The organism is Chryseobacterium sp. GM_Chr_2 (assembly GCF_026540445.1).
In the GTDB taxonomy this organism is placed as follows: domain Bacteria; phylum Bacteroidota; class Bacteroidia; order Flavobacteriales; family Weeksellaceae; genus Chryseobacterium.
Window position 1 is genome coordinate 1 of sequence record NZ_JALNUD010000006.1, and the last position, 57,671, is coordinate 57,671.

Below are 57,671 nucleotides of genomic sequence, written 5' to 3' on the forward strand. Positions count from 1 at the left end.
CTAACGCAGCTACTTTTCTGTCAGTTTCGCTCCGTATTTGCGTGTGCAAAAGTAATAACTTATTTCTAATTGACCAAATGTTTTTGAAAGAATTTTTAAAGTTTTTTGATGACCTTAATTTCCTTATTCCACTTAATCAATCTCACTCCTGCTCCCCGTTTTACCGGACTGCAAAGATACAAACTTTTTCTAATCTCGCAAGCTTTTTATCTAATTTAATTTTGCAATTGTTTTAAATAAAACTTTGTTTGATTGGATGGGTTCTTATCTAAAAGTGTGTGTTGTTATCTGCCTTCTTAAGGCCTATCTGCGCTTCCTACTTCCTCTCGTTTTCAGTGGGGCAAAGATAGAATCTTTACATTATACAATCCTAATTTATTTAACATAATGTTCATTTTTAATTAATATTTAAACTTAATTAGCTGATTACGCGGGAGATTAATTTTAAACGAATGTTTAGGGATTAGGTAAGAGATAGCGGGTAGCAGGTTTTGAGTGGTTTAAGTTTGAGGGTATAAGAGTTAGAGAATCTGAGCGTTATAGGGATTTTTGAGGGATAAAGTGAAACCTCTTAGGTTTTGGAAAGTTATGAGGTTTGAGTGGAGATGAATGGATGTAGTACGTGAATGATGGGGATTATCATATAGATGGGATATTGTTGAATCGTCTTCAAATAAACCACCTCGTCAAAAATTCTACGAATTTTTGACACTCCTCCTCTGGAGGAGAATTTTTATGAAGGTGGCACTCTTTTAAATAATATCGTGTTAATAGTGCGGAAGGACAACTTCCCTAGCCCCGATAGAAATGACATCCTTTTTTGTGGCGGGCGGAGCGAAGCGCAGACCGCAACAAAAAAGATATAATGGAGAGCGGGATAAAGCTACTGAAAAAAAGTCAGAGAGTGGGAGTGTTAGAGTGCTTGAGAGTTGGAGAATGTAAGGGTTGAAGGGTTTTGAGATTGCTTCGTTGCTACGCTCCTCGCAAGGACATATAAAAAAAGCAGAGATTAATTACTCTGCTTATCTTTTGTATATATCGTGCTTAAAAATTCTGCGTAGGATTTTTCGAGTCCGATGATGTCGCCACTTTTGAGGTTTAATCCTCCTACTCCGCTTTCGTCGGACTTTATTTTGGTGGAAGAAATCTGAAAATATTGATTTTGTTCTCCCGACTTAGGTTGTAACTTGATCGTAGAACCTAATAATTTCTTGGTCGAAATGGTATAAATTTCTCCGGGAACTGTTTTTAGCTTCAAATAAGTTCGTGGAGCTAAAGTATAATCTTTTTTATTGATGCTTATTTTCTGATCTTTATCTGCAGAAGCAAATAAATACAGATTTCCTGTTTGATCTTCCAATTTTTCCTTTGGCAAATAATATAAATTCAGTACATAATTTGCCGGATTGAATGTTACAGGTGAATCGTCTACGTTTTCAAAAGGTTTAAATGCAAAAGTATTTGCTCCGATTTCCTTTGCTTTCTTATAAATTAATGAAAAAATTTCCGCATCGTATTTAGAGAAACCTTGCACTTCGACTTCTCCCAAATATTCGGCATCTTTAATCTCTTCATTTATTTTGTATAAAAACTTATCTGTGTTGTCATGGGTTTTGGCAACTTTCGTCATGTACACATTTTGAGCATGAAAAAGCTGAGCAAAAACCGCAAAAACGATGATAATTAAATTTTTCATTCTTTATTTATTGTTTTGAAAGGATCTCAACACATTCTTCCAAGCTATTTTCCCAATGTTTTGGTTCTATTTTGTAGATTTCCTCGATTTTATCTAAAGACATCGTACTTCTTTTCGGTCTTTTTGCCGGAGTTGGATACTGCTCTGTTGTTAAAGCATTCAATTTAACTGAAGATTTTGAGAATTCAGCGATTTTTTTAGCAAAATCAAACCAAGTGGTTTCAGGATAGTTTGAAAAATGGAAAACACCAAACATTTTATTTTCAGATTTAATAATCTCCATGATCGCTTCAGCTAAATCGTTGGCATTTGTAGGCTGACCAAACTGATCGGCAACAATTCCTAACTCGTTTTTTTGCGAAAACAGATTCAGCATCGTCTTCACAAAGTTTTTGTTGAATTCAGAATACAGCCAAGACGTTCTTAAAATAATAGTTTTAGGATTGATTTCTAACGCCAGCTCTTCACCTTTTAGTTTTGATTCACCATAAACTCCTATTGGACTTGTGAAATCATCCTCAGAATAATCCAAATTAGTTTCACCATCGAAAACATAATCTGTTGAAACATGAATAAACGTTGTTTTATATTCCACACAGGCAGTTGCCAAATTAGCAACTCCATCTGCATTTACGGCAAAAGCTTTTTCTTTTTCGGTTTCGGCTAAATCTACTGCTGTGTACGCTGAAGCATTGATGCAAAAATCGGGTTTGTTGTCATAGAAAAATCCGTTAACCTGATCTTCGTTGGTAATATCTAAAGTTTGTGAATCTGTAAAAATGAACTCATAGTCTAATTCAAAATCGGGAGCAATTTTTCTGATGCAGTTTCCCAATTGACCATTACTTCCAATGACTAAAATTTTCTTCATTATGAATTTTTTGCGTTTTGAATTCTTAAAAATTTAACTCTTGACTGGAAATCTTTCTGTTCCAAATCTACATAAAACTTACCGAATGTTTCGATGATATCTTGCGGATGAACTTCCGATCTTCTGGTTTTAATATTAAAATAAATAACGGTAACCCATAAAACCGCATGAATTGTTTTTTCATCTAAACTTTTCATTAAGATTTCCACTTTCGCAGTTCTATCTCCCACTTCGATGGTTTTGCTGCTGATGACAACCTGGGTATTATATCTTACTTCTTTTAGATAAGCTATTTCGTTTTGAATCGCAATCCAAGTGCAACCCGTTTTTTTTGTATATTCTTCGTAGGTAAAGCCATAAAACGTTTCTACATGATCTTCTCTGGCATTGAACATATAATCCAGATATTTCACATTATTTAAATGACCTATCGGATCACAATCGCTGAAACGAACTTTTACCGTAGTTGAGACTTCTTTTTCCATAGTGCAAAAATAAAAAAACCACCTCGAAGGGAGATGGTTATTTTATAAATGTTTGTTAATTTCTAAAAATTATTGAACACCTAGTTCTTTTTTCACAGCTGCAGTAGCATCAGGACCTCCTTTGAATACGAAAGCAGAAGAGTTTGCATCCATGATATAGTCATATCCGTTAGCTTTAGCCACTTTAGAAACTGCATCGTTCAATTTCTTTTCGATTGGTTCGTAAGCTGCATCTTGCTTAGCAACGAAATCCTTCTGAGCTTTATCGTTCATTTGTTGGATTTCTTCCTGCATTTTAGCTAATTCACCTTCTCTAGCTTTGTTCTCATCAGCAGTTTTCTTAGGAGCTTCCTCAGAGTATTGCTTTAGTTTAGCTTGCCCAGCATCTGCTTTTTTCTTGATTTCAGCTTGTTTAGTATCTAAGAAAGTTTTTAAATCAGCATCTGCTTTCTTTTTCTCAGGCATAACATTTAGTACCCCTGCAACGTCTAAAGTAGCTACTTTTTGTGCTTTCGCCATACCTACAGATACAACCATCATTGCAGCTCCAAATAATACACTTAATTTTTTCATAATTGGTAAATAAATAATTTAATTTGTTTTTAGATTTTAAAATTAGGTAAAAGTTAATTACTTTTTCCCTTTTGTATTAGTTTTTTCCTTTTTCTCGTTTCCTTTTAGCAAAATATCTAATACTTTATCTGTATAATCGTATCTTTTCTGTAGGAAAATTACATTAGTGGTTGTTTTATCAATAACCATGCCCAATCCGTTTTTTTCAGACATCGTTTTGATAGCCTCCCAAATTTGATCCTGAAAAGGCTGAACTAAATTTGTTCTTAGCTTTTTGATCTCACCAGTGGCTCCGAAACGTAAGCTGGTAGTGGTTTTGATGTTTTTATCCAAATCCATCACCTCTTTTTCTCTTAGCTTAAGTTGCTCGCCAACCAATAAAACTCTTTCGTTTTCGAAAGCTGATCTTTTTTTATCATACTCCGCCTGCAGACTTTGCAATTCTGACTGCCAAGTATCGATTTGCGAATTTAATCTTGCTTCCGCCTCTTTGTACTGCGGAAGTTTATCCAAGATATATTCCGTATCTACAACGCCTACTTTCTGTGCGTTTCCGAAACCGAAAAGCAAAAGTAGTACAAATGTGAAAACTATTTTAAAATTCTTCATATAATGGATTATAATGATTGGTTCATTAAGAAGTGCGTCTTGTTTCCTGAAACCTGACCACTGATTGTTTTATCAAATCCGTAAGCAAAGTCAAATCCGATCAAACCAAACGCTCCCATATAAACCCTCACACCAACACCGATTGATCTTTTCAACTGGAATGGATTATAATTACCCCACGAGTTCCAAACGTTACCACCTTCAGCAAATGTTAATGCGTAGATTTTAGCTGTTTGGTTCAAAGAAATCGGGTATCTTAATTCTAATGTAAATCTGTTATAGATTGTACCCCCTCCTTTTTGAGTAATATCGTCTGCTTCACCACCATACGTAGAAGCATTTTCGTAACCTCTTAAAGGAATAAGTTCTCTACCATCGAATCTACCTCCGAATAAACCAGTACCCCCTACATAGAATCTTTCAAATGGCGGAGCTCCCAATTCTTTGTTGTATCCGTCCATAAAGCCCATTTCAGCAGAAGACCTTAGTACTAATTTACCAATGATCTCGTTATAAACGTCTGCTTTGAACTTCACTTTATAGAATTCCATCCACTTATACTTATCCGTAGCACTCATTGTAGAGTAATCTTTGTTACTAAACAATGAATATGGAGGCGTAAATTTAGCAGAAAGTTCAATATTTGAACCTGTTGTCGGGAAGATTGGATCTATACCCGCCGAGTTTCTGCTTAATCCTACATTCAAACTGAAGTTGTTTGCCGTACCGTAATATTCAGTCGTATTTCCGAATTCAAAAGGATAATTCTGGAAATCATACTTTTGATATTGAATACCTGTATATAATGAGAAATAATCATCCGGCCATTTCAATAATCTGTTTAGACCAACTGATGCCGAGAAGATATTTAATTTCTGAGAATTTCCGTAAACATCAGAATATTTTACTCTTGAGTTGTTCAAACTTACAGAAAGTGCCGTAGGTCTTGTTCCGAATAACCAAGGTTCTGTGAAAGACACCCCATAGTTTTGGAAATACTGACCAGCTTGCGCCTGAATCGATAATGTTTGACCATCACCTTGAGGAACTGGCTTGAAATCTTTAAACTTCAAGAAATTTCTTAACGAGAAGTTGTTGAACGTTAATCCCAAAGTACCGATGAAACTGTTACCACCGTAACCTGCCTGCAACTGAACCTGAGAAGAACCTTTCTCTACCAATTTCCAGTTGATATCTACCGTATTATCCTGCTGATTTGGCTGAATGTCCTGACCTACCTGTTGTGGATCGAAGAACTGCATACCTGCTAAATCAAAGTATGTTCTTTTAATATCACTTTTAGCAAAAAGACTTCCTGGCTTTGTTCTCAAAGCTCTAAGGATAACGTGGTCATGCGTAGTTACGTTACCTTGCCAAGTTACTTTGTTCCAAGTTGCTTTTTCACCTTCAGTAATACGGATCTCAAGATTAATTTTATCTCCGTCTACAGATTTTTCAACCGGCGTTACGTTTGAGAAAAGGTAACCGTTGTTCATGTAGATAGATTTGATATCAGAATCATCTTCTTTACCACCATCTTCACCAACTTTTTTGTTGAATCCTACTGCATCGTAAATATCACCTTTCTTATATCCTAAAAGTCTTTGTAAATATTCTGTAGAGAAAACAGTGTTACCTGTAAATGTTACATCACCAATGTAATATTGTTTTCCTTCTTTTAGTTTAACATTGATTTCATAATTGTTTCTCTTGTTTCTCCAAACAGAATCTGAAACAACAATCGCATCTCTGTAACCCAAAGAGTTATAGTAATTGATTAAGTTTTGCTTGTCTTCCTGATATTTATCTTCAATGAATTTTGAAGACTTCAGGATACCGCCAATACCGAATCTTTTTTGTTTAGTTTCTTTGAAAGCTTTGTTTCTAAGCTTTCTGTCTGTAACATTATCGTTACCTTCAAACTCGATATGATCGATTTTTACTCTTTTTCCTTTTTCTACGTTAATCGTCCAGTCTACCAAGTTAGGATCTCCTGCATTCACTTTATCCTGAATGGTGATCTTAGCATCTGCAAAACCTTTCTTTACGTAATCTTTAGGAATATTTGTTTTAAGGCTTGAAACTAAGTTTTGAGTAATTTTAGTTCCAGGCTTTAAATTATTATCTTTTGCAAGTTTTTCGTTTTTAGATTTACCGATACCTTTTCCGGTAAACTTCACTTCTCCAAGTTCTTTCAAATCCTGAAGATAGAATCTCAGCACGATCGTTTCGCCTTCAATACTTTGCACATACACCTCTACTTCCGAAAAAGACTGAGTATCCCAAAGTTTTTTTACAGCATTGCTGATTTTTTGCCCGGGAATATCTACACTTTCTCCTTTAGATAAACCTGTAAATCTTAAGATTTGCGCCGGTGTGTATTTTTTCACCCCATCTACAACAATGTCCTTAAGAACATAAGTTCCTGTTTGGCTATCTGCGTGTACAGCAGCATTATTTACTTTTGTGCTGTCTTGTGGCGTTGCCTGTCCATAGAAATGTGCAGAAGCAGCAAACATAACGATGGGTAATAGTCTAAACTTCATTTTATCGTAGTCTTTCTTTTCTTAAAATTATTGGATTTTTACTTGTTCACCGGTAAGGCCGTATCTTCTTTCTTTGTTTTGATAGTTTACAATACATTGGAAGAAAATATCCTTACTGAAATCCGGCCATAGAACATCTAAAAACTGCAGTTCAGCGTAAGCGATTTGCCAAAGTAGGAAATTGCTGATTCTAACTTCACCACTTGTTCTGATAAGTAGATCAACAGGAGGAAAATCTTTTGTATAAAGATAGCTTTCAAATAATTTTTCATCTATATTTTCTACATCCACCTTGCCTTCTTTCACATCAGAACTTATATTTTTTACGGCATTCAGTATCTCATTTTGTGAGCCATAGCTAATTGCTAACACCAAATTGCCTTTTGTGTTTTCTTTTGTAAGTTCTACCACGCGTAATAATTGTTCTCTTACCAGCGTAGGTAATTTTTCTAAGTTACCAATCACATGCATTCTTAGCCCTTTGCTGAAGATCTCCTCTGCTTCCAACAATAGTGTTTCCACCAGCAAACTCATTAGTGTGTTTACTTCTTCAGCAGGTCGACTCCAGTTTTCCGAAGAAAAGGTATAAAGAGTCAGATACGGAATATCAATTTCATTACAAGCATTAATGGCATTTCTTACTGCATTAATGGCATTCTTGTGACCGAAAGTTCTTTCTTCGCCACGAGACTTTGCCCATCTTCCGTTGCCATCCATAATGATGGCTACATGTTTTGGTAAATTCTCAGAATTTATTTTATCTTTAATCAACGACATATTTAATTAATCACAATAACACGGAGGTCTTCCGAAAGAATAAGTTAACCCTAAGCTAAGAGTATTTATCCAATCTTTGGAATTACTGTCTCCAACGTTTCTTCCATTTGTAAATTCAGCTTCTCTTTCTTTAGAAACAACGTAATAAGCACCCGACTGTAATAAAGATCCGTTGGTAGCAGGGTTTATAATATCTGCATTATAGTGAGACTTTACATCTTTAGAAAGTATCGTGCTATAATCTAACTGATCTGTAAGTGTATATCTAAATGTTGCTTCCGCAAAAATTCCCCAATTATGGTTAAACTTATATTTTAAACCTACTCCAAAAGGAATATGTACGGTTGTTTTTGTTCCTGTAGAATATTGTGCCGTAGTCACAAAATCTAATTCATTAATCGGAGCCTGTGCCACCCCGTCTGCATCTCTTCTAAAATCATGATTCAGCGTAGCTTTTGGGGCATCATATACCAAAGCACCAATACCTCCAAAAATATATGGGCTTACCATGCTCACCTGCTCATTATTTATCGGCAAGAAGTTGTATTCAAATACCAAACTTCCTTCGTACACATCATTCTTTCCATAAGAGTTTCTGTGTCTTCTATAATCTTCCTTAGCAACTTTATCGCTAAACTGAATCTGGTTATACCCAAGATCTAATCTTACAGTTTGATAGGGATTAAAATTAAATCGATATAATATACCTCCATAAAACGGCACCCCCCAATCTGATGCTCTCCCTAAATCCAATGGCTTTTGTAAAAGATAATTCGTTTTTCCTATATCCCCAACTAGGTTACTCATACCTAGACGAACCCCTAGTTCGTTTCTTTGAGCTTTAACACTTACCACAGTTCCTAATGCGGCAAGGAAGCTAAACAATAATTTTCTATTCATAAAAGAATATGGATTTATGGTTATTTTAAAATTTAATTTTTGCAAATATAAAACATTTTTATATTAATGATAATCTTAATGTTTAGTTAAAAATAAACAAAAAAACATAATTTGTTATAAAGTAAACGACAAAGTAGCAAAAATATTCTTTTTTTAATAGAAATCATATACTCTGTATAAAACAAACCCCCATTAAATGAGGGCTTGTGCTTTTTATTTTCTGCCTAAGAGCGTTTGTACTCTATTTCTGATTCTTATCAGGAATGGTTCTTTATAATTCTTATCTTCATCAAAATAGCCATAACCATAGCCATAACCGTAGCCATAACCATATCCGTAGCCATATCCCTGCTTCGTATTATAATCGTTGTAAACAAGCCCAAGATGCTCGATTTCGTTGTTATGATACTTTTCTGTAATCATTTTCAACATGTATTTTTCTGTGTATTCGTGACGAACAACGTAAATATTGGCATCCGAATATTTCATTAATTCATAAGAATCGGCAACCAAACCTACCGGCGGCGAGTCGATAATAATAAAATCATAGATCTCTTTAAGCTCTTCGATGAACTTAATATTTCTCTGGCTCATCAATAATTCTGATGGATTTGGAGGAATTGGCCCTGAAGTCGCCACATCCAAATTCGGAATATTGGTTTTGTTGATAATCTGGTCGATGCTTACTTCACCCGTCAGGTAATTCGAAATACCGTATTTATTATCAATTTTAAAATCTCCGAAAATCTTAGGTTTTCTAAGGTCCATCCCTAACAAAATGGTTCTTTTATCGCTCAAACCAAGTACTGAAGCCAAGTTGATAGAAACATAAGTCTTTCCTTCCCCACCAATGGAAGATGTCACCAAAATCACTTTACTCTTACCATTTTCATTTGAAAGGAACCTCACATTGGCTCGAACTCCCCTGAATGCTTCCGAAACTGAAGACTTCGGCTGCTCCAAAACAGTAAGCATATTTTCATTATTATTGTTACCAATAACTCCCAACAAAGGAATTCTCGTTGCGCTAAGCAATTCTTTAATGTTTCTGATTTTATTGTCTAGCAATTCTCCGACTAGGATAAATAGCAGCGGTAAACATAATAAACCTCCGTAGATCCCCATCTTAGTAGCCTTTACATTCGGTCCGATTGGGCCTTGTCCTACATTTTTAGCAGGGTCAATTACCGAAATATCAGACTGATTGGTAGCCATTCTCATCTGAGTTTCGTTTTGTCTGCTCAATAAACTATTGTAGGTAGCTTCAATCATATTATATCCTCTCTCAGCATCAAGATATTTTCTCTGCTTTTCAGGGTATGCAACTAAATCTGAATTAGCTTCTGAAACCTCTGTATTGATTTTATTAATCTCTTCGTAGAATTTCGCGTAATAATTTCTCAAAGAGCCGTTAGAAGCATATTTAGCATCATTTATCAATCTATCGATTTCCTTCATCGGCTCAGAGTTTGGCTTATAAATAGAAGCCATTTCCCTTCTTTTAAGGTACAAAGCTTTAAGCTCGGTAACAGACGCACTGAACAATCCGTCTTCGAAACCGGCAGCATTTGTACTGATCATATTATCAAAATTCTGCGTTTCAAGATTTCTTTTAATTTGATTTAAAGAAGCCAATTTGCTTTCAAGATCTGCTTTTTTAGCCTCAAGATCTTTAATTTTAGTTAAAGATTTTTCATCTCTATCTTTAATATCATATAATTTTTCGGATGTTTTCAAATAATTCAGCTCTGCAGCACTAGAATCAAGCTTTTTTCTGACATTATTTAGATTCCCCTGAAGATAATCTTCAGTATTCTTATCAACTGTATTTTTGTCAAGAAGTCTTTTCTTTTGAAGTTCATTTACCGATTTGTTCAGGAAATTCACCGTACCATTAAGATTAAAGCCTTTTTTGCTGATAATCATGATCGTTCCGATTTCCTTGTCAAATTCAATATTAATTGTAGAAACGATATCGTTTACCGTTTGGTTTACAGTACCTAACGTTACAATAATATTGTCTAGTTTCAGTTTTGGCGTCACCATATTCTGAACTAGTTTGAACCTTAAATTCGGAGAATTATACCATTCTCCTATTTTAATGATTTTATTAGCCGGTCTTGAAAAAGGATTTATGCTTTGATATCCCTCTGCTTCATAACTATATAAATTGGTTGACTGACCTTCTTCCGGCAAAACTACTTCGTATGTATTTTCGCTCTTAGGAATAAGCGTGATCGGATAATTTACCTGCTGAAGATGCTTCTTATCGATTTGTAAAAAAACCGGAGAATCATCTTTGTCCAGATAAGTAGATTTTATCACTCCTTTTGTAGAATAGTTTACAAAAAGATCAAGTTCTTTTACCAAAAATTCGTTGTGAGATCTTGATACCAACATTTTTTTCAGGAAAATACCATCCTGATTTCCATTTTGTCCCCAAATGAAGTTGATGGACTGGCTTGGCGTAAAATAACTCGCCGTATTGCTGGAAACACTTAAAGAAAGGTTGGATGAATATACATTCTGTGCATAGTATTTGCCATATACCCAAGATACAGCATAACCTATCAGCAACATGAATGCAAACCAATACCAGTTTTTAAGAATTCTTCTTATAAAATGTTCAATATCAAATAAAGCAAAAGAACCGTATTTTTCTTTGGCTTCCGTTTTTTCTACAGTAGCGTCTTTTCCTGGAATCATGATTAAAGCGTTTTAAATAGTAGATAAACAGTTGCCACCGCTGAAACTAAAGAAACTACTGTTGTTAAAGTTTGTGAAGGATCTTTTCCGAATCCGTTCAAGTTTTTAGCTCTGGTATTTAATAAAATTTCGTCTCCGTTTTGTACATAAAAATAAGGAGAGTTCATTACATCTTCACGGGTAAGATCAATTTGCGCAATTTTCACCCCTTCCGGCAATTTTCTGTGGATAACGATATTTTTTCTATCAACAGTTCTGTTCAAACCACCGTTAATGGCTAAAGCTTCAGTGATAGTAAGCGTATTTTTGTGGGCAACCTTTTCACCTGTAAGACCTGTTGTTTCAACGTCTCCTAAAATATAATAAGTAATACCGTCTGTATTTAATCTTACCTCAGATTTACCTTCCTGGAAGTTTTCATTAACTTTCTGCTGAATTTCCTGAGTAACATCTTCTATTGTTCTCCCTTCAGCTTTGATATATCCAATTCCAAAAACATTGATATCCCCTTTAGAATCAACTTTTAGCCCATTAAAGTAAAAATTAATATTTCCACCTCTAGAGCCTCCATTACCGCCACCAATTCCTCCACCAATTCCTCCGCCTCCTGCAGAACCTCCTGCGGCAGCATTATTATTACCCGGTGCTACACTACTTCCAGAAGTATTCAAAGAAGAATAAAACTGTGCAGCATCTCCTTTGGGAGTGGTAACAATATTAAGATTTAAAATATCATTTTTTGTAATTCTGTAAATAGGAACATTATAAGGAACAAGCCCTTCTTCATTAATAACGAGGGATTCATTAGGTTGCATATACCTCACATCTTTTGTTGTAACACAAGATGTTAATAGAAAAGGTGCTGCTAAAAATAAATACTTTAGGTTTTTCATCATATTTTTCAACGTTGTTTGCAAAAGTAAAAATTTAATTGGTTGTCTTCTTATTATTTTTGAAAAGATAAATAATATCAGGCAAATAAGCTCCCGCGAAGCCCAATAAAAGTATAATAAATAATAATAGATTTACATTTAAATGTCTGAAATAATACGCACTAGCGACTATAAAAAGATAATAACAAATAATATAAAAGCTAGATCGTCTATGCGTTAAATTCAGTTTTAATAATTTATGGTGAATGTGATTCTTATCTGCATCAAAAGGCGATTTTTTATTATACAATCTTATACAGATCACATTCAACGTATCTACAATAGGCAAAATTAAAATAGCAACCGCTACCGCCGGAGCAGATTGCAAGTGATATCTTGGGATATTTGGAAGTGCTTTATCTATAAAAATATCAATAAAACAAATAGATGTAAATGCCAATAAAAAACCTAATAACATAGATCCCGTATCGCCCATAAAGATCTTATTGGTTCTGTAATTTGACAAATTATAATATAAAAAGGCGAGCACAGCCCCAATAATAATCACGGAAAGAACTACCAACGGATAGTTATATTCCCCTAATCGATAATAGCTTATCCCAAAAAGAGCACTGCAAATAACAGAATAGCCACCGGCCAGCCCATCAATTCCATCAATCAAATTAAAAGCATTAATTAGGATAATAAACGTTACAATACTAAAGATAGCGCTGATCCAATACGCCATTTGATATATACCGAAAATCCCGAAAAGGTTTCTTATTCTGATATCCGAACCAATGACGATAATTGCAGAAACAACAATTTGTGCCACCAGCTTTTTGTAAGCCCTCATCACCACAATATCATCCATCACACCAATGTATAGAAGAATTACCAACGAGGCAAAAAGAAATTTATACAGATCAAAAAGTTCGTAAGCAAAAATAGAAGTACAGATTCCTATGGAATAAAATATGGCAATTCCGCCTAAATTAGGGATTTTTCTGATGTGAGAACTTCTGACACCAGGTTCATCCATCAGATTTTTTCTTCGGGAGATCTTTATAATTGTGGGAACCGAGAAAAAGGTAATTAGAAAAGATAATAAAAAGCCAAGCCCTATTTTCACATAGAAAATAGAAATACCTATCTCGCGCAAGAACAATTCAAAATTTTTCATTTTTTTTCTTATCAAGTACGTGTTTAAAATACCATAGATAATAAAATCTTCGTTGTTAAGATTCTAAAGAAACCGAAACAATAGTACTTACATTTGTGTTAAATTATTTTTTTTATCAATTTTTTCTGCCCTGCAAAAAACAATAGATAAAATATCTTTTTTTTCAGAGGCAAATATAATAGATAATTTTTATCAAAACGACTATACTTTAATATATCTTTAATTTTAATATCTCTTTGCTTTAGAAAATCATCCAATTTATCAGACATTTTGTAAAATAACTCCTCATCTTTCACAAAGGCCAGATAGGCTAAAAAGGAATAAACTCCTTCAAAAATCTGAAAATTTTTCAGCTCCGATTTTTTATTTGAATATTGAGAATCTTTAAAAGCAATTTCCACATCTTCAATGGCTTTTAAAATATCTAAACCTCTTTCTGTGTGAGTTTTTGTGATAGAATCGGTGCGCTCCAGATATTGATAATGAAAATTCTGCGTCTGCGCAATTACATCACATTCAAGCAAAAGCTGTGGAATTAACTGAATATCTTCAAAATGAGCTCCTTTTTTAAATCTTTTTTCTCTAAAAAGTTCTTTTTTGAATAATTTATTACACGCAAAATAACTTAGATCCGAGAAAACAGAAAAGTTTTTATTCAAATCAATTTTCTCCGGCATGTTCGGTATTTGCATCAGCTTTTGAGTTATATTTCCATTTTGATCAACCTTTTGGATGTTGCAGATCACCATTTTAGAATGATGTTTTTCAGCAAGATTCACCATTTCTTCAAACATCGTTGGTGTTACATAATCGTCGCTATCTACAAAACCAAGATAATCTCCGGTAGCTCTGTCAATTCCGAAATTTCGGGCATCGCTCAATCCACCATTTTCTTTATTGAATGGTTTGATTTTTTCAGGATACTTTTGAGCGTATTCTTGAATAATTTGCTCAGAATTATCTTTACTTCCGTCATTTACCACCAAAATCTCTATATTTTGATGTGTCTGATTTAGTAATGAATCAAGACATTTTGCCAAATAATTTTCGACATTATAAACGGGAACAATGATGGAAACTTTTGAGGGAACGTTTGTCATACATTAAATTTTCGTCAGTCGTGCGTTGAGCCAACCTTTTTTGGCTTCATCAAAATCTTTCCTCGAACAAGGAATGCAATTTTCTATATTTTCATCATCACCAAAATACCAAAGATTGCTGAACGTATCGCGTTTGAAGGCATACTGCCTTTCATCCACCAAAACATAAAAAATCTCGTAATGTCTTTCTTTCGGATGAGATTGCTGAATATTGATGCCTTCTATCAAATACCAGATCATTTGTGCTAAAAGCTGATGATTTAATTGATTTTCAGAATAAATATTATAATTAAAAATACCTACAGATTTTAAATTTTCGCTTAAGCCAATTTCTTTCATATAAGCGCAAACTTCTCTTCGGTTCAAGCCATTTACTTGTGGATTCATAGAAAAAGGCTCGCTGAAACTTTCAATGGCGTCACAATTTACCGTTACCAGATCTGCTTTTCGGAAGAAAGGCTCTGTTTTTTCGGTAGAATTCATCATTTCTGCCAAACGGATGATATCAAACTGGACTTCTTTAATCAATCTTACAGAATCAATTTCATTTAAATGCTTTTGATACCCTAAATGATGATAATTTTTGATGGCAAAACTTTTCGACCCAAACATTTTACTTAAAAAAGTGTGTTCGTTGATTGCTTCGCCTTGCTGAAGCGAAATAATATTGCTGATCTGAGTATAATTAATACTTTTCGTATGAAAATTTAACGCTGAAAAAAGCGAAAAAGCAAAATCATTAGAACCGCCAATCACCACCGGAATTGCTCTTTTGTAATGACAAGCCGACAACACTTCCTGCAAAATATAGTGAGAATCCTGAACAGATTTTCCCGAAACCAAATCTCCTAAATCCACAATAGGAATTTCAAAATCCAGCTGTGAAAGTTTGTAAAATTCTTTTCTGATGCCTGTAAAATCCTGCACTTCTGCATCGCCATTTGCCCCTCTGTAATCCGAAACAAAGAGAAGCACAATACTGTCTTCCTTTATATGTTTCGAAATTCTGCTACCAATCTGCCAGCTTTCAGTTTTGAAATTTCTTGGTGAAATGATAAAATCTTCAAAATCCATTCTCTTACTTTACAATTTTTATAGAAACATCGTTAGGTATTTGCTTAGAAAACTCGGTTAATTGAGCTCTAAGCTTGTCCGCATCCTGTTTTTTTATCGCATAAAAAGTAACAGTAGGACCTCCGCAAATATAGTTATTCTGAATAGAAAGCGTTCCTACTTTGGTAAAATCTTCCGGCATGTGCGCCCAATCTTCATAAACAATCGCCAACTCGAAATGATCGTTAATTGCCGTTTTTTTGATGTAATTTTCTAATGGCTGATTTTTAACAAATTTAGCATGATCGTTTTTGCGAAGTTTGGCCACTTCTATACTTCCCAAACCAAATGTATCTAACAAATGAATATTGTTGAAATAAGCAATGGCACCAATATCATTTGCCACCACTTTTGAATTTCTGTAATATTGATGAAGAAAATCTGCCAGCTGAATCTGCTGATCATAAATATTTTTAGAGGCAACTGTCTGATAATTCAACATTTTCACAAAACGAATGTAAAATGAGGTCGCAAACAGCAAAATGATCCCTGCGAAAACAATTTTCATCTGTTTTTTATTTTCGAAAACGGTTTCTAAAAACGCAGCAATCGCCAATAAAACCAAAACGACCAAATAAGCTTCATAACGAATCAGCCAACCAAAATTCGCAAATAATACATGAATGGAAAATCCGCCTAAAACAACCAATGCCATAGCATTTTTTTTAATTTTATCAAGGAAAGAATTTTCTTTTTTGGAAGTGATAAAAATTTGAACCAATAAAATTAAAACTAAAATTACCACAGATAATCCGCGATAGACATTTCCGGCAATTCTTAATAAAAATCCACCAAGTCCGCTGAAAGTGTTTCCTTTTAAAATCAATGAATTTGGTAAAAAGAATGAGCCCTGTTGCAGGGAAATCAAACCATAAATTATCACAGGCAATAAAGAGAAAAGCCCTAAGAGAATGCTTTTGACAAAATCTTTTTTAATAAAGAAAAGATAAGCGCATATAAAAATGATAAAAAATAAACTTTCGTATCTGAAACCTGTCGCCAAGATGGAAAATAAAATCAATGCCACGAAGCTTCTCATATTTCCTTTTTCCAGATATTCTCTGAAAAAAAGTAAGATGAACACCATCGTCAAAGTATGGAAAACGTGCTCCATTCCTGAGATAATCATCAAATGCAAAGGCATCAGAAAAACTACTCCTAGTAATACAACAGCATACGTTACTAAAGAATATCTTTTTAAATATTGATGCAAAACCAATAATAATGCAGTCCCGGCAACCATATTCGCCACCAACGGAATATATTCCCAGTCTCCGAATAATTTAATTAAAACTGATAATAAAAAAGTAAAAAAAGGAGACGAAGTGGTGGAAGAAAACTCGTGTTTTGTGATTCCCCAAACTCCCGATTCTGCAAAACTTTTTGCCATCGAAAGGTGGATGTAGCTGTCATCCAACGGATAAATAAATCTTCCTGCAAATCCTGTCACCGATTGTATGCTGTAAACAATCAAAATTCCCAGTACGAGAAATACTGCGAAAAGTAATACCTTTTTTTTCATCTTTTTCATTTATTGAAAAAAAAGAATGTTTTTATTTTCTGTGTTGAAAATTTTCGGTGAATTGATACAATCGCCAAACTCCATTCTTTCGTTTCCTCTTATGGGAATCAAAAATATTAAAATTAAATTACTTATCAAGCATAAAAGAGCGATTGTTAATGGCTTCGTTGTATTAACCTTGATTAACTTTGTCAAAGATTAAAACTTTGACAAAGTTGTGCTGTATCTAAGATTTCAAAATCTCAAAAACAAAAGTTGTAGAAGTATCATATTTTCCGCCCTGTGTGGCTCCGAATAAAAATCTTGGTGTTTCACCGTCTTTATCAAGCAAAATCATTGGTCGTTCTAATCTTCCGAATCGGTTTAAATTTTTCGGCGGAGTTGATTCATTAATATAACTTTTCATATTCAAATAAGCGATTTCTGGTTTCGACCACTGAAGTCCGTTTTTTGAAGTTAAGTGTAAACCATATTCATGATTAAAAAATCCCATATCGCGGGCAATCATGTGATATTTTCCTTTTTGTTTCCATACAAATGCATCTTCCAACTGTGCATTATTGGGTAATGATGAAAAATCAATCACAGGATTTTCTGAAACTTTTTCGTAAGGTCCAAACGGAGAAATGGATTTTGCCAAACCATATTTTCTATTTCCCCGAATTGGCCCTTTTTGAGTTTCATATTCATGCGTGTTCCATGATTTATAAAACAGCCAATATTTTCCGTCATTTCCTTTTACAAAAGCGGGATTCGTGGTACAATGATCGTCCCAAGCACCTTCTTTTCCAGGAAGAAGCAATGGCCCATCCGGTCTTTTCCATTCTCCATCCAAACTTTTCGAAGTTGCCAAACCAATTCTTTTCGTATTTGTTTTTCCGTTGGAAGTCCCCATGAAGAAAAGCAGATAATCTTTACCTACTTTTTTAATTAAAGGATTATGACAAGTTGTTGCATCCCAAAAACCTTCACCTCTCGGCGCAAGAACAACTTGTTTATGTTGAAATTCGTCAAAAGGAGAATCGGCTTCCGCACGACAAATTTCAGAACCGTTGAGCCAACCTCCCATTCCTTTTTCTTTTTTCCATCGGGAATAAAAAAGATGTACTTTCCCGTCTTCACCCCAAATCGGAGAACTGCACCAAATGTAATATCCTTCCACAGCCAATGACCTTCCGATTGGTTTTAAATTGAAATAAGGCTTTTCATCCGAAGACATCAAGCTTGTAAATGACGATCCTAAAAATACAGCAGCAATGCCTAAAGCTGAAGTTTGCAGAAATTCTTTGCGGGTGAAAGGTTTGTGATTACTCATCTTATTTGTTTGATGACTAATTTAGATGAAATGTATTCAAGCAGTGTCCTGCGCCATCAGGTTTAGTTTTTACTAATTATACTTTTCTTTTTAATTTCACACAGTTTGTCATCCTGGAAGGATCTAGGCTAAAATATTTTCTTGCTATCTTCTATACACCCTACGGGAATAACAAACACGGAGGATAATGGTAAAAAGAACTTTTCAAAAAAATGTAAAGTGTATATTAAAATTTATTATTTTTAATTTCTAAAATAAAAATTCACAAAACGATGAGCACAAAAAATCAAATCAGTGTAGAAATACCGCTGAACGTAATAGCAGAGGTAAACCAAAAATTACAGGATTGCAGAGCACTGCTTGCTCCTTATTTACAGGGATTAACCGTAGAAGACAGAAAATCTCTTTTTAAAATGGGCGACAAAACATTAGCCACTGTACAGAAAGTAAAAGGCTATATGGAAACCAATCCTGAATTCACGCCTAACTACATGAACCAAACAGAATTTCTAAAAGACGAAGCTATAGTGAGCGCACTTACACCACTCGGAAATCTGGCAACCCAGCTGGCTGCCGATATTGAAGATACCGTGATGCTTGCCGGAAGCGAAGCCCTTACAGCTGCCCTTTTCTATTACGGAACCACAAAAGAAGCTTCCGACAAAGGAATTGCCACTGCAAAACCTATTTACGAAGATCTTAGTCAGCGGTTTGTAAGAAAAGGAAACAGAACGATTCCTAAAAAAGAATAATTTTTGACTTATATTTTAAAAAACGACTCTTTTAGACTCATCAACCAGTATAAAAGAGTCGTTTTTCATAGTAAAAGATTCAACAACGAACCTAAAGACTCATCCACGAATCTCAAAGAGTGAACAACGAGGCAAAAAGACTGGTTATTCAGCCTAAAAGACTCGTTTTTGAGTATAAAAGATTGGGTGGTGAGTGTTTTTGGGTGGATGAGAATTATTATATACTTAATTATTTAATGAAAAGATTCGAGCTTAGATCCTTACAGGATGACAAATAGTGTGGATAAAAGTCGTCTTCGATTTCGCATACTCACAATCTTTAGCTACCTATAATAAAAACAAAAGCGCAGGTTAATAATCTGCGCTTTTCTTATAAAGTTTTATTTCTTCGCTGCCGGTTTCTTAGCCGCAGGCTTTTTCGCTGTTGTCGTAGCCTTTTTAGTCGTAGCCGCTTTCTTCGCCGCAGGTTTCTTTTTCTCTGCAAACGCTTTCGGATCTTGGTCGGTGATCCATTTTTTAACCTCATCAAGAGAAATTTCTTTCAGCTCTTCGCTTTCGTATTTGGTATCGTCTTTCTTCTTTGGAATTTTATAAATATTCTTTCCATGTTTTACGATAGGACCCCATCTTGCATTTTCAATTGAGATTTTTTCAGCTTCCCATTGTTGAATATAACGGTTGGCCTCTTTTTCCAACTTAGCTTCTACCAATTCGTTGATGTCGCTTTGAGAAAGATTTTCGAAGTTATATTTTTTCGGAACATTAATGAAAATACTTTGATACTTAATGAAAGGACCAAATCTTCCCGTTCCCTTTGTAATTGGCACACCTTTGTAAGAAGCAATGGGCGCGTCTGCCAATTTCTTTTCATTGATGATCTCTTCGGCACGTTTTTGATCTACAGAAAGCGGATCTTCACCTTTCGGAATACTGATGTACGTTTCGCCCCATTTCACATAAGGTCCGAATCTTCCGACACCTACAGAAACCGGCTGACCGTCTACTTCACTCAGGTCGAAAGGCAGTCTGAACAATTCCATCGCCTCATCAAAAGTAATCGTTGCAATGTTTTGTCCGGCCATTAATGATGCGAAAATTGGCTTTTCCTCATCATCCGTCTCACCAATCTGAATCATCGCTCCAAATCTTCCGATTCTTGCGTGAACGTTTTTACCAGTTTTAGGATCAACACCTAAAAGTCTGTCTCCCGTTGCTCTGTCTGCATTTTCTTCTACATCTTCAATTCTCGGATGGAATTTTGAGTAGAAATCCGTCATCATTTCTTTCCATTTTTGGTCACCGTTGGCAATTTCGTCAAAGCTTTCTTCAACTCTTGCCGTGAAACCGTAATCTAAGATTTCTTTAAAGTTATCTGTTAAGAAATCACTTACAACCTCACCCGTGTCCGTAGGAACGAATTTATTTTTATCCCCTCCGAATTTTTCGTCAAGAACTTCTTTTTTAATTTTATCTTTTGCTAAAGACATCTTCACCACTTCTCTTGTCTGCGGATCGATCTCTCTTTTATCAACATATTCACGGTTTTGGATTGTCTGAATGGTTGGTGCATAAGTCGATGGACGACCGATTCCCAATTCTTCCAACTTTCTTACCAAACCAGCTTCCGTATATCTAGCGCTTGGTCTTGTGAATTTTTCTGTAGCCGTAATTTTTTTATAGTCTAAAACTTCACCAACCGTTACTTTCGGAAGTAATTTATCGTTGTTTTCATCGTCATCATCTTCCGCTTTCACAATTCCGTACGCTTTTAAGAAACCATCAAAAATGATTACTTCCCCTTGCGCTTCAAAGTTCTGAGGAAGTTTTGCGTTTCCGATTTCGATTACTGTTTTCTCAATTTTAGCATTTGCCATCTGAGAAGCCAGTGTTCTTCTGTAAATTAACTGATACAATCTGTTTAATTGTGCATCACCTATGCTTTTCACAGCAAAATCAGTCGGACGAATTGCTTCGTGAGCTTCCTGCGCCGATGCAGATTTCGTAGTATAATTTCTTGGTGCAGAATATTCCGCGCCGTATTCTGAGGTGATTTGTTTTTTTGCCCCTTCGATAGCCTCTTGAGAAAGGTTTACCGAGTCGGTTCTCATATAAGTAATGTACCCTTCTTCGTACAATCTTTGTGCAAGACGCATCGTGTTGGTTACATTATATCCTAATCTTGAAGAAGCTTCCTGTTGTAATGTAGAAGTGGTAAACGGTGCAGAAGCAGAACGTGTTCCCGGTCTTGTTTCAACATTTAAAACTTTAAACTCAGTTGTTCTTGCTAATTCTAAGAATTTTTCTGCGTCTTCTTCTTTTTCGAAGTCTTTTTTAAGTTTAGCAGCAATTTCCTGCTCGGTTTTGTTTAAGAAAACACCATCTAATTTGAAACTTGCCTTTGGAGTAAACTCACGAATTTCTTTTTCTCTTTCAACGATTAATCTTACCGCAACCGACTGTACTCTACCTGCCGATAATCCCGGTTTTACTTTTTTCCAAAGTACCGGAGACATTTCGAAACCTACAATTCTGTCTAAAACTCTTCTTGCCTGTTGAGCATTTACCAAGTTTTGATCGATATCTCTAGGATTTTCAATAGATTTTAGAATGGCATTTTTAGTAATCTCATGGAAAACGATTCTTTTTCTGTTTTCCGGCTTCAATTTCAGTTCTTCCGCCAAGTGCCATGCAATAGCCTCTCCCTCGCGGTCTTCATCGGAAGCCAACCAAACCATTTCGGCTTTTTTCACAGCGGCTTTCAACTCAGTTACCAATTTCTTTTTGTCTGCAGAAACTTCATAATCCGGACTGAATGTAGACAAATCAATCCCCATTCCTTTTTTAGGTAAATCTCGGATATGCCCAAAACTGGATTTCACTTCGAAATCCTTACCTAAATATTTCTGAATAGTTTTTGCTTTTGCCGGTGACTCAACGATTACTAAATTTTTCGACATTCTAAAAATTTTTTGCAAAAGTAAAGCTTTTTTATTATATAGGTTTTGTAATCTGAGTTTAATTTAAAAATGAATATCATTTAATTAAGATCCATTAAAAAGAACGGAACCTCATCAAACCCTTTCATTAAAGCATTTTAGGCTAAAAAATAAAACACCTGAATTTGAAATTTAACCATTGATATAGAAATTTTCTTCAATGATGATAGACGGGGAAATTTCATTTACATAAAAAAGGATGAAATATTTTAAATATTCCATCCCTTTCACATTAATCAATTAATTAACTTATTGCTTGATGATCTTTACCATTGTATCGGAGTTTACCCTTACCAGATACACACCGGAAACCAATGTTGAAAGATCGGTCTTTCCGTTTTCAAACTCTCCGGATTTTACGATTTGTCCGGACATATTGTAAACCTGAAAAAAATATCCTCTTTCCTCAGGAGCTTTTATATAAAGTATATCTTTCACAGGATTTGGGAAAAGAGAGATTTTATTTTCTTTAACCTGATCTACGACCTCAACCGCTTTTAAAACAGCTGATGGTTTCGTTAGAGGCAATGAAGTAATTTGCAACTTAGGAATTGGGCCGCTTTCGCTTCCGTTTGCCTCGAATTTCATTTTCACACAACGACAGTTCATTCCAAAGTATGGATCATTGTTATCATTGTAAGCAATCATTCTGTTGGCCGTAGAAGCTGCATCAAACATAATATTAACCGGCCTTCCAAGGTAATTTGAATTTAAAGCATCCGTCCAGATTCCCGGATACTGGAAGTTGATCACATTATAAGTACCCTGTGCTGTTTGATTTCCGATAACACTTCGAATTCCTCTGGAACCTGAATTAGGATAACTTCCGACGCTGTAAGCAGGATCGTTATACATATACCCAATGGTTGTAGAGGTGCTGTTTCGCACGCGCACTCCGAGATAATCTGTAAGCACGCTCCACCAACTTGCTGCATTTTTGCCTTTTTTGTACCAAGGTGAATGACCAAAGTCTTGATTTGAAACTATAGAAACACTTGTAACATCAGGAATTCTCCAACCTTCCGGACACGGATCGAATGGCGATTTTGGTCCTCCTCTACCCCATCTGTCGGAAGCTAAATTAGGCTCCGTTGCCAACCAGTCGGTTCCGTTGGTATAAAGCGGCTGCGCTGAATTGTACGCAGCATAAGTACTCGGAATCATATACACTAAAGGATTTTTCACAGAATAAGACAATACTTTAGCTACTTTTTCTGAAGGCTTATCGGTTGTTAACACATTCGCGTTGGCTGCGTTGGAATATGTGTTATATGGAATGATATAGCTTCCCGCTAAATTATTATAAGTTGCATAATTCAATGTAGTGTAAGTAAGGCTTCCGCTCGCTCCCATATTACCTAAAAATATTGAATTCGAACTTCTGTTATCTGCGTTTTGTAAAATAGGAATCGGATCTTTTCTTCCCCATTGATAATGCAATCCTGCAGATGCTCTGATTTGCAATAATTCTGCACTTGTTGGCGTAAGAGGATTTGCCACTAAAGGGAAAGCATCAGTTGCTCCAAGGTTTCTATCCATAAATTCAGTTTGAAGCACAGAATATCCCTGAGTAACGTAATTTACATAGTTCGTAATATTCAAAGGCAGCTCCGTTACATAAGGTTTTGAGGCAATCGGAGTATCGGTTACCCAAATGTGCCAAGACCAATAGACAGGATTTGTGATGCTTCCGTTGTGAAGCGTAACAACAGCGTTTCCGCTTTGATTCGGATTAATAACCACTGAAATTTTTGAGTTGGCAAGTGCCGTTACTGAACTTGGCGCAGGATTCACAATAGATAAACCGCCAACCAATGCCGTATTCGTAGTCCAAAGAACATTAGCTTTTAAATTATTAAAACTTGAAGGATCTAAAATCGTTTGGTTATTTAATAATTGACTTTGAACCGAAAATGCTTTACTTACGGGAATTTCAATCGTTGTTGCCACCGTATTTTTTACCATCTGATACGAGTTTGGATTATTAATTCCTTCTCTATATTCTACCGGTGCTGTTAAATATTCTGTCGGGAAATTGTAATTATTTACAATATATAGCGGGTCTTTAATACATCTACACGCATTGGCATCGGAGGTTCCCCCTGTCATTAAAGGCATATAAAAAAATCTTCCTTTCGCATTCGGAATATTTGGATCCTGAATATCCGGCTGATCTTTATCCGGAATCATCCACAACATTCTGGCTCCAACTGCCGGAGAAGCATCAAAATGTCTTGGCATGGTAGCCGTCCAAAGTGCTGTATGATGCTCATCACTATACTGCCCTTCGTGAGCATTTCTAATCAACTGACCCGATCCCGGGAAAACGCCCATATTATTTCCGCCCACATTCGACATATCAAAACCGAAATTGGCATATACTCTAAAGCCCGTCATATATCCCGGAACTCCCGCATCGGTAGGTTTAATTAAATGATACTTATTAGCTTCAAAAGTATTCTTACCCAAGTTTGTCCTTACGCCAAAAGGGGAATAATCTATTCTAATATCATCAATATAAGACGTAGAACCCTGATTAGCTACTAAGACAGACGGAATACGCCAACCGTTCGGACAAGGATCAAAAGGAGACTTATCCCGATAAGGATTTGCATTCGCATCTGCATTATAATTGGTGGTAATAATTTTTCCCTGAGAATTATCTGACCATAAATTAAGCTCTCCCAATTGTGCATCTGCAATACCAGAAGCTTTACCAAACCAATTGACAGGCAAGTTTAAGTTGTTATTATAATATGCTTGCCCTGTATTGTCATCTTTGTTTACATAAATTAAACTCAACGGATTTTTTACCGCCAACTTCATATTATTTTCAACCAAAGCATTAGAAACTGTAACGTATTTTGTAAGATTATCTATCGTAGCGGCGTTGGTCATATTCTTCGCCTGTCGGTGGCGAATTCTACCTATCGTTCCGCTTACTTCGTAAAAATCATCAGATTTGGTTACCAAAGAAGGGATAGGGTCTTTTCTTCCCCATTGATAAAGCAATCCGCCCCCTCTGTTCCATTCCGAAGAAGTCATAGAATTGCTTATTGCGCCTAGGTTTCTATCCATCCATTTCCAATCAGAATCCGGAATAACTTCTATAACTCCGTTGCTTCTTTGTCGTGTAACTCCAGGATAACTTTTGTATGTAGAACCATTTGTAGGATCATCCGTTACCCAAATATGCCAGCTCCAATAAATTTCACCATTGATTCTTAATGCAACAACCGCATTCCCCTTTTTAGATTTATTCACGGGAACCCTAATTTTAGCATTTTCTGCAGAATCTGTGAGCTCCAAAGAATAACTTGCTCCGGTTTTTATCAGCCCATGAACATCTTCCCACAATACCTCAGCAACCATCTTCCCATCCGGAATTTTTACCCCCAGCCATTTATTATTCTGCCACATGGCATAGGCTTTGGCTACGGGAATTATGATTCCGCCATTATTCTGTGAAGGATCAAAAATGTAACTGTTGGGAGCTTTCGTCCAATCTAAAGGCTCCGCTTTTAGTCTTTCTTGTTGATTTTGATTAAATTGAGTAGAGTTTACAATACCATGCTGAGAATTTTCATTTTTAGTTAAAGACTCCGTGTTTTTCAAGCCAGAAATACTTGAATTACTAAATTTCGAAGGGCTATCATTCCATTCCTTATTTTGGGAATACATGAAAACCGAGACCAGGCAACAGGTTGCCGCTAAATGTTTTACTGACTTTTTCATATTCCTTGATTTTGTGCTCTTTGTCTAAATACAACATTTAAGCCTTTAATAAAAATCCATTATTAATTTTATAAATCATTTGATAATAAACGATTTATGGACACAAAAAATTATAATTATTAAATTATATATGCAGATACCACACTTTCCAACTTGAGCAATGCAAAAATACAGCAATATGGGTTGAATTTTTTATTATTAAAATCAATATAAATAAATATTAATAATCAAAAACTAATAAAACATTTACAATATTCAATTTCAAATAAAAAAACAGCACGTGAAATGCTGTCTTGAATATCTTTTAAAGAAATAAATCAATTTAAGGAAGTAAGAAATTCTGATAAAGATCAATGGTAAATCTACCCGCGATAATATTTCTGAAACTTGCAAAAACTAAGAAGTTAAAGATTACCATAAATATAATAAAGGCATATACCATGATTTTACTCTGTTTTGAAATCACATACATCGAGTTAGGAATAATCACAAGTCCTAAGCCCGTAAAAGCACCTACCAATCTCGACGAGAAAACCGGATTATTTCTAAAAATAAAGAAGAAACAAATCCCGACAAGCGCATAATTTCTATGATATTCATAATATGGATATTTTTCTTTGAGCTTCGTGTCATACACAAAAAGGAAAAAGGTAAGGATAGCAGTCATTAATTCGGGAATCCCAATTCCTCCATTAAGCCTTTCTACACTTTCTTCCATATAAGCATTAAAACCACCGACAACCGTACTATCTGATGCAATACTATCTAAGAAACTACCAAAAACTCGATATACTTCGAATGGCGACATGATGATAGACGCAATAATTGATCCAAGCATAATACCTTTATTCACCGGAATACGTGCCACCCAATACATCGGAAGAAACGCATAACAAATATTATGAATACCTCCCGCAAGATAAATACAGAGCAAAAAATAAAATAACTTCCTCTCTTTAATAAATCTAATAGCAAAATACCCAATGGCAACCCCTAAATTCTGTCTAATCTGCCCACTTTCCCCAATAAAAAAACCAGGAATAAACATAAACAAAAGAAAAGTAAAAGGATAAAACGTATTATCTTCCACATACTGAAGCTTAAAGAAAACCGCTAAGGCAGCGATTACCAGCGTCAGCATATAATAAGGGGAATCAAAAACATTTAAGAGAATCTTATTGATAAGCACATACAACCACTCCACATCCACAGATTGGGAAGGGGTGAGGTGCAACCCTTTGACAATAATACTGCTGTAATCTATCGTATCTGAGTAAATGTAAATCCCACGATAACTCCCGTAGTCTGGGCCTACATTATTTCTCAATCCCGCAACAAGTACCATAAAAACACCTAGAAGATACAGATACTTTCTATCTACCTTACCTCTAAAAACTTCTTGGAAGCTAAATATCAATAAGAAAAAGATTATGATCAGGAAATACGGGTGTAATAAACTCATTATTTTTTATTATGAATCTTTAATAAATATTTTTTCATCAAAAGGAACTTCTGCAAAAGTAGATTATTTTTTATTTCGCCTAAAATATTTTATTGATTTTCAGACAAACTTATTGTTAAAACATTTTGAACTACTCCTGAAAAAATTAAATTTGCAAACTTGATTTTCATAATGCAATGCATCGTTTTTTTATATTTTTATACTATCTGATCGCCAAAAACAAGCTTCTATCTGTATTTTTTGCAGTTGGAATCGCCGTTTTGTGCGGATTTTTTGCTTCAAAAATTAATTTTGAGGAAGATATTAATCAGATTATTCCTAAAAATGAAAAGTCGGATCTTACGGCAAAAGTTCTGAAGCAGCTCAACTTTTCCGACAAAATCATCGTTATTATTGAAAACAAATCCAAAGAAGAAAGTTTTCAGCTTTCGGAAACTGCTGATACTTTTTTAATCAAAATTGAGCCTTTACAAAAGTACATCGGTTCGGTTCAGGGAAAGGTGAATGATAATGAAATTTCGGAAACCTTCGATTTCGTGAATCAAAATCTCCCTTTGTTCTTAAATGAAACCGATTACAAAGAAATTGAAAGAAAACTCCAGAAAGACAGCATCGCCAAACAGGTTGAAAATAATTATGTTTCGTTAGTTTCGCCGACGAGTTTAGTCACAAAAGAATTCATCAAAAAAGATCCATTAGGAATTACTTTTCTCGGTATTAAAAAACTGAATGCTTTAAACATCAGCAAAGATTTCAAGCTGGAAGACAACTACATCGTTACCAAAGACGGAAAAAATCTTCTGCTTTTCATCGATCCGAAAAATAAAAGCAACGATACAAAAGCCAACGAATCATTTGTCAATCAATTAAACGAAATAAAAGACAATCTCAACAAACAATTCAAAGGAAAAACGGAAATCAGCTATTTTGGTTCACCTGTAATTGCGGTTGCGAATGCTCAACAAATCAAAAAAGATATTCAGAACACTGTTATTATTTCGATGACAGTACTTTTATTATTGTTGATTTATTACTTCAGAAATATCTTCACGCCGATTATTGTTTTTCTTCCAACAGTATTCTCCGTTTTACTCGCTTTGTTGATTTTATACTTCATTAAAGATAAAATTTCCGCCATTTCATTAAGCGTCGGAGCCATTTTGATCGGAATTACGATTGATTACGCCTTGCATATTCTCACGCACTACAAACACAACAACAATATTGAAGAGCTTTACAAAGAAATTACCAAACCAATTGTCTTAAGTAGCGCAACAACGGCAGTTTCATTTCTATGCTTGGTTTTTGTTCGTTCTGAAGCATTGAAAGATTTGGGGCTTTTTGCAGCTATTACAGTGATTTTATCATCAATTACCGCTTTGATTATTGTTCCGCAATTATACAAACCTAAGGCGAAAGAAAAGGCAGTCAACACCAATTTTATTGATAAAATTGGGTCTTATCCTTACGAAAAGAATAAACCTTTAATTATCATCTGTTCAGTCATTATTATCGCTTGTCTATTTGGTTTCAGACATGTTGGTTTTAATGAAGACATTGGTGATTTAAATTATATTCCGAAAGATTTAAAGATAAGTGAAGCAAAACTGGAAAAACTTTCAGACATCACTTCAAAATCCATTTACACGATTTCTTATGGAGATTCTGAAGAACAAGCTTTGGCGAGAAACTCTCAATTGAGCCAATTTTTAGAAAAAGAAAAGAAAGACGGAAAAATTTTAAGTTACAATTCGCTCGGAAATGTTGTTTTATCCGAAAAAGATCAACAAAAAAGAATTGAAGAGTGGAAAAAATTCTGGGATGTGAATAAGAAAAATCAAACGATTTCTGAATTAATTAAAAACGGAAATCAATTTGGGTTCAACAGTTCTGCATTTGATCAGTTTAATGAAAATTTAAATAAAGATTATTCTACATTAAGTTTAAAAGATTACGAAAAAGTAAAAGCCCTACAGATTTCAGAATTTTTAAGTCAGGAAAATGGTTTTTATACGGTTTCGAATGTTGTAAAAGTTGATGAAAAGAAAAGAGATGCCTTCATAAAAGATGTTGAAAAGAATCATGAAGCTTTGGCAATCGACCGCCAACAAATGAATGAAAACTTTTTAGGTTTATTGAAAAATGATTTTAATACATTAATCAATTATTCTCTTTTAGCAATTGTTTTAACGATTATTGTTTTCTTCAGAAATTTTGAATTGACTGTCTTAACGATGTTCCCAATTGTTTTAACGGGAGTTGTTACAGCAGGAATTCTCTATTTCTTAGGATTAGAATTGAATATTTTCAGCACTGTTGTTTGTACTTTAGTTTTCGGAGTTGGAGACGATTTCAGTATTTTCCTGACACAAGCAATGCAGAAAGAGCATACAAATGGTAAAAACGAACTTCCAACATACAGAACTTCTATTATTTTGGCGGTTTTCACAACGATTTTATCGATAGGTTCTTTGATTTTCGCGAAACATCCGGCTTTACATTCATTAGCATTAGTCGCTTTGATCGGAATGTTTTCGGTAATCATTATCACATCAACATTATATCCTTTTTGGTTTAGATTATTAATTACAAACAGAGCAAAAAGAGGCCTCTCGCCAATCACTTTCAGAATGTTATTAAATTCTGTTTTATCATTCTTATATTACGGATTGGGAGGGTTGATATTTTCTGCCATTGGAAGCATTTTTGTTAAAAATTCCAAAGGAAAAACTTTAGACATTATAAAATTAATTTTGGCTAAATTTTTAACTTCTGTCTTATATACGAATCCATTTGTAAAGAAGAAGCTCATTAAAAATCCAAATGAAGATCTGAGTAAGCCTGCAGTTATTATAGCCAACCATACTTCATTTCTAGATACATTGGCTTTGGCGATGACGACTCATAAAATTATTTATTTGGTGAATGATTGGGTGTACAATTCTCCTGTTTTCGGAAAATTGGTGAGAGCTTTAGGTTTTTATCCCGTTTCACAGGGAATCGAAAACGGGATGGATCAATTGAAGGAAAAAGTGAAACAGGGATATTCACTGGTTGTTTTTCCGGAAGCTGAACGTTCTTACATAAATGATGTGAAAAGATTCCACAAAGGAGCTTTTTATATTGCGGAAGAATTTGGACTGGATATTGTTCCGATCTACATTCACGGAAATTCTGAAGTGCAACCCAAGGGTGATTTTGTAATTTACGACGGAAAGATTACTGTAAAAGTTGGCGACAGGATTCATAAAGACGACGTAAGTTTTGGTAAAAATTATTCTGAAAGGACGAAAAAAATCAACGCTTATTTCCGTGAAGAATTCGCCAAAATGAGAGAAGAGTTTGAAGATGAAAATTATTTTAAGAAAAAATTACTCTTAAGTTATTTATATAAGGATAATGAAGTGGTACAGGAAGTGAAAAATGATTTCAATCAAAACAAATCGGTTTATTTTGAACTCAATAAGCACATTCCAAATGATGCCAATATTTTGCATTTTGCGAATGATTATGGGCAGAAAGATGTTTTGTTAACCCTTCAGCAGGCAAGCCGAAGAATGTTTACCTTAATAACTAACGATGAAAGAAGAGAAACAGCAGAACAAACGTATTTGGTAAAAAGAAGAAAAATTAGTTATATAAAAAACACCACAGAAATCACTAAAAAGATCGATGTGCTTCTGGTTTCAGACGAAAATTTTGATCTTAATACCGTTACAGAACTTCCTGAAACTATCATTTTTGTAAATGTTAACTCAGATTCATTCAAGACTGATAATTTTACACTAAAGTTTAGTTCTGAATCATTAAAAGTATTTAGTCATAAATAATAAATATGAAAAGCATATTTTTGTAAACCCTTAATAAAAACTAATGCAGAAAAATATACTCGTTATATATTACACACAAACCGGACAGCTGGAAGACATTGTACGGAATGTAGCTCAGCCTTTTGAAGCCAAAAAGGATGAATATAACGTAACTTATTATAACATCAGAATGAAGGAAGACTTTCCGTTTCCCTGGCCAAATGATGTATTTTTCAATACCTTTCCGGAATCTTATTTGCAAATCCCCAGTGAGATCGTTTCGCCATCGGAAGATATCCTGAACAAAAAATATGATCTTATTATTTTCGGATATCAAGTTTGGTATTTAACGCCTTCAATTCCGATTATTTCATTTTTAAAAAGCGGATATGCTGAGAAAATTTTGAAAGATACTCCCGTTGTTACGATTTCCGGAACACGGAATATGTGGATGCTTTCTCAGGAAAAACTGAAGGTATATTTAAGAGATTACAAAGCTAAATTAGTCGGAAATATCGCATTGGTAGACCGACATGATAATTATACCAGTGTTTTAACTGTCATTCGCTGGATGATTGGAGGCCAAAAAGAAAAATCGGGAATTTTACCTGCCGCCGGAGTTTCTGATGAAGAAATTAACGGTTCTGTAAAATATGGCAGAATTATTGAAACACATTTCCGCAACAATGATATGGATACCCTACAGACCGACCTGGTAAAAAACGGCGCTGTAGAAATCCGGGCATTTTTGGTAAGAGTAGAAAAAGTAGGAAACAAAATTTTCACCGTTTGGTCTAATCTTATTATCAACAAAAAAGAAAAACGACCGTTGCTTATCAAATTCTTTAAGGTATATTTGATGACTGCGATATGGGTTATTTCACCTATAGTATTGGTCTTACACTTATTAACAACACCTATCTTTTGGTTTAAAAGAAAGAAACAAAGAGAATATTTACAAGGAATTAATTTAAAATAGAATGAACGACGTATTTATAACAAAAGCATTTACATACTTACCCAATGAGCCGGTTTCTAATGACGAAATGGAAACGTATCTTGGTTATATAAACGACGCACCTTCCAAAGCAAAAGCCCTTATTTTAAGAAACAATAAAATCAAAACAAGATATTACGCTTTAGATAAAGAAGGTAATCCTACTCATACCAATGCGCAGATTGCCGCAAAAGCTGTAGAAGGACTTTTTGATGATCAATTCAAAAAAGAAGATATGGAATTGCTTTCTGTAGGAACTTCTTCACCCGATCAGATTCAGCCTTCACATGCATCCATGGTACATGGCGAACTGAGCGTGAACAAATCGTTAGCCATCAACACGGCATCAGGTCTTTGTAATTCCGGGATGAATGCACTTAACTACGGATTCCTTTCTGTAAAAGCCGGGGTTCACAAAAATGCAGTCTGTGTAGGTTCCGAAAGAATGTCTGCATGGATGACTGCGGATAAATTTAATCATGAAGCCGAAAATTTAATTCTTTTAGAAGAAAGACCGATCATTGCTTTCAAAAGAGAGTTTTTGAGATGGATGCTTTCTGACGGAGCAGGTGCTTTCTTATTGGAAGGACAGCCGAGAGAAAACGAAGTTTCTTTAAAAATTGAATTCATTGATTTTTATTCTTATGCTCACGAGATCGAAGCATGTATGTATGCCGGAACAGAAAAACAGGAAGACGGAAGCTTAAAATCATGGGCAGATTATCCATCAGACGAATGGTTAAAACAATCAATTTTTGCATTGAAGCAGGACACAAAAATTCTAGATAAATATATTCTTGTAAAAGGCGCTGAAAGTTTAAGAACATCATTCGATAAACATCAGCTTGATCCTGAATCTGTTGACCACGTTTTGGCTCACATTTCGTCAGGATACTTTAAAGAAGGCTTAAAAGACGAATTTGCAAAGGTAGGATTGGATTTTCCTTGGGAAAAATGGTTCTATAATCTTTCTGAAGTTGGAAATATCGGGGCAGGTTCTATTTTCATCGCTTTAGAGCAATTAATGAATTCAGGAAAGCTGAAAAAAGGAGAAAAAGTACTTCTTTGTGTTCCGGAAAGCGGAAGATTTGCTTATTCTTGTGCTTTATTAACGGTTTGCTAATGGAAAACAAATTACCCACAACTGATCAGAATTTTGTGGAAAGTCTAATTCCGCAACGATTTCCTTTTGTTATGGTAAACAGCATTGCAGAATATTCTGAGTCTTATCTGGTTTCAGGATTTGAAGTAAAAGAGGGAAATATTTTTGTTCAGGACGGAATTTTTCAGGCTTCCGGCTTGGTAGAGCATCAGGCTCAGAGCGTGGCTTTACACACCGGTTACAAATATTATTTGTTAGGAAAAGAAGCTCCGACAGGTTATATTGGTGCTATTAAAACTTTTGAAGCCATAAAGTTGCCGAAATTGGGAGAAAAACTAACTTCAGAAGTGTCTATCATTAATGAAATGATGGGGGTAACTTTAGTCGATATCGTAACGAAAATCAACGATGAGGTGATTGCAAAATCGCAGATGAAAACGGTTGTAATGTAATATTTAAATATTTGAATTAAAAGCTTTGCGATCTTGGCTAAGTGAAACGCCTTTGGGAACTTAAAAACGCTTAGCCGTCAAAAAAACTTTGCGAACTTTGCGAACTTTGCGTTAAAATTTAATTCAAAATAATATATAATTGAATGGAAATCAAGGAAGAAAATATCATCAATATCCACAACTTTTTGCCACATCGCGAACCGATGTTAATGGCAGATTACATTCTGGAATTGACTAAAGAGAAAGTGATTACTTCCTTTGAAATAAAAGAAGACAATATTTTTGTTCACAACAACGAATTTGTTGAAGCAGGTTTAATTGAAAATTTAGCACAAACCTGTTCATCAATTCTCGGACAAAGTTTCTTCGAAAATCCAGCAACAGATACGAAAGTTATTGGTTTCATTACCAATATCAAGAAAATTGAAGTTTTTGCATTGCCGAAAGTTGGTGATATAATCATTTCAAAAGCATCATTGATTTCTCAGTTTGAAAATATCTGTCAGATTTCTTGTGAGACTTTTGTTGATGATAAATTACTGATAAAAGGAGAAATTAATTTGTTTATTCAAGAAGTAAAACAATAACCGATGAAAAAGCAGGATCTTCCTCAAGACGAGAGCAATCTGAAATCAGCCAACATGACTGAAGTTTTATATGTTACGGATGAAAACAATAACTATACAACAGCAAACAGTATCGGTTGGGATGCTAAAAAAGCAGCTTTGGATGAATCTTTAGCATTAATTAACGAAAGAATTGAAGAAGCAAAACAAGATGTTGCCAATAATAAGGTAAGTCCGATTATTTATTTCATGGAACTGAATAAAATGGATCTACAGGTTCTTGCAGCCTACGTCGGAATATGGCAGTGGCGAGTGAAAAGGCATACAAAACCGAAAATTTTTAAAACACTAAGCGAGTCCGTACTGAAAAAATATGCCGATACTTTCGGTATTTCAGTGGATGAATTAAAAAACTTTAACGGTAAATAGAAACCTTCAAGGTTTTGAAAACCTTGAAGGTTTGGTAAAATCAAGCTACGAATGAAACTTAATTTTGAACACCATCAAACCGCGCATTGCGAAAACGGTGTTGCGTCTAATTTATTATTAAACAAGGGGTTAAAGCTCAGCGAACCCATGATTTTCGGAATAGGTTCCGGATTGTTCTTTGTGTATTTACCTTTTTTGAAAGTAAATTTCGCTCCGGGATTTAGTTATCGTCCGATGCCGGGTGCTATTTTCAGCAAGGCGGCAAAAAGACTGGGAATTAAAATTAAAAGAGAAAAATTTTCAAATCCTGCCGATGCACAAAAAGCATTGGAAAGAAATTTGAATCAAAATATACCTACAGGATTACAGGTGGGGGTTTTCAACCTTACCTATTTTCCTGAAGAATATAAATTCCATTTCAATGCCCACAATTTAGTGGTTTATGGAAAAGAAAACGGCAGATTTTTAATCAGCGATCCGGTGATGGATTATGTTACTACCCTTTCCGAAGCCGAACTGGAAAAAGTAAGATATGCAAAAGGCGCTCTTCCGCCGAAAGGTCATATGTACTATCCTACTTACATCCCCGAACAGGTAAATCTGGAAGAAGCCATCAAAAAAGGAATTAAAGATACCTGTAAAAATATGTTGGCTCCCGTTCCGATTATCGGTGTAAAAGCGATGAGATGGGTTGCGAAAAGCATTCCGAAATGGGCGGATAAAAAAGGGACGAAAGTTACCAATCATTATTTGGGACAGTTGATCAGAATGCAGGAAGAAATTGGAACGGGCGGCGGCGGTTTCAGATTTATTTACGGAGCATTTTTACAGGAAGCTGCGGTGATTCTTAAAAACGATCAATTAAAGGAATTATCTAAGGAAATTACAGCGATTGGTGATCTTTGGAGAGATTTCGCGGTGGATATTGCGAGAGTTTATAAAAATAGAAATTCGAAAAGTGATATTTACAATCAGCTTTCGAAAACAATGCTTCATATTGCAGATCGGGAAGAAGCCTTCTATAAAAAACTGAGAAAAGCGATCTAAATGGAGAACCTAATTGAGATTAAAAATTTATATAAAAAATATAAAAATGCAGAAGAATTTTCTGTAAATGATATCTCGTTGACTATTGAAAAAGACGAAATCTACGGAATTCTCGGCCCAAACGGAGCAGGAAAAACAACGTTGATTTCCATGCTTTCTGGTTTGGTAAAACCAACTTCGGGAAGTTTTAAAATCAATGGATTATCGCCTCAAAAAGATGGTTTTAAATTAAGACAAATCATAGGAATTGTTCCTCAGGAATATGCTTTATACCCAACTTTGACAGCCAAAGAAAACTTAATGTATTTCGGAAGTCTGTACGGTTTAAGCCATAAAAAATTAAGAAATGCCATTGATGAATCTCTGGAAATTATGGGATTATCAAAATTTGCAGATAAAAAAGTAGAACAGTTTTCAGGAGGGATGAAGCGTCGCTGCAATCTGATCGCGGGAACGCTGCATAATCCTAAAGTTTTATTTCTTGACGAACCAACCGTTGGTGTTGATGTTCAGTCAAAAAAAGCAATTATTGACCATCTTTTGGATTTAAATAAAAAAGGAACTTGTATCATTTACACATCGCATCACCTTTCGGAAGCGGAGGAATTTTGCACTAAAATTGCCATCATCGACCACGGAAAAATCCATGCAGTCGGAACGCCTGAAGAATTGGTGAGCAAAGTGGCAAGTGCCGAAAATTTAGAAGATGTTTTCATTTCATTAACCGGAAAAGAATTAAGAGATGTTGTTGTATAAATTGTGGAGAAGTTTCGTTAAAGAAGTCCTTTTACTGAAAAGAGATATCGGAGGAATTGTCATTATTTTCGTGATGCCATTATTGTTGATTATCACGATCACTTTAATTCAGGATTCCACTTTTAAAAATCTGGAAGGCTCAAAAATTCCAATCATTTTTATTGATAATGATAAATCTGAGGTTTCAAAAAATATAAAACAGGAACTCGAGCGCAGTAAAAGCTTTGAACTTTTAACCAATTTCACCGAAAAGTCTGCACAAGATGCTGTTTTTGGCGGAGATTACCAAATGGCTATTGTGATTCCCGAAAATTTAACGAAAGATATCAATTCAAATATTGATTCTAAGGTTCAGACCATCGTGAGTTCATTTGGTTTGGAAACAGATTCTTCCGCCGTAAAGAAAACGGTTTCAAAAGCGAAAGATATTCATCTGTATTTTGATCCGGCAACCAATATCGGCTTCAAAAACAATGTGATGAATGCCGTGAACAAAATGGTTTTTGAGATCGAAAATAAAAAAATTTACAAAGCTTTCCAAGATCAGCTTGGAACGACAGAAAATTTGGAAGAAAATAAAAATTTGATCAGCTTTAAAGAAATCACGCCTAAAAAAGGAGCAATGGAAGTTATTCCGAATTCCGTTCAGCATAACGTTCCGGCTTGGGCTTTGTTTGCTATTTTCTTTATTGTTGTGCCTTTGTCTATTAATTTAGTTAAAGAAAAAAGTCAGGGAACGAGCGTTAGAGCGAGAATCAGTCCGACACCTTATTTCATCCATATTTTAGGAAAAACATTTACTTACCTTATCATCTGTGTTATTCAATTTTTATTGATGGTTGCAGTAGGAATTTACCTTTTCCCATACATGGATTTACCGCAATTTGATGTTACAGGAAAAATGTTCCAATTAATTGTTGTTACCTTATTTTCAGGTTTGGCAGCGATTGGATTCGGAGTTTTATTAGGAACAGTTGCCGATACTCAGGAACAATCTGCCCCATTTGGAGCGACTTCGGTTGTTGTTTTGGCAGCCATCGGAGGAATTTGGGTTCCAGTATTTTTAATGCCTGAATTTATGCAGTCGGTGGCGAAATTCTCACCAATGAATTGGGGCTTAAACGCTTATTACGACATTATTTTAAGAAACAGCGGAATCGGCGGAATTGCAAAAGAATTGATTTTCTTATTTTTATTCTATCTTGCAATGGTCGGAATATCATTAATTTACGAAAGAAAACAAAATGCAGTCTAAAGATTTAACTTGTACAGAAGTCGTTCGAGTAAGGTTCAACGAAACAGATCCGTTGGGAATTGTTTGGCATGGGCATTACATCGTGTATTTCGAAGACGGGAGAGAAGCTTTCGGAAGACAGCACGGTTTAACGTATCTTGATATTCAGAAAGCGGGTTACGTTACACCAATTGTAAAAAGCACCTGCGAACATTTTCTACCATTAAAATATGGCGAAACATTCAAGATTGTGACCACTTTCGTTAACTCAACTTCAGCGAAATTAATTTACAAATATGAGCTTTTTAACGAAGAAAATAAACTGGTCTGTTCAGGAGAAACGATTCAGGTCTTCTTGGACTCTGACAATAATTTATGTTTATATAATCCTGAATTTTTTCAGGCTTGGAAAGATAAAATGGGATTATAATGAAGAAGGAAATTTACATTACAGATTACAACTGCGTCACACCTTTAGGTTTTGATGTTTCTTCTAATTGGAATGCTCTTTTGGAAGGAAAATCAGGCGTAGCTTTACATAAAATTATAGAAAATCAGGAGCCTTTTTACGCTTCAATGATTAATTCTGAAAAACTTGAAGTTGAATTTAATAAATTCTTCGACGAAACTCAGAATGACAATGTTGAATTCACAATACTTGAAAAAATGTTTTTGTTGAGTTTAAAACCATTAGTTGAAAAACATCAGATTTCAGACGAAACAGCTTTTATTTTATCAACAACAAAAGGAAATATCAGCTTATTAAAAAATCAAGAGACTTTACCCGAAGGTGTTTTTCTTTCGAATTTAGCTCAAAAAATTGCTGATTTTTTCGGGTTTAAAACAAAACCGATTGTTGTTTCTAATGCCTGTGTTTCCGGAGTGATGGCGATTTCTGTTGCGAAAAATATGATTCAGACAGGAAAATATAAAGATGCTTTTGTCATTGCCGGAGACGAAATTTCAGAATTTGTGATTTCAGGATTCAACTCTTTTCAGGCCATCGGGACAGAAATCTGTAAACCTTACGACAAAAACCGTAATGGAATCAACATCGGCGAAGCAACTGCAGCGGTTTATATCACAGGTCATTGCGAGGAACGAAGTGATGAAGCAATCTCAAACGAAAAATTTAGTTTTAAAGTTTTAGGAGATTCAGCAATTAATGATGCAAACCATATTTCGGGACCTTCAAGAACAGGTGACGGATTGTTTGCAAGCATCAAAAATGCAATGACAGAAGCCCAAGTTTCGACAGAACAAATCGATTTTATTTCTGCACACGGAACGGCAACAATATATAACGACGAAATGGAAGCCATCGCTTTCAATAGAATGGAATTACAAAATGTTCCTTTAAACAGCATGAAAGGCTATTACGGACATTGTTTGGGTGCATCAGGATTGTTGGAAAGTATCATTTCAATGGAATCTGCGTTGAATAATACACTAATTCCATCAAAAAATTTCGAAAAAACGGGAACTTCCCAGCCTTTGAATATTATTAAAGAAAACCAACCTGCGGAAATCAAATATATTTTGAAGACAGCTTCAGGTTTTGGAGGGTGTAATGCAGCAATTGTTTTGGAAAAATGTTAAAATGAAAACCATGAAGAAAACAGACATTTGCACCATAGAAAATTCAAAAATCATTATCAACAACGAGGTTATTTTTGAAACCCAAACCGAAAGTTTTTCAGATTTTGCGAAAGAAGCTTATAAAAATTTAGAATTAAATTATCCTAAATTTCATAAAATGGATAACTTAAGCAAATTGGCTTTTCTTGCTTCTGAAATGATTTTAAAAGACAGAGATCACAGCAGAACAGCTTTGGTTTTTGCCAATAAATCGTCAAGTTTAGACACAGATTTTAAATATCAGGAAAGCATCAATTCTCAGGAAAATTATTTCCCGAGTCCTGCGGTTTTTGTGTATACTTTACCGAATATTTGCGTTGGTGAAATCAGTATTAAACATAAAATGCAAACAGAGAATGCTTTTTTCGTTTTGGACGAATTTGATGAAAAATTTTTAAACGATTACTCAGAACAGATTTTACACTCAGGAAAGGCTGATAAAGTATTGTGTGGCTGGGTAGAACTCTATCAGGAAAGTTATAATGCTTTCGTATATTTGCTAACTACGTAATATAACAATATAAAAATGTACCCGTTTACCAATTTTTAAATAATGCTAATTACTAATTGTTACATTGTAAATTTATACATTGGTACATTATAAATGAAATTTATTTATGGAAAACTTAAGAGAAGAATTAAAGCACAAAATCATCGAAGTACTTAATCTTGAAGACGTTGCAGTAGAAGAAATTAAAGATACAGATCCGTTATTCGGTGGAGGTCTTGGATTGGATTCTATAGACGCTTTGGAGTTAATCGTTCTTCTTGACAAAGAATACGGAATAAAATTAGCCGATCCTAAAAAAGGAAAGGAAATTTTTTCATCGATCGATACAATGGCTAAGTTCATTGAGGAAAATAGAACGAAATAATTCAATCTAACAATGTATCAATTTAACAGTTTACCAATATTGTTACATTATTAAATTGATACATTGTTACATTATAAAATAAGATGGGTCAAAAAATTGCCATAACAGGAATGGGCATCATTTCCGCCATTGGAAACAATGTGGAGGAAAATTTTATTTCGTTAAAAACCGGAAAACACGGAATTTCAGACATCCAATTGTTTGAAAGTCGTCATGTCGGAAATATCAAAACGGGCGAAATAAAATTGTCTAATGAAGAACTTGTTAAAAAACTTCAGTTAAATGAAGATAACAACGCAACAAGAACCTCTTTATTAGGAATGGTTGCTGCAAAAGAAGCTGTAGAAAATGCCGGAATTTCCGACATTAATGAATATAAAACTGGGCTGATTTCTTCAACCAGCGTTGGCGGAATGGACGTTACCGAAAAATATTTCTACACTTATGAAGACTTTCCTGAAAAGCAAAAATATATTGACGCTCACGATGCGGGAAATTCATCATTATTGATTGCAGATTATTTAGGTCTAAAAGGCATGGTTTCAACGATCAGTACAGCCTGTTCGTCTGCCGCGAATGCGATTATGATGGGTGCAAAACTTATTAAAAATGGCATTTTGGATCGTGTGATTGTCGGCGGAACAGATTCTCTTTCAAAATTTACTTTGAATGGTTTCAATACGCTGATGATTTTAACTGATTCTTACAACACGCCTTTCGACAACGACAGAAAAGGTCTGAATCTGGGCGAAGCAGCCGCTTTCATTGTTTTGGAATCTGATGAAATCGTAAAAAAGGAAAATAAAAAAGTCTTAGGCTATCTTTCGGGCTACGGAAATGCGAACGATGCGCATCACCAAACCGCTTCTTCGGAAAACGGACAAGGTGCTTATTTAGCCATGGAAAAAGCATTGAAAGTTTCAGGTTTAGATAAAGAAAACATTGATTATATCAACGTTCACGGAACCGCAACTCCAAATAATGATTTGTCTGAAGGAATTGCAATGATTCGAATTTTTGGAGAAAATAATGTTCCGGAATTCAGCTCTACGAAAGCGTTTACAGGTCATACTTTGGCAGCAGCAGCGGGAATTGAAGCCGTTTATTCTTTATTAGCGATTCAGAACAATATCATTTTTCCGAATTTGAATTTTAAAACTAAAATGGAAGAATTTGATTTGACTCCTGTAACTGAGCTTAAAGAGAAAAATATTAACCATGTTCTTTCCAATTCGTTTGGCTTTGGAGGAAATTGTTCAACATTAATTTTCTCAAAATCATGAGTGTAGTTTACATCAACAGTGCAGCCTGTATCTCAGTTCAGGACACTTTAAATAAAATTTTTTTTCAAAACTTACAGCCTGTAAATTCGCCTCAGGTTTTAAAAGCGATCGAACCCAATTACAAAGAATTCATTCCGCCTGCAGCAAGCAGAAGAATGTCTAAAACGGTAAAAATGAGTTCTGTAGCATCAAAATATGCTTTACAGGAAGCAGGAATTGAAAATCCTGACGCGATTATCGTTGGAACCGGAATGGGCTGTTCTCAGGATTCCGAAAAATTTCTGAAAAATGTATTGGATAACAATGAAGAGTTTCTGACTCCTACGTTTTTTATTCAATCCACACATAATACGGTTGCGGGACAAATAGCGTTAGGTCTGCAATGTCACGCGTACAATTTCACGTACGTAAACACATCTTCGTCACTGGAATTTTCGTTTTTGGATGCAAAATTGCAGATTAATGACGATGAAGCGGAAAACGTTTTGGTAGGTTCAACAGACGAACAAACCGACCGGACAATGGAATTGTACAGATTAAACAAAACCATTAAAAAAGAAGAAAATCTTCCCGTTGATTATCTGAACTCAACAACAGATGGTGTCATTTGGGGAGAAGGGGCAAGTTTTTTTGTTTTAGGAAAGGATAAAACAGAAAATTCTTATGCTCAATTAAAAGATATTCAAATCAGCAGCAGATTAGATTTAGAAAAAACTCAACAATTTGTTGAAGATTTTTTAGCTAAAAATAATTTGGAAAATGATGAAATTGATGCTGTAATTTTAGGTTTTAGCGGAGATTCAAAATCCGATGTTTATTATACAAAAGCAATGGATTTACTTAAAAATTCTGCGTTATTATATTACAAGCATTTAAGTGGAGAATTCAATACAGCAAGTGGTTTTTCGACATTTATGGCTTGTCAAATTTTGAAAAATCAGGAGATTCCAGAAGTGATGATGATTAATGATTTGAAAAAAGCGGAAATTAAAAATGTTCTGCTTTATAATCATTTGGGAGGAAAAGATCACAGCTTGGTTTTATTAGCAAAAGCTTAGTTTTTAACGCAAGTTTGTCATTCTGACGAAGGAAGAATCTCTATATTATATTTTAGATTCTTCATTTCACTTTGCTCCATTCAGAATGACATTGCGCATATAAAATTGTAGATATTTTAACCAAAATTCAAAAACAATAAAGATGAAACATTACCCTTTTATCCTATTTTATCTTTTTTGCAACGTTTTTATTTATGCGTTTCATGGTACTTTCTGGGTGTATGTCTTTTGTTTTCTTGGATTTACAGCAGTTTTAGCTTGGGGTTCTTTCGATATAATGCTTGGATATTTTGTCAACAGTATTACTCATAAAAGAACAAAGATCAAAGAAGTTGCTCTGACTTTTGATGATGGTCCGACAGAGTTTACACCAAAATTTCTGGATATTTTAAAAGAAAACAATGTAAAAGCTACCTTTTTCTGCATTGGAAAACAGATTGAAAAATATCCTGAAATTTTTCAAAGAATTATTGCAGAAGGTCATACCGTTGGAAATCACACCCTGTCGCATTCGAATAACACAGGTTTTTTATCCACATCCAAAATGGTTGACGAAATTGAAAAATGTGATGAAGTGATGCTGAAAGTCGGGAATTTAAAAACTAGCTTGTATCGACCGCCATTTGGAGTTACGAATCCGAGTATTGCAAAAGCAATTAAAAGAACTCACAATAAAAGTATCGGCTGGAATGTTCGTTCACTAGATACGATTACAGAAGATGAGAAGAAAATTTACCAAAAAGTAACGAAAGGATTAAAAAAAGGAAGTATCATTTTACTTCACGACACTTCGGAAAAAACATATAATGTCTTGGTGGATTTATTAGTATTTTTGAAGAATAAAAATTACTCAACTTTTACGGTTGATTCAATGATAAAAAATCAAAAAAATGATTAAAAATATTGCTGTCCTCGCCTATTTATTGTTTTCCAGCCTCATTTTTGCACAAAATACGGCAATGTCGGGAGCGGAAGCAAAAGCATTTGTAACCAAAGTTTCATCAGAAACCAAAGAAATAAAATCTTTACAAGCCGATTTTACCCAAACCAAAAAGATGGATTTTTTGGACAAAAGCATCGTTACTTACGGAAAAATGTCTTTAAAAACGCCAAATATGCTAAGCTGGAAGTATACAAAACCTTATCAATACAGCATTGTTTTTAAGGATAATAAAATTTTCATCAACGATCAGGGGAAAAAATCTTCGGTTGACGCAAAAAGCAAAACTTTTGAAAAAATCAATAAATTGATTGTTGGAAGTTCAAACGGACAAATGTTCAACGATCCGGAATTTTCGGTGACTTATCTGAAAAATGCGAATTTCAACATTGCAAAATTTACTCCGAAATCGGCTCAATTGCTGAAATATATCAAGCAAATTGAATTGAGTTTTCCGAAAGGTCAATCAACAGTTTCGCAGGTAAATATGACGGAAGCATCGGGAGATACAACAAATATTGTTTTCAAAAACACAAAGATCAATGCGCCGATTGCTGCTTCAGAATTCAGTTTATAGTCTGATCTTCTTATTGTTGGTTTCCTGTAAAACGTATAAGCTTACGGACGTAAAATCTGTTTCCAATTCTGAAAAAACGGTTGAAAATTTATACTTTTCTTCCAATGAAGATTATGTTTATAAATGCCAGATGGATATTTATAAAAACCATGTAAGCGGAATTTTAATTATCAAAAAAATCAACGAAACAACGCACCGTATTGCAATGACTTCTGATTTTGGAAATAAATTAATTGATTTTGAAATTTCAGAGAATGATTTTAAACTCAATTATGTTCTTCCAGATTTAGATAAAAAAATTGTTATTAATTTTTTAAAGAACGATTTTCAACAACTTTTAAAGCAAAAATATCCTGTAAATGAAAGTTTTGAAAATGAAAATTCTAAAATCTATCTTTCAAAAATTGATAAAAAATCTTACTATTTATTCTTCAACAAAGAAAATGGTTTACTGAAACAAATCATTTATACGAAAAATAATAAGGAAAAAATCGATTTTACTTTTGATGCAAAAAAACATATCTTCGCGGATAGTTTGAATCTTCAACATAAAGATTTTAAAATCAACATAAAACTATTTCAAATAACCGAAACGGAATAACTAAACCATGAAAAAACTATCATTATTACTTGTATTATTGATTTCGAGCATATCTTTTGCACAAGTTACCTTTAATCCGGGAATCAGAGCAGGCGCTAATTTTTCACATTTTACAAATGATGAAAGTTACAGTTATTATTGGGGTGATAATTATTATGATACCAACACTGTAAACATGAATTTTAAGACAAAAACCGACTTTTATATCGGATTGTTTGGTAATATTCGGTTCGCTAAATTTTATGCTTTGCAGCCGGAGATTAATTATTCAAGACAAGGAACAAAACTAGATACCAACATAAATAATTGGAACGGACAAACCCTTACCGCAACGTATGTTGGAGTGCAATTGGTGAATAAATTTTACTTCAATAAATTCAATATTCATTTCGGGCCGACATTAGATTTTTTAGTTGAAAATAAAAATTTTGATGCTGAAAATGAAATAGACCTTGGTTTAACAGCCGGTCTAGGTTTTGATATTACTAAAAACTTTGGCGTAGAAGCAAGAGTGAAAAAAGGTTTTATCCCTGTATATTACTTTAATAACAACCATTCTAATGTTACTTTCCAAGCCGGAGTTTATTATACATTTAACATGAAAAAATAATTTTAATGCAGACAATTCTTACAGATTTTTACACTTTACAATCATACGAGCAGGCAGAAAACGGAAGTTTTGTGGCTAATATCAGGTTAAATCAAAATCATGAAATTTTCAAAGGGCATTTTCCAGGAAATCCGGTGACGCCCGGAGTTTGTATGATGCAGATTGTAAAAGAACTTTCTGAAGAATTCACAGGGTTAAAATTATTCTTAAAAACCGCTACAAATGTGAAATTTATGGCAATCATTAATCCGTTTGAAACACCTGATTTAAAATTACAATTAGATATTACGCAAAACGAAGAAGAAGTGAAAGTAAAAAATACAACTTCTTTTGGCGAGACTATTGCATTAAAAATGTCAGTAAACTATAAAAAATTGACAACATGAAACTTATCTTTTCATTCTTAACTGCAATTATTCTATTTTTTCAATCTGGTCTTGAATCTTTGAGAGACAGCTATGCAAAAGCCAATTCTTCGGAAGCCAATACAGAAGCTTTTATTAATATTGCCGAAAAACAATCTGGATCTGATGCTGTAACAACAGGTTATAAAGCCGCAGCAAAGATCATGGAAGCAAAAATTGCGAAAACCAATAGAAAGGCTTTGGTAAAAGCTGGTGCAACAAATCTTGAAGCGATTATAAAAAGTAATCCAAACAACGCGGAATTAAGAGTAATCCGAATGAGCGTTCAGGAAAATATTCCGAAAATTGTAGGATATAGAGGAAGCCTTAAAGATGATAAAGCATTTTTATTAAGTAATTACACAAAGCAAAATACTGCTTTGAAGAATTATATTAAAAGATTTGCCGCTCAGTCCAAAACAATGACCGACGCTGAAAAAGCCACTTTAAAATAAAATAATGACCCTGCCTGAAGTACAAAACGCAATTTCAGAAAAGAAAATCTGCGTTTTAATACCTACTTACAATAACGAAAAAACTCTGAAAAGAGTGATTAACGGTGTTTTGAATTACACTGAAAATATTATTGTGGTCAATGACGGCTCTACCGATTCAACAAAGGAAATTTTAAGCCAATATTCTCAAATTGATGTAATTAATTTACCTGAGAATAAAGGTAAAGGTAATGGCTTGAAGATAGGCTTCAGAAAGGCAAAAGAATTAGGGTATAATTACGCAATAACCATTGATTCAGATGGACAACATTATCCCGATGATCTCCCTGTTTTCGTAGAAGCTTTGCTTAATGAAAATGAAGAGGTTTTGCTGATTGGTAACCGAAATATGTCTCAGGACGGGATTCCCAAGAAAAGTAGTTTCGGAAACCGCTTCTCTAATTTTTGGTTTTGGTTTGAAACCGGAATCAAATTAGAAGACACCCAATCCGGCTATCGTTTATATCCCTTACATAAAATTCCAAAAAAATATTTTACACCAAAATTCGAGTTTGAGATTGAAATTATTGTAAGAACAGCTTGGCGCCACATTCCCGTAAAGAATGTTCCCATAAAAGTTCTATATGATCCTGCAGAAAGGGTTTCTCATTTCAGACCGTTCAAAGATTTTACAAGAATAAGTATTTTGAATACCATTTTGGTGACGATTACTTTACTTTACATTATTCCGCGAAATTTCGTGAATAATTTCAAAAAAAAAAGCTTTAAAAGATTCATTCAGGAAGACGTTTTGGAAAGTGACGGAACCAATCGTACCAAAGCATTTTCCATTGCATTGGGTGTTTTCATAGGGCTTTCTCCCTTTTGGGGATTCCATACCCTTCTGGTGATTTCTCTGGCAGTACTTTTCAAGCTCAATAAAGTTCTTGCTTTTGTGGCTTCCAATGTCAGTTTACCGCCATTTATCCCATTTGTGATCGCGGCTTCGCTATTTTTAGGCGCTCCATTTGTTTCGGGTGACAGCAATATTTTAAGTCAGGATCTTAATTTTGAACTGGTGAAAAACAATCTTCTTCAATACGTGATTGGCAGCGCCATTTTAGCAAGCACATTATCGCTGATTTCAGGAGTTGCCACTTTTTTGTTTTTAAATAAAGTAAGTCCAGAAAATAATTGATTTTATTAGGAGCTTAATCCTGCTTTCGCTACTCGCTCTTTTCTAGGTTTGGCTCGGCGGCTTCGCCGCCGAGCCAAACCTAGAAAAGAGCTCAAACATGCCGCTCAATCAGGGCTAGACCTTTGTCACAAAAACAAATTATCTCAGTTTTTTCAACGTTTTTTTCAGGTAATCTTCAACATTTTCATGATCCGGAACTGTTGTAATCTCTTTAGTCAAAGCCTTTTCAAATTCTGTTTTAGCCCTTTGATAATCTTTAATTTTGTAATAATATTTTCCTACCAAATAATAACCTAACCAAAAGTCAGGATTTAAAGATTGATATTCGTTCGTAAAATCTTCGCTTAACAAAACATTATCTTTCTCAATCGCTTCAATGATTTCTGATTGCATCAATTTATAAATCTCATAATTTTCAAACTCCTGAGAATCCACAAAAGGATCTTTGGCGATATTCAAATTTGACTTCGCCAATTCACCGTTTTTCAATCGTTTATTGGAAAAAATTTCATTCAAATCATAACAGACAAATTCCCCTAACTGATAAGGATTTGAAGAAACCCAAACCAGCTTTTTTTGAGGCGAAAAAATCACCGCATGATGTGCCAACAACTGATTGATTGCCTTTTCATTTCCAAACCCGATCTTCTCGCCTTTCAAACCCGATTTATCTCTTAAAATTGAAGCCATTTTCTCAGGATTCAGTTTTTTATTTTCCTGTAAAAGCTCCTGCAATTTCTCGTAACGATACTTAGAATGGCTTTCTGCAATCTGTTTTTGATTTCTTTTATCATCCTGATAAGCTTCAGATTGGAAATGATTGGTACAAAAAACACGACTTGTATTTTCTACATTATAAACTCCAAAATTATCAGGTGATACTTCAATAATAATCGCATTTTTATCATTCGCACTACTCACCAGAATCGATTCAGAAACGAAAACTTTTCTCTTTTTTGCAATCTCAATTGCTTCATCTATATTCTTTGCATATTGAAGAATTTCCCTTGTCACCAAAGAAATCGGAGTTTTTGCTGTCAAAGGAATTTTGGATTTCCCAGCATTTATGGTCACTGTAATTCCTTCTTTATTCATTCCTGAAACTACGCCAATCATTCCCGGCCAACTTACAGACAGATAAGGAATTCCATTTTCAGGTTCTACAAATTCGACAAGTTTATTTTTAGCAAAATCATCACCAACGTAAAAATCAAAATTTCTTCCGATCAGCAAATCTCCGTCATCCGTATTTTCGTTCCAAACTGCGAGAGAAGTACAGCCAACTACCATCAAATCCTGCATTGCATGACCAATATCGTGCGCTCCGTGCAAATACATGCTTCTCAAAAATTTTGGCGCAATAAAATCATATTTATCCGATGAATATTGGGATAAACCATACAATTCGGCTTGATAATCTTCACGAACATTCAGATACATTTTTCGGTTATACCATTTTAGAAAACCATGCAATAAGTTTTGCTTAAACTTCGACGGAACAAAACCTTCCACTTTTGAAAAGAAAATTTCTTCCTGTTTTTGCATTAGATTTTGCGTCAAAGCTCCGTTGTTATAACCCAATTGCAAAGGATTTCCTTTAATATACAGTTCCCAAAGCTGTTGCCTATTTTTCGTTAAATAATTTTCATTAAAACTAAAAGTTGAATCGTTGATTTTATTAACTTTTGGGATTTCAAGAGAATATTGTTTTACATCAGGAATATGTTTGATAGATTTTCGTATGCCACATGATGTGAGACTAAGAATGAAAAAAAAGAAAAATATAACTTTTATTTTGTGCTGCCTGTCATTCTGACGATAAGAAGAATCTTTACAAATTAATTTAGATTCTTCATTTCGCTTCGCTTCATTCAGAATGACAAAAGACTGCATATTATTTTCCTTCTTCACCTTTATTTTTATTTATCATTTGTGTTAATCTTTCATCAATCAATTCTTTTCCAAGAATTTCCGCACAAGTATTGAACGCTCCGATCGTACAGCCCAAAATCCCATGCATATTCACCGATTGCCCTGTCAGAAAAAGATTATTAATCTTAGTTCTTGGAGAGACCATTGTTTTCAGAGGGTTTTCAGAACTTTTAATGTAACCATACATATTTCCATCGAAACTTCCGATATAATCGCGATAAGATAACGGAGACGATGTGTAAATTTTACTGGTAATCTGTCTTAAATTAGGAATCTTTTTCTCCAAAGCATCCATCATCTTTTCTGCTTTTTCCATCTTGAATTTCTCGTATAATTCCCCCCTTTCATGTTCGTCTGCAATCGTATTGAACGTCCTTTCCCATTCTTTAACTTCCTCAAAATCCATGTAAGAAATTGCTGTTAAACTTTCTGCAAATCTCGGATAATGTTTTGATTGTGTTGAGGAAAGCATATACGTTTCCGGCCAAGAATTTCTATCGTAACGATAAGCATTCCAAACCAATTCTTCATTGGAGTAATGGTAAATATTATAATTAAAATTCGGAAGAATTTGAGGTTTTAAAACAAAATAAACACTGAAACACGAATGAACAGGTTCCCAACTCATGATTCTGTTTAAAAAGGATTTTTTCAGCCTTTCTTCGCCAATCAATTTAATGGTTGAACGAATTTCTATGTTTGAAATAAATTGTTTCGCAAAATATTCTTTTCCTGATTGAGTTTTTACACCCGCTAAAACATTATTTTCCTTAAATAAAAATTCAGAAACTTCAGAATGTTTATGAACTTCCGCTCCATATTCACGAAGCCTGCGAATTAATAATTTTGAGATTTGACTTCCGCCTTTTATGCATTTATAAGCACTTTGGATATAAGAGTTCACCGTCAACGCATGAACGTAAAACGGAACATTTTCAGAATCTCCTGCGTATAAAAAATTTGAACCTAATAAAACAGATTGTAGTTTTTTATTCTGAGTAATAGATTCAATAAATCTTTTGGTATTTAAATGCAGAATCTCTTCATTGTAACTATCTTTTCCAACCAAATTATATCTTGGAAACTGACTGCAAACACGCTGTATTTCTTCGCAATAATCTTCTAAATTTTCTCTTTCTTGCGGAAAATATTTAGCTAATTGTTCAACAAAATTTTCGTAGCCTTGCGCGTGAGGGTATTCAAATTCATCATCTCCGAATGTGATTTTATCGTAACCATCTTCATCCATTTTTTCAAGCAGAAGCTCATCCATAATTCCCAAATATGAAAAATATTGATGAAGATTTTGCCCTTCTGAAAGTCCGCCCAAATAATGAACTCCGGTATCGAAAATAAGTTTGTCGCGGGAAAAAGTCTGCAAATTTCCTCCGTATTGGTTGTTTTTCTCCAGAACACAGACTTTCATACCTTCCATCGCCAAAACAAGCGCCGAAACGAGGCCCCCCAATCCGCTGCCGATTACAAGTATGTCAAATTCTTTTGTCAAAGGAGAAAAGCTGTGTTTTTAATAATTTTAAATTTTAAAACGCAAAGTCCGCAAAGATTTTTTTAACTACTAAATGTTTTTAAGTTCGCAAAGGCGTTAACACTTAGCAAAGACAAAAAGTGGACTTATTACTTACATTTTAAATTCCTCAATTATTAATGTTTGAGTTTAAATATTAGTTTTTTCAGGAGTAAAAGTAGGAAATTTAATCAATATCATCCCAAAAATCGAAGTAATTGAACCATTGAAGGGGATATTTTTTAATCATCGACTCCAAATTTTGAGTATAAGAATTCAAAAGTCCTTGTGCATCGCGTTTTTTGACGTTTTGAGCCACTCTTGCATACAAATGATAATGAAGATTTTTTTCTTTCATTACATACACATAAACGACCGGAACGCCCAATCTTGAAGCAATAAGGAAAGGTCCGGCAGGAAATTTCGCTGATTTTCCGAGTAAATCACCTTCCAAGAATTTAGAACCTTCGAAATAACGGTCGCCTGTAAAACAAATCAGTTCGTTTTTTGACAACGCTTCGTTAATCTCGAAAATATGCGACATATCGTCTTTAACATAAATAAATTTGATGCTGCTTGCTTTTACAGAAACACTTTCCAGATATTCTTTAATGACGGTAACTTCCTGATCTGTAGTCACTAAATTAATCTGACAATCGAAGTCGATATCGGCAAAAAAATGTTCAGCTATCTCAAAATTTCCGATGTGAGCGCTGATTAAAACGCCGCCTTTTTTTTCGGCTAAAAGATTTCTGAGGTTTTCAATTCCGTCGAATTCGTAAGTATATTTTTCTCTTAAGCCAGCAGAAATAGCCGTTTTATCAATTAAAACAGTTCCGAAAGTGAAATAACTTTTAAATAATGAAATTTTTGTTTTCCAATAGCCGTAATTGAGTCTTTTCTGGAAATAATATTGGTAATATTTGTTGCTGTTTTTTTCGAATAAAAAGTAATACAGGGCAACAAAATAAAGGACAAAATATGAACTTCGGATTCCGATATTTCTAATACACCAGACGAAAATTCTGTAGCCCAGAATCGTGCCTTTAGATTTACCTTTCCACTTGTTCATAGTATTAATTTAGCAATGTATCAGTCTAGCAATGTAACAATATTTAAAAATTGATAAACTGCTAGATTGTTCTATTGTTACATTTTTAAGAGTAGATTTTTAATCGATAGTTATGCGTTTTTTTCAGTGATTTTGTTCTCGATTGTCGAATAAAAGTCATCGAATGTGACCATTTTCTTGAAGTCTGCTTCGCCTAATTTCACACCAAAATTAGATTCGATAATGACCACCAAATCAATATAATCCAGGCTGTCTAAGCCCAGTGTTTTTTTCAAGTTAGCTTCATTGCTGATTTCATCGCCATCTACTTCAAATTCATTCACTAGAAAGTCGTTGACGATCGCAACAATTTTTTCCCTGTCCATGTTTTTAATCAAATTTTTTAACAATTAATGCTGAATTTGTTCCCCCAAATCCAAAAGAATTCGACAAAAATACATCAATTTTTTGACTTTTTGTTTCTGCTACCAAATTTATCTTTTTAGCCTCATCATCAGGGTTTTCCAGATTGATATTCGGAGCAATAAAATCGTTCTGCATCATCAGAATCGAATAAATTACCTCACTTGCACCCGCCATCCAGCATTCGTGACCCGTCATGGATTTTGTAGAACTTACAGGAATTTCACTTCCGAAAATTTCATAGATCGCCTTAGCTTCATTCGCATCACCAAGCGGCGTGGAAGTCGCATGAGCATTAATATAATCGATATCTTTCGCCGTTAAACCAGATTGTTTCAAGGCTCTGTCCATTGCTAAAGCGGGCCCGTCAACATTTGGTGTAGAAATATGTCCACCGTTTGAAGAAAATCCATAGCCAACAATTTCAGCAATTATATTTGCACCTCTTTTTTGAGCTGATTCTAAACTTTCAACAATTAAAGAAGCCGCTCCACCACTAGGAATTAAGCCGTCTCTGTCTTTATCAAAAGGTCTTGATGCCTTTGTCGGCTCGTCTTCTCTTACCGAAAAAACGCCCAATCCGTCAAAACTCGCCATCGAATATTTGTTGGTTTCCTGAGCTCCTCCACAAACAATCATGTTCTGAAAACCGTTTTTAATCATCATATAAGCCAATCCCAAAGAATGAGAACCGCTTGCACAAGCTGCACTGATGGTTAAATTAATTCCTCTTAATTTAAAAATCGTAGAAAGATTCATCGTAACTGTTGAGTTCATCGATTTGAAAATCGCTCCTGAACCCATTAAAGTTGTATCTTTTTTTTCTCTTGCAATGTCGATAGATTCCACAACTGCCTGAGAAACACTGTCGTTTCCGTATAAAATTCCGACTTCGTTTTGGTCTAAAAAGTCTTGGTCGATATTTGCCTGTTTTAAAGCATCTAAAGTTGCGATATAAGCGTATTCGCTTTCTTCGCCCATGCTTACACGCTGTCTGCGGTTCAAAAGATTTTTAAGATCCGGTTTCGGAACAACGCCCGTTAATCCCGATCTGAAACCAAATTCTTTTCTTTCGTCCACCAAAACAATTCCGGATTTCCCCTGAAATAAAGATTCTTTCACCTCTTCCAAAGAAGTTCCGATGCAGGAATAAATTCCCATTCCGGTAATTACAACCCTATTTTCCATGTAATGTTCAAGGTTTTAGGTTGCAGATTTTAGGTTGCAGCTAATACCTGCTATCTTATATCTGCTACCTGATTTTATGAATAGATTCCTCCGTTAATATTGATTACTTCACCTGTAATGTATGATGACTTTTTAGAAGCTAAAAATGCTACCAAATCTGCCACTTCTTCTGCTTCACCAAATCGGTTTGCTGGAATCATTGCTTTTAATTCATCTTCATTAAATTCCTGAGTCATATCTGTTCTGATGAATCCCGGGGCAACTGCATTTACAGTAATATTTCTTTTCGCGACTTCCTGAGCCAAAGCTTTTGTCGCTCCAACAACTGCGCCTTTTGCTGCAGAATAATTGGTTTGTCCTGCCGTACCTTTTACTCCGGAAACAGAAACCATATTGATAATTCTGCCGTATTTGTTACGCAACAATTTTTGAATAAAGAAATTCGTTACGTTGAAAAAACCATTTAAACTCGTGTTAATCACAGCGTTCCAATCTTCACTTGGCATCCACATGAATAATCCGTCTCTTGTGATTCCAGCATTATTTACGATAACCTCAACTATAGATTGTGGATTATTTTCCTGCCATTCCGTTAAAACTTTTTGAGTTTCTTCAGCATTTCCTACATCGAATTTCAGAATTTCTCCGGTAGAACCCAATTCTTCCACTTTAGCTAAAGTTTCCTTTGCTGCAGCTTCGTTTGAAGTATAGTTGATTAAAATATGATAATTTTTCTCTTCTGCCAGTTTGATACAGATTGCTCTTCCAATTCCTCTTGAGCCGCCTGTGATGATTGCACATTTCATGTGTTACTTATGTTAGTTTTAGTTTTTTCAAGTATATTTTTCTCCCCCTTAGTTTAAACAATTAATTACCGAAAGTAATTACATTGCTTTTAAATATTTTTTTACTTCCTCCAGATACGGATACATCACCATATCATTTGAGAACGCAGGAATGATCTTTCTTATTTCATCGTACAATTCTTTTGTTGACGTTGAAACCTTATCTTTAAAATCAAGATATTCGATTGCCTGAACGATGGTGATCGCTTCAATTGCCAAAACTTCGAAAGCATTTTCGATTACTTTTCTGCAAATTACCGCAGCGTTTGTACCCATGCTTACAATATCCTGATTATCATTATTATTCGGAATACTGTGAACGTACATCGGATTCGACAACATCTGACTTTCCGCCGTTGTAGAAGTCGCTGTAAACTGAACGCCCTGCATCCCGAAATTGAACCCTAATTTACCTAAATTTACAAAAGGAGGCAAGATTTCGTTGATTTTAGCATTTAAAAGATAATTTAATTGTCTTTCTGCCAACATTGTCAATTTAGTAACAACGATTTTCAACTTGTCCATTTCCAAAGAAATATAATCTCCGTGGAAATTTCCTCCGTGGTAAACATGCTGATCTTCAACATTGATGATCGGATTATCATTTGCTGAATTGATTTCGTTTTCCAAAACCTTTTCAGTGTATTCCAAAGTATCCAAAACAGGTCCCAAAATCTGCGGAACACATCTTAACGAGTAATATTCCTGAACTTTTTCTTTGAAAACTTTTTCCTGCTCTTCAAAGTGAGTATATAAATGGTCGGCTCTTTTTCTGATCAATTTGCTATCAGATAAATGAGCACGCATTTTTGCTGCAATTTTCTGTTGTCCTGCATGAAGCTTTGTTCCATTTAATGCCTCTGATAAATGATCGTCGTAAGCTTGAACAATTTCATTGATTGCACAAGATAATTTAATGGAAATTTCCGTTAACTGATTTGCCTTATGCGCATTTACAACGCCGATTCCCGACATTACCGAAGTTCCATTCATTAAGCCCAACCCTTCACGGATTTCAACCTTAATGGGTTGTAAATTTTCAATCTCAAAAACATCTTTTGTAGATTTTCTTTCTCCTTTATAGAAAACTTCGCCTTCACCGATTAAAACCAAAGCTAAGTGCGCCAATTGAACCAAATCTCCACTCGCCCCAACACCTCCGTGTTCCAAAATCAATGGTGTAATATCTCTGTTAATTAATTCCTTAAGCAAATAAATAACCGACTGATGAACTCCTGAATTTCCAAGAGATAATGTATTCAGTCTTGCCAACATACAAGCCTTAACCTCATCGGCAGGAAGCGGATTTCCGATACCCGAAGAGTGACTTCTGATTAAATTATACTGAAGCTGATGTGTATCTTCATCACTGATTTTAAACTGTGCCATCGGGCCAAAACCCGTATTGACACCATATATTACTTTGTTCTTTGAAAATTCTTTTAAAAACTGAAAACTTTTATCCACTCTGGCAATAAGTGTTTCATCCAGTTCTATATTTTCATTCTCAATAATGATTTTTTTGAAGTCGTTCAGTTTTAAAAAGTTATTTATTTTCATTAATTAAAAAGTAATAAAATATAATTTTGTAAATATTAATTAATTGTCATTAATTTTGCGGCAAAGATAGAAGTTATTATTAAAATAAAAAATCAAAGATGAGCAAAGAATTTGTTGACGTTCTCGTAATCGGTGCTGGACCCTCCGGATGCGTATCTTCTTCATACTTAAAGAAGAACAACGTTAACGTAAAAGTTGTAGAAAAGACAAAATTTCCAAGATTGGTTGTGGGCGAAAGCTTAATCCCGAGAGTAATGGATCATTTTGACGAGGCCGGACTATTTCCTGCTTTGGATAAAATGGGCTTTGAAAAGAAATTGGGAGCTCGTTTTCTTCGAGGAGATCAGGTCTGCATTTTTGATTTTAGTAATAAATTCGGTGAAGGCTGGGACTGGACGTGGCAAGTTCCGAGAGCTGACTTTGACAATGTTTTGGCTCAGGAAGTTATCAATAAAGGTATTGATCTTGAGTTTGAGACCGAAGTAATCGGCATCGAGTTCAATGGAACAGATTCTATCACAACGGTAAAAAATAAAGACGGTGAAACGAAAGAAATTCATGCAAAATTCGTAATTGACTCAAGTGGTTACGGAAGAGTTTTACCGAGACTTTTAGATTTAGAAAAACCTTCAAAATTGTCTCCTCATTCTGCAATTTTCTCTCATGTAGAAGACATTAACAGAGAAGAAGGGACGGAAGGAACTTTGATTTCTTTTGATATTATTGAAACGGAAGTTTGGCTTTGGGTAATTCCTTTTTCGAACGGAAATACGAGCGTTGGAATTGTTGGGCCGACTGAATATATTGAAAAACTATCCGAAAACGGAGATACAGCTGAAGCGTTGAGAAAAGCGATTTCTCTTTCCGATTATTATGTAAAACGTTTTGGAGATGTAGAATTCCTTTTTGAACCGAGACATTTAAAGGATTATTCTTGTTCAGTAAAAAAATTGTACGGAGACGGATTTGCTTTGACAGGAAATGCATCTGAATTCTTGGATCCTGTTTTCTCTTCAGGAATGGCTTTTGCAACCGAAGGCGGAATGACTGCAGCAAAATTAGCTTTAAGACAATTGAACGGTGAAAAAGTCGATTGGCAAACAGAATTCGCAGATTATATTTTATATGGTGTTGATGTTTTCACAACCTACGTGAAAGAATGGTACACTGGAAATCTTCAGGAATTATTTTTCCACCAACCGGAAAATCCTGATGTTAAAAGAAAAATCTGTGCGGTTTTGGCGGGATATGTCTGGAACAAAAAAAATACATTCGTAAGAATACACGACACTGCGATAAAAAATCTTGCGGAATTCATTAAAACTGAAAAGCAAGAACAAAAGTAATCATAAAAAAACGGTCTGAGATTTTCAGACCGTTTTTATTTTATTTTGAAACTTATAAATATAGAATTATCTTAAATCTGTAAATGTAATCGGTTTTCTGCTGTTTGGGTTAAAAACTGCTTTAGACAAAATATCAAATTCAATGATTTCAATTTTCGGACTTACCCTCAGTTTTGCACGGAAATGATCTCTCACTTCACTCACAAAATTTTCAGAATCACTGTCTGTGCTTATTTTAATGATAATTTCATCCAGCCCGATTTCATTCGACTGAATAACGATCTGATAACACAAAATATTGTTGAAATCATTTAAAATATCGTTCATTGCAGGTGGATACAAAGTTGTTCCTTTGTATTTTATCATCTGCTGTTTTCGCCCAATTACCGGACCCAACCTCATCGTATTTCTTCCACACTGGCAAGGTTCGTAATGTGCTTTTACAATATCTCCTGTTTTGAATCTTAAAAGAGGAATAGCTTCAACACCTAAAGTTGTAATTGTTAATTCTCCGCTTTCGCCTTCTTTAACGAGATTTCCTTCGTCGTCAAGAATTTCGGTAATAATTAATTCCGGAT

The 57,671-nt window shown here is 34.7% G+C and carries 50 protein-coding genes (1 of these 50 running past the window's edge); 24 read left to right on the forward strand and 26 right to left on the reverse strand.

Annotated elements, in window-relative coordinates:
* Positions 1–1,009 precede the first annotated feature (1,009 nt).
* The 15 genes from OXQ85_RS10835 to OXQ85_RS10905 all read right to left on the reverse strand — a co-directional run bounded on the left by OXQ85_RS10835 (position 1,010) and on the right by OXQ85_RS10905 (position 18,268).
* Positions 1,010–1,696, reverse strand: a complete 687-nt coding sequence (locus OXQ85_RS10835) for a hypothetical protein (RefSeq protein WP_267404395.1) — start codon at positions 1,694–1,696, stop codon at positions 1,010–1,012.
* 7 nt (positions 1,697–1,703) lie between these two features.
* On the reverse strand, positions 1,704–2,567 hold the full coding sequence (gene rfbD / locus OXQ85_RS10840) for a dTDP-4-dehydrorhamnose reductase (RefSeq protein WP_267404397.1): 864 nt from the start codon (positions 2,565–2,567) through the stop codon (positions 1,704–1,706).
* On the reverse strand, positions 2,567–3,052 hold the full coding sequence (locus OXQ85_RS10845) for an acyl-CoA thioesterase (RefSeq protein WP_267404399.1): 486 nt from the start codon (positions 3,050–3,052) through the stop codon (positions 2,567–2,569). Before OXQ85_RS10845 ends, rfbD begins: the two co-directional genes overlap by 1 nt.
* A 69-nt stretch (positions 3,053–3,121) precedes the next feature.
* The gene (locus OXQ85_RS10850) at positions 3,122–3,592 is read right to left on the reverse strand and encodes an OmpH family outer membrane protein (protein WP_267404401.1); all 471 of its coding nucleotides are present in this window, start codon (positions 3,590–3,592) and stop codon (positions 3,122–3,124) included.
* 90 nt (positions 3,593–3,682) lie between these two features.
* Complete coding sequence (locus tag OXQ85_RS10855) at positions 3,683–4,234, reverse strand: OmpH family outer membrane protein (RefSeq protein WP_267404402.1); 552 nt, start codon at positions 4,232–4,234, stop codon at positions 3,683–3,685.
* 8 nt (positions 4,235–4,242) lie between these two features.
* Positions 4,243–6,780 (reverse strand): outer membrane protein assembly factor BamA, encoded by a 2,538-nt coding sequence (gene bamA, locus OXQ85_RS10860; protein ID WP_267404403.1) that lies wholly within the window; start codon positions 6,778–6,780, stop codon positions 4,243–4,245.
* A 27-nt stretch (positions 6,781–6,807) separates the two neighbouring features.
* Positions 6,808–7,557: an isoprenyl transferase gene (locus OXQ85_RS10865; protein ID WP_267404404.1), complete on the reverse strand. Its 750-nt coding sequence runs from the start codon at positions 7,555–7,557 to the stop codon at positions 6,808–6,810.
* Between the two features lie 6 nt (positions 7,558–7,563).
* Positions 7,564–8,457 (reverse strand): DUF6089 family protein, encoded by an 894-nt coding sequence (locus OXQ85_RS10870; RefSeq protein WP_267404405.1) that lies wholly within the window; start codon positions 8,455–8,457, stop codon positions 7,564–7,566.
* Positions 8,458–8,670: 213 nt separating this feature from the next.
* The gene (locus OXQ85_RS10875) at positions 8,671–11,163 is read right to left on the reverse strand and encodes a polysaccharide biosynthesis tyrosine autokinase (protein WP_267404406.1); all 2,493 of its coding nucleotides are present in this window, start codon (positions 11,161–11,163) and stop codon (positions 8,671–8,673) included.
* A 2-nt stretch (positions 11,164–11,165) separates the two neighbouring features.
* The gene (locus OXQ85_RS10880; protein WP_267404407.1) at positions 11,166–12,059 is read right to left on the reverse strand and encodes a polysaccharide biosynthesis/export family protein; all 894 of its coding nucleotides are present in this window, start codon (positions 12,057–12,059) and stop codon (positions 11,166–11,168) included.
* Between the two features lie 31 nt (positions 12,060–12,090).
* Positions 12,091–13,218 carry an MraY family glycosyltransferase gene (locus OXQ85_RS10885; RefSeq protein ID WP_267404409.1) on the reverse strand — a complete coding sequence of 376 codons (1,128 nt, stop codon included), beginning with the start codon at positions 13,216–13,218 and terminating at the stop codon, positions 12,091–12,093.
* Between the two features lie 98 nt (positions 13,219–13,316).
* Positions 13,317–14,318, reverse strand: coding sequence for a glycosyltransferase family 2 protein (locus tag OXQ85_RS10890; protein ID WP_267404411.1), 1,002 nt, complete (start codon positions 14,316–14,318; stop codon positions 13,317–13,319).
* Positions 14,319–14,321: 3 nt separating this feature from the next.
* Positions 14,322–15,392, reverse strand: a complete 1,071-nt coding sequence (locus tag OXQ85_RS10895) for a formimidoylglutamase (protein ID WP_267404413.1) — start codon at positions 15,390–15,392, stop codon at positions 14,322–14,324.
* A 4-nt stretch (positions 15,393–15,396) separates the two neighbouring features.
* Positions 15,397–16,953: a hypothetical protein gene (locus OXQ85_RS10900; RefSeq protein ID WP_267404415.1), complete on the reverse strand. Its 1,557-nt coding sequence runs from the start codon at positions 16,951–16,953 to the stop codon at positions 15,397–15,399.
* Between the two features lie 226 nt (positions 16,954–17,179).
* Positions 17,180–18,268, reverse strand: a complete 1,089-nt coding sequence (locus OXQ85_RS10905; protein ID WP_267404417.1) for a glycoside hydrolase family protein — start codon at positions 18,266–18,268, stop codon at positions 17,180–17,182.
* Positions 18,269–18,540: 272 nt separating this feature from the next.
* Between OXQ85_RS10905 and OXQ85_RS10910 the strand changes: the two genes are divergently transcribed.
* A complete protein-coding gene (locus OXQ85_RS10910) occupies positions 18,541–19,020 on the forward strand; it encodes a hypothetical protein (protein ID WP_267404419.1) in 480 nt (159 codons plus the stop codon).
* A gap of 380 nt (positions 19,021–19,400) precedes the next feature.
* Here the strand turns inward: OXQ85_RS10910 and topA are convergent, their stop codons facing one another.
* The 3 genes from topA to OXQ85_RS10925 form a co-directional block, all read right to left on the reverse strand.
* Positions 19,401–21,977: a type I DNA topoisomerase gene (topA, locus tag OXQ85_RS10915; RefSeq protein WP_267404421.1), complete on the reverse strand. Its 2,577-nt coding sequence runs from the start codon at positions 21,975–21,977 to the stop codon at positions 19,401–19,403.
* Between the two features lie 288 nt (positions 21,978–22,265).
* Complete coding sequence (locus tag OXQ85_RS10920; protein WP_267404423.1) at positions 22,266–25,751, reverse strand: T9SS type A sorting domain-containing protein; 3,486 nt, start codon at positions 25,749–25,751, stop codon at positions 22,266–22,268.
* A gap of 322 nt (positions 25,752–26,073) precedes the next feature.
* Positions 26,074–27,213, reverse strand: a complete 1,140-nt coding sequence (locus OXQ85_RS10925; RefSeq protein WP_267404425.1) for an EpsG family protein — start codon at positions 27,211–27,213, stop codon at positions 26,074–26,076.
* Positions 27,214–27,389: 176 nt separating this feature from the next.
* Here OXQ85_RS10925 and OXQ85_RS10930 point away from each other — a divergent pair, with 176 nt between their 5' ends.
* From OXQ85_RS10930 to OXQ85_RS11035, 22 genes are all read left to right on the forward strand, one after another.
* Positions 27,390–31,043 (forward strand): MMPL family transporter, encoded by a 3,654-nt coding sequence (locus tag OXQ85_RS10930; protein ID WP_267404427.1) that lies wholly within the window; start codon positions 27,390–27,392, stop codon positions 31,041–31,043.
* Between the two features lie 43 nt (positions 31,044–31,086).
* Positions 31,087–32,001 (forward strand): dialkylrecorsinol condensing enzyme DarA, encoded by a 915-nt coding sequence (locus tag OXQ85_RS10935; protein WP_267404429.1) that lies wholly within the window; start codon positions 31,087–31,089, stop codon positions 31,999–32,001.
* Between the two features lies 1 nt (position 32,002).
* On the forward strand, positions 32,003–33,142 hold the full coding sequence (locus OXQ85_RS10940; RefSeq protein WP_267404431.1) for a beta-ketoacyl-ACP synthase III: 1,140 nt from the start codon (positions 32,003–32,005) through the stop codon (positions 33,140–33,142).
* Complete coding sequence (locus OXQ85_RS10945) at positions 33,142–33,573, forward strand: hypothetical protein (protein WP_267404433.1); 432 nt, start codon at positions 33,142–33,144, stop codon at positions 33,571–33,573. Before OXQ85_RS10940 ends, OXQ85_RS10945 begins: the two co-directional genes overlap by 1 nt.
* Positions 33,574–33,716: 143 nt before the next feature.
* On the forward strand, positions 33,717–34,160 hold the full coding sequence (locus OXQ85_RS10950; protein WP_267404436.1) for an ABC transporter permease: 444 nt from the start codon (positions 33,717–33,719) through the stop codon (positions 34,158–34,160).
* A 3-nt stretch (positions 34,161–34,163) separates the two neighbouring features.
* Positions 34,164–34,568 carry a hypothetical protein gene (locus tag OXQ85_RS10955; protein ID WP_267404439.1) on the forward strand — a complete coding sequence of 135 codons (405 nt, stop codon included), beginning with the start codon at positions 34,164–34,166 and terminating at the stop codon, positions 34,566–34,568.
* Positions 34,569–34,619: 51 nt separating this feature from the next.
* Positions 34,620–35,615, forward strand: a complete 996-nt coding sequence (locus OXQ85_RS10960) for a BtrH N-terminal domain-containing protein (RefSeq protein ID WP_267404441.1) — start codon at positions 34,620–34,622, stop codon at positions 35,613–35,615.
* Positions 35,616–36,371, forward strand: a complete 756-nt coding sequence (locus tag OXQ85_RS10965) for an ABC transporter ATP-binding protein (protein ID WP_267404444.1) — start codon at positions 35,616–35,618, stop codon at positions 36,369–36,371.
* Positions 36,358–37,626, forward strand: a complete 1,269-nt coding sequence (locus OXQ85_RS10970; RefSeq protein WP_267404447.1) for an ABC transporter permease — start codon at positions 36,358–36,360, stop codon at positions 37,624–37,626. Before OXQ85_RS10965 ends, OXQ85_RS10970 begins: the two co-directional genes overlap by 14 nt.
* Positions 37,616–38,035, forward strand: coding sequence for an acyl-CoA thioesterase (locus tag OXQ85_RS10975; RefSeq protein WP_267404450.1), 420 nt, complete (start codon positions 37,616–37,618; stop codon positions 38,033–38,035). The genes OXQ85_RS10970 and OXQ85_RS10975 overlap by 11 nt, the downstream gene beginning before the upstream one ends.
* Positions 38,035–39,204 carry a beta-ketoacyl synthase N-terminal-like domain-containing protein gene (locus OXQ85_RS10980; RefSeq protein WP_267404453.1) on the forward strand — a complete coding sequence of 390 codons (1,170 nt, stop codon included), beginning with the start codon at positions 38,035–38,037 and terminating at the stop codon, positions 39,202–39,204. Before OXQ85_RS10975 ends, OXQ85_RS10980 begins: the two co-directional genes overlap by 1 nt.
* Before the next feature lie 10 nt (positions 39,205–39,214).
* Positions 39,215–39,754 (forward strand): 3-oxoacyl-ACP synthase, encoded by a 540-nt coding sequence (locus tag OXQ85_RS10985; RefSeq protein WP_267404455.1) that lies wholly within the window; start codon positions 39,215–39,217, stop codon positions 39,752–39,754.
* Positions 39,755–39,860: 106 nt separating this feature from the next.
* Entirely contained in the window at positions 39,861–40,118 is a 258-nt protein-coding gene (locus tag OXQ85_RS10990) for a phosphopantetheine-binding protein (protein WP_034672593.1), read from the forward strand.
* 83 nt (positions 40,119–40,201) lie between these two features.
* Entirely contained in the window at positions 40,202–41,401 is a 1,200-nt protein-coding gene (locus OXQ85_RS10995) for a beta-ketoacyl-[acyl-carrier-protein] synthase family protein (protein WP_267404483.1), read from the forward strand.
* Entirely contained in the window at positions 41,398–42,459 is a 1,062-nt protein-coding gene (locus OXQ85_RS11000; protein ID WP_267404486.1) for a beta-ketoacyl synthase N-terminal-like domain-containing protein, read from the forward strand. The genes OXQ85_RS10995 and OXQ85_RS11000 overlap by 4 nt, the downstream gene beginning before the upstream one ends.
* A gap of 142 nt (positions 42,460–42,601) precedes the next feature.
* Complete coding sequence (locus OXQ85_RS11005) at positions 42,602–43,357, forward strand: polysaccharide deacetylase family protein (protein ID WP_267404488.1); 756 nt, start codon at positions 42,602–42,604, stop codon at positions 43,355–43,357.
* On the forward strand, positions 43,350–43,976 hold the full coding sequence (locus tag OXQ85_RS11010; protein WP_267404490.1) for an outer membrane lipoprotein carrier protein LolA: 627 nt from the start codon (positions 43,350–43,352) through the stop codon (positions 43,974–43,976). Before OXQ85_RS11005 ends, OXQ85_RS11010 begins: the two co-directional genes overlap by 8 nt.
* Positions 43,942–44,577 carry a hypothetical protein gene (locus tag OXQ85_RS11015; RefSeq protein WP_267404492.1) on the forward strand — a complete coding sequence of 212 codons (636 nt, stop codon included), beginning with the start codon at positions 43,942–43,944 and terminating at the stop codon, positions 44,575–44,577. Before OXQ85_RS11010 ends, OXQ85_RS11015 begins: the two co-directional genes overlap by 35 nt.
* Positions 44,578–44,584: 7 nt before the next feature.
* Positions 44,585–45,187, forward strand: coding sequence for a porin family protein (locus OXQ85_RS11020; protein WP_267404494.1), 603 nt, complete (start codon positions 44,585–44,587; stop codon positions 45,185–45,187).
* Positions 45,188–45,192: 5 nt separating this feature from the next.
* Positions 45,193–45,573: a 3-hydroxyacyl-ACP dehydratase gene (locus OXQ85_RS11025; protein WP_267404496.1), complete on the forward strand. Its 381-nt coding sequence runs from the start codon at positions 45,193–45,195 to the stop codon at positions 45,571–45,573.
* Positions 45,570–46,046 carry a hypothetical protein gene (locus OXQ85_RS11030; protein WP_267404498.1) on the forward strand — a complete coding sequence of 159 codons (477 nt, stop codon included), beginning with the start codon at positions 45,570–45,572 and terminating at the stop codon, positions 46,044–46,046. Before OXQ85_RS11025 ends, OXQ85_RS11030 begins: the two co-directional genes overlap by 4 nt.
* Positions 46,047–46,050: 4 nt before the next feature.
* Entirely contained in the window at positions 46,051–47,223 is a 1,173-nt protein-coding gene (locus tag OXQ85_RS11035; RefSeq protein WP_267404500.1) for a DUF2062 domain-containing protein, read from the forward strand.
* 138 nt (positions 47,224–47,361) lie between these two features.
* Here the strand turns inward: OXQ85_RS11035 and OXQ85_RS11040 are convergent, their stop codons facing one another.
* The 7 genes from OXQ85_RS11040 to OXQ85_RS11070 all read right to left on the reverse strand — a co-directional run bounded on the left by OXQ85_RS11040 (position 47,362) and on the right by OXQ85_RS11070 (position 55,747).
* A complete protein-coding gene (locus OXQ85_RS11040) occupies positions 47,362–49,134 on the reverse strand; it encodes a C45 family peptidase (protein ID WP_267404501.1) in 1,773 nt (590 codons plus the stop codon).
* Positions 49,118–50,662 (reverse strand): NAD(P)/FAD-dependent oxidoreductase, encoded by a 1,545-nt coding sequence (locus OXQ85_RS11045; protein WP_267404503.1) that lies wholly within the window; start codon positions 50,660–50,662, stop codon positions 49,118–49,120. Before OXQ85_RS11045 ends, OXQ85_RS11040 begins: the two co-directional genes overlap by 17 nt.
* Before the next feature lie 205 nt (positions 50,663–50,867).
* Positions 50,868–51,752, reverse strand: a complete 885-nt coding sequence (locus OXQ85_RS11050; protein ID WP_267404505.1) for a lipid A biosynthesis acyltransferase — start codon at positions 51,750–51,752, stop codon at positions 50,868–50,870.
* 110 nt (positions 51,753–51,862) lie between these two features.
* A complete protein-coding gene (locus tag OXQ85_RS11055) occupies positions 51,863–52,117 on the reverse strand; it encodes a phosphopantetheine-binding protein (protein WP_267404507.1) in 255 nt (84 codons plus the stop codon).
* Between the two features lie 4 nt (positions 52,118–52,121).
* Positions 52,122–53,342 carry a beta-ketoacyl-[acyl-carrier-protein] synthase family protein gene (locus OXQ85_RS11060; protein ID WP_267404509.1) on the reverse strand — a complete coding sequence of 407 codons (1,221 nt, stop codon included), beginning with the start codon at positions 53,340–53,342 and terminating at the stop codon, positions 52,122–52,124.
* Positions 53,343–53,416: 74 nt separating this feature from the next.
* Positions 53,417–54,148 (reverse strand): 3-oxoacyl-ACP reductase FabG, encoded by a 732-nt coding sequence (fabG, locus tag OXQ85_RS11065; RefSeq protein ID WP_267404512.1) that lies wholly within the window; start codon positions 54,146–54,148, stop codon positions 53,417–53,419.
* A gap of 78 nt (positions 54,149–54,226) precedes the next feature.
* Positions 54,227–55,747 (reverse strand): aromatic amino acid ammonia-lyase, encoded by a 1,521-nt coding sequence (locus OXQ85_RS11070; RefSeq protein ID WP_267404515.1) that lies wholly within the window; start codon positions 55,745–55,747, stop codon positions 54,227–54,229.
* Between the two features lie 98 nt (positions 55,748–55,845).
* Here OXQ85_RS11070 and OXQ85_RS11075 point away from each other — a divergent pair, with 98 nt between their 5' ends.
* Positions 55,846–57,093: an NAD(P)/FAD-dependent oxidoreductase gene (locus tag OXQ85_RS11075; RefSeq protein WP_267404517.1), complete on the forward strand. Its 1,248-nt coding sequence runs from the start codon at positions 55,846–55,848 to the stop codon at positions 57,091–57,093.
* Positions 57,094–57,159: 66 nt separating this feature from the next.
* Here the strand turns inward: OXQ85_RS11075 and OXQ85_RS11080 are convergent, their stop codons facing one another.
* Positions 57,160–57,671, reverse strand: partial view of an AMP-binding protein gene (locus tag OXQ85_RS11080; protein WP_267404519.1) — the 3' end only. The gene runs 781 nt beyond the window's last position; only the last 512 of its 1,293 coding nucleotides appear in the window; the start codon falls outside the window, past its right edge — the gene reads right to left on this strand; the stop codon is at positions 57,160–57,162.

Excerpts from the sequence above, each read along its gene's own strand:
- OXQ85_RS10835 (WP_267404395.1), bottom strand. The coding sequence starts at position 1,696 with ATGAAAAATTTAATTATCATCGTTTTTGCGGTTTTTGCTCAGCTTTTT.
- rfbD (WP_267404397.1), bottom strand. The coding sequence starts at position 2,567 with ATGAAGAAAATTTTAGTCATTGGAAGTAATGGTCAATTGGGAAACTGC.
- OXQ85_RS10845 (WP_267404399.1), bottom strand. The coding sequence starts at position 3,052 with ATGGAAAAAGAAGTCTCAACTACGGTAAAAGTTCGTTTCAGCGATTGT.
- OXQ85_RS10850 (WP_267404401.1), bottom strand. The coding sequence starts at position 3,592 with ATGATGGTTGTATCTGTAGGTATGGCGAAAGCACAAAAAGTAGCTACT.
- OXQ85_RS10855 (WP_267404402.1), bottom strand. The coding sequence starts at position 4,234 with ATGAAGAATTTTAAAATAGTTTTCACATTTGTACTACTTTTGCTTTTC.
- bamA (WP_267404403.1), bottom strand. The coding sequence starts at position 6,780 with ATGAAGTTTAGACTATTACCCATCGTTATGTTTGCTGCTTCTGCACAT.
- OXQ85_RS10865 (WP_267404404.1), bottom strand. The coding sequence starts at position 7,557 with ATGTCGTTGATTAAAGATAAAATAAATTCTGAGAATTTACCAAAACAT.
- OXQ85_RS10870 (WP_267404405.1), bottom strand. The coding sequence starts at position 8,457 with ATGAATAGAAAATTATTGTTTAGCTTCCTTGCCGCATTAGGAACTGTG.
- OXQ85_RS10875 (WP_267404406.1), bottom strand. The coding sequence starts at position 11,163 with ATGATTCCAGGAAAAGACGCTACTGTAGAAAAAACGGAAGCCAAAGAA.
- OXQ85_RS10880 (WP_267404407.1), bottom strand. The coding sequence starts at position 12,059 with ATGATGAAAAACCTAAAGTATTTATTTTTAGCAGCACCTTTTCTATTA.
- OXQ85_RS10885 (WP_267404409.1), bottom strand. The coding sequence starts at position 13,218 with ATGAAAAATTTTGAATTGTTCTTGCGCGAGATAGGTATTTCTATTTTC.
- OXQ85_RS10890 (WP_267404411.1), bottom strand. The coding sequence starts at position 14,318 with ATGACAAACGTTCCCTCAAAAGTTTCCATCATTGTTCCCGTTTATAAT.
- OXQ85_RS10895 (WP_267404413.1), bottom strand. The coding sequence starts at position 15,392 with ATGGATTTTGAAGATTTTATCATTTCACCAAGAAATTTCAAAACTGAA.
- OXQ85_RS10900 (WP_267404415.1), bottom strand. The coding sequence starts at position 16,953 with ATGAAAAAAAAGGTATTACTTTTCGCAGTATTTCTCGTACTGGGAATT.
- OXQ85_RS10905 (WP_267404417.1), bottom strand. The coding sequence starts at position 18,268 with ATGAGTAATCACAAACCTTTCACCCGCAAAGAATTTCTGCAAACTTCA.
- OXQ85_RS10910 (WP_267404419.1), top strand. The coding sequence starts at position 18,541 with ATGAGCACAAAAAATCAAATCAGTGTAGAAATACCGCTGAACGTAATA.
- topA (WP_267404421.1), bottom strand. The coding sequence starts at position 21,977 with ATGTCGAAAAATTTAGTAATCGTTGAGTCACCGGCAAAAGCAAAAACT.
- OXQ85_RS10920 (WP_267404423.1), bottom strand. The coding sequence starts at position 25,751 with ATGAAAAAGTCAGTAAAACATTTAGCGGCAACCTGTTGCCTGGTCTCG.
- OXQ85_RS10925 (WP_267404425.1), bottom strand. The coding sequence starts at position 27,213 with ATGAGTTTATTACACCCGTATTTCCTGATCATAATCTTTTTCTTATTG.
- OXQ85_RS10930 (WP_267404427.1), top strand. The coding sequence starts at position 27,390 with ATGCATCGTTTTTTTATATTTTTATACTATCTGATCGCCAAAAACAAG.
- OXQ85_RS10935 (WP_267404429.1), top strand. The coding sequence starts at position 31,087 with ATGCAGAAAAATATACTCGTTATATATTACACACAAACCGGACAGCTG.
- OXQ85_RS10940 (WP_267404431.1), top strand. The coding sequence starts at position 32,003 with ATGAACGACGTATTTATAACAAAAGCATTTACATACTTACCCAATGAG.
- OXQ85_RS10945 (WP_267404433.1), top strand. The coding sequence starts at position 33,142 with ATGGAAAACAAATTACCCACAACTGATCAGAATTTTGTGGAAAGTCTA.
- OXQ85_RS10950 (WP_267404436.1), top strand. The coding sequence starts at position 33,717 with ATGGAAATCAAGGAAGAAAATATCATCAATATCCACAACTTTTTGCCA.
- OXQ85_RS10955 (WP_267404439.1), top strand. The coding sequence starts at position 34,164 with ATGAAAAAGCAGGATCTTCCTCAAGACGAGAGCAATCTGAAATCAGCC.
- OXQ85_RS10960 (WP_267404441.1), top strand. The coding sequence starts at position 34,620 with ATGAAACTTAATTTTGAACACCATCAAACCGCGCATTGCGAAAACGGT.
- OXQ85_RS10965 (WP_267404444.1), top strand. The coding sequence starts at position 35,616 with ATGGAGAACCTAATTGAGATTAAAAATTTATATAAAAAATATAAAAAT.
- OXQ85_RS10970 (WP_267404447.1), top strand. The coding sequence starts at position 36,358 with ATGTTGTTGTATAAATTGTGGAGAAGTTTCGTTAAAGAAGTCCTTTTA.
- OXQ85_RS10975 (WP_267404450.1), top strand. The coding sequence starts at position 37,616 with ATGCAGTCTAAAGATTTAACTTGTACAGAAGTCGTTCGAGTAAGGTTC.
- OXQ85_RS10980 (WP_267404453.1), top strand. The coding sequence starts at position 38,035 with ATGAAGAAGGAAATTTACATTACAGATTACAACTGCGTCACACCTTTA.
- OXQ85_RS10985 (WP_267404455.1), top strand. The coding sequence starts at position 39,215 with ATGAAGAAAACAGACATTTGCACCATAGAAAATTCAAAAATCATTATC.
- OXQ85_RS10990 (WP_034672593.1), top strand. The coding sequence starts at position 39,861 with ATGGAAAACTTAAGAGAAGAATTAAAGCACAAAATCATCGAAGTACTT.
- OXQ85_RS10995 (WP_267404483.1), top strand. The coding sequence starts at position 40,202 with ATGGGTCAAAAAATTGCCATAACAGGAATGGGCATCATTTCCGCCATT.
- OXQ85_RS11000 (WP_267404486.1), top strand. The coding sequence starts at position 41,398 with ATGAGTGTAGTTTACATCAACAGTGCAGCCTGTATCTCAGTTCAGGAC.
- OXQ85_RS11005 (WP_267404488.1), top strand. The coding sequence starts at position 42,602 with ATGAAACATTACCCTTTTATCCTATTTTATCTTTTTTGCAACGTTTTT.
- OXQ85_RS11010 (WP_267404490.1), top strand. The coding sequence starts at position 43,350 with ATGATTAAAAATATTGCTGTCCTCGCCTATTTATTGTTTTCCAGCCTC.
- OXQ85_RS11015 (WP_267404492.1), top strand. The coding sequence starts at position 43,942 with ATGCGCCGATTGCTGCTTCAGAATTCAGTTTATAGTCTGATCTTCTTA.
- OXQ85_RS11020 (WP_267404494.1), top strand. The coding sequence starts at position 44,585 with ATGAAAAAACTATCATTATTACTTGTATTATTGATTTCGAGCATATCT.
- OXQ85_RS11025 (WP_267404496.1), top strand. The coding sequence starts at position 45,193 with ATGCAGACAATTCTTACAGATTTTTACACTTTACAATCATACGAGCAG.
- OXQ85_RS11030 (WP_267404498.1), top strand. The coding sequence starts at position 45,570 with ATGAAACTTATCTTTTCATTCTTAACTGCAATTATTCTATTTTTTCAA.
- OXQ85_RS11035 (WP_267404500.1), top strand. The coding sequence starts at position 46,051 with ATGACCCTGCCTGAAGTACAAAACGCAATTTCAGAAAAGAAAATCTGC.
- OXQ85_RS11050 (WP_267404505.1), bottom strand. The coding sequence starts at position 51,752 with ATGAACAAGTGGAAAGGTAAATCTAAAGGCACGATTCTGGGCTACAGA.
- OXQ85_RS11055 (WP_267404507.1), bottom strand. The coding sequence starts at position 52,117 with ATGGACAGGGAAAAAATTGTTGCGATCGTCAACGACTTTCTAGTGAAT.
- OXQ85_RS11060 (WP_267404509.1), bottom strand. The coding sequence starts at position 53,342 with ATGGAAAATAGGGTTGTAATTACCGGAATGGGAATTTATTCCTGCATC.
- fabG (WP_267404512.1), bottom strand. The coding sequence starts at position 54,148 with ATGAAATGTGCAATCATCACAGGCGGCTCAAGAGGAATTGGAAGAGCA.
- OXQ85_RS11070 (WP_267404515.1), bottom strand. The coding sequence starts at position 55,747 with ATGAAAATAAATAACTTTTTAAAACTGAACGACTTCAAAAAAATCATT.
- OXQ85_RS11075 (WP_267404517.1), top strand. The coding sequence starts at position 55,846 with ATGAGCAAAGAATTTGTTGACGTTCTCGTAATCGGTGCTGGACCCTCC.